General features: G+C 65.3%; 54 protein-coding genes (1 of these 54 only partly in view). 30 read left to right on the top strand and 24 right to left on the bottom strand.

Translation table 11 applies throughout. The features are described 5' to 3' along the window. The 3 genes from JQ586_RS21605 to JQ586_RS21595 form a co-directional block, all read left to right on the top strand. Positions 1 to 90: the 3' portion of a transglutaminase family protein gene (locus JQ586_RS21605; RefSeq protein WP_212396630.1), read on the top strand. It extends 591 nt beyond the left edge of the window; the window shows 90 of its 681 coding nt (coding positions 592-681); the start codon falls outside the window, past its left edge; it ends in the stop codon at positions 88 to 90. 78 nt (positions 91 to 168) lie between these two features. Then, a complete protein-coding gene (locus JQ586_RS21600) occupies positions 169 to 1,482 on the top strand; it encodes a chloride channel protein (protein WP_212396629.1) in 1,314 nt (437 codons plus the stop codon). 40 nt (positions 1,483 to 1,522) lie between these two features. Then, positions 1,523 to 2,452, top strand: coding sequence for a DMT family transporter (locus JQ586_RS21595; RefSeq protein ID WP_212396628.1), 930 nt, complete (start codon positions 1,523 to 1,525; stop codon positions 2,450 to 2,452). 18 nt (positions 2,453 to 2,470) lie between these two features. Here the strand turns inward: JQ586_RS21595 and JQ586_RS21590 are convergent, their stop codons facing one another. After that, positions 2,471 to 3,694 carry an ABC transporter substrate-binding protein gene (locus JQ586_RS21590; RefSeq protein ID WP_212396627.1) on the bottom strand — a complete coding sequence of 408 codons (1,224 nt, stop codon included), beginning with the start codon at positions 3,692 to 3,694 and terminating at the stop codon, positions 2,471 to 2,473. Positions 3,695 to 4,120: 426 nt separating this feature from the next. On the opposite strand from JQ586_RS21590, the gene JQ586_RS21585 reads away from it, so the two are divergent. Further along, positions 4,121 to 4,531: a hypothetical protein gene (locus JQ586_RS21585; RefSeq protein ID WP_212396626.1), complete on the top strand. Its 411-nt coding sequence runs from the start codon at positions 4,121 to 4,123 to the stop codon at positions 4,529 to 4,531. 199 nt (positions 4,532 to 4,730) lie between these two features. On the opposite strand, the gene JQ586_RS21580 is transcribed toward JQ586_RS21585, so the two are convergent. The 3 genes from JQ586_RS21580 to JQ586_RS21570 all read right to left on the bottom strand — a co-directional run bounded on the left by JQ586_RS21580 (position 4,731) and on the right by JQ586_RS21570 (position 6,827). Continuing rightward, entirely contained in the window at positions 4,731 to 5,171 is a 441-nt protein-coding gene (locus JQ586_RS21580; RefSeq protein WP_212396625.1) for a hypothetical protein, read from the bottom strand. Between the two features lie 78 nt (positions 5,172 to 5,249). Continuing rightward, positions 5,250 to 5,621 carry a YqjD family protein gene (locus JQ586_RS21575; protein ID WP_212396624.1) on the bottom strand — a complete coding sequence of 124 codons (372 nt, stop codon included), beginning with the start codon at positions 5,619 to 5,621 and terminating at the stop codon, positions 5,250 to 5,252. Between the two features lie 87 nt (positions 5,622 to 5,708). Beyond that, positions 5,709 to 6,827, bottom strand: a complete 1,119-nt coding sequence (locus tag JQ586_RS21570; RefSeq protein ID WP_212396623.1) for an AI-2E family transporter — start codon at positions 6,825 to 6,827, stop codon at positions 5,709 to 5,711. Positions 6,828 to 7,057: 230 nt separating this feature from the next. On the opposite strand from JQ586_RS21570, the gene JQ586_RS21565 reads away from it, so the two are divergent. From JQ586_RS21565 to JQ586_RS21555, 3 genes are all read left to right on the top strand, one after another. After that, complete coding sequence (locus JQ586_RS21565) at positions 7,058 to 7,867, top strand: L,D-transpeptidase (RefSeq protein ID WP_212396622.1); 810 nt, start codon at positions 7,058 to 7,060, stop codon at positions 7,865 to 7,867. Positions 7,868 to 7,899: 32 nt separating this feature from the next. Further along, the gene (locus tag JQ586_RS21560; RefSeq protein WP_212396621.1) at positions 7,900 to 8,532 is read left to right on the top strand and encodes a DUF2865 domain-containing protein; all 633 of its coding nucleotides are present in this window, start codon (positions 7,900 to 7,902) and stop codon (positions 8,530 to 8,532) included. Between the two features lie 92 nt (positions 8,533 to 8,624). After that, entirely contained in the window at positions 8,625 to 8,780 is a 156-nt protein-coding gene (locus JQ586_RS21555; protein WP_212396620.1) for a Thivi_2564 family membrane protein, read from the top strand. Positions 8,781 to 8,864: 84 nt separating this feature from the next. Here the strand turns inward: JQ586_RS21555 and JQ586_RS21550 are convergent, their stop codons facing one another. The 3 genes from JQ586_RS21550 to cysD all read right to left on the bottom strand — a co-directional run bounded on the left by JQ586_RS21550 (position 8,865) and on the right by cysD (position 14,029). Beyond that, positions 8,865 to 11,027, bottom strand: a complete 2,163-nt coding sequence (locus JQ586_RS21550) for a malate synthase G (RefSeq protein ID WP_212396619.1) — start codon at positions 11,025 to 11,027, stop codon at positions 8,865 to 8,867. 264 nt (positions 11,028 to 11,291) lie between these two features. After that, complete coding sequence (cysC, locus tag JQ586_RS21545) at positions 11,292 to 13,211, bottom strand: adenylyl-sulfate kinase (protein ID WP_212396618.1); 1,920 nt, start codon at positions 13,209 to 13,211, stop codon at positions 11,292 to 11,294. 23 nt (positions 13,212 to 13,234) lie between these two features. Continuing rightward, positions 13,235 to 14,029: a sulfate adenylyltransferase subunit CysD gene (cysD, locus tag JQ586_RS21540; RefSeq protein WP_212396617.1), complete on the bottom strand. Its 795-nt coding sequence runs from the start codon at positions 14,027 to 14,029 to the stop codon at positions 13,235 to 13,237. A 247-nt stretch (positions 14,030 to 14,276) separates the two neighbouring features. Here cysD and cysG point away from each other — a divergent pair, with 247 nt between their 5' ends. The 12 genes from cysG (at position 14,277) to JQ586_RS21480 (ending at position 25,688) form a co-directional block, all read left to right on the top strand. Continuing rightward, positions 14,277 to 15,713, top strand: a complete 1,437-nt coding sequence (gene cysG, locus JQ586_RS21535; protein ID WP_212396616.1) for a siroheme synthase CysG — start codon at positions 14,277 to 14,279, stop codon at positions 15,711 to 15,713. Next, a complete protein-coding gene (locus tag JQ586_RS21530; RefSeq protein ID WP_212396615.1) occupies positions 15,710 to 16,027 on the top strand; it encodes a DUF2849 domain-containing protein in 318 nt (105 codons plus the stop codon). The genes cysG and JQ586_RS21530 overlap by 4 nt, the downstream gene beginning before the upstream one ends. 12 nt (positions 16,028 to 16,039) lie before the next feature. Then, positions 16,040 to 17,695 (top strand): nitrite/sulfite reductase, encoded by a 1,656-nt coding sequence (locus tag JQ586_RS21525; protein WP_212396614.1) that lies wholly within the window; start codon positions 16,040 to 16,042, stop codon positions 17,693 to 17,695. Further along, on the top strand, positions 17,682 to 18,197 hold the full coding sequence (locus JQ586_RS21520) for a DUF934 domain-containing protein (RefSeq protein ID WP_212396613.1): 516 nt from the start codon (positions 17,682 to 17,684) through the stop codon (positions 18,195 to 18,197). Before JQ586_RS21525 ends, JQ586_RS21520 begins: the two co-directional genes overlap by 14 nt. After that, positions 18,194 to 18,916 carry a phosphoadenylyl-sulfate reductase gene (locus JQ586_RS21515; RefSeq protein ID WP_212396612.1) on the top strand — a complete coding sequence of 241 codons (723 nt, stop codon included), beginning with the start codon at positions 18,194 to 18,196 and terminating at the stop codon, positions 18,914 to 18,916. Before JQ586_RS21520 ends, JQ586_RS21515 begins: the two co-directional genes overlap by 4 nt. A gap of 161 nt (positions 18,917 to 19,077) precedes the next feature. After that, positions 19,078 to 20,067, top strand: coding sequence for a sulfate ABC transporter substrate-binding protein (locus tag JQ586_RS21510; protein WP_249147884.1), 990 nt, complete (start codon positions 19,078 to 19,080; stop codon positions 20,065 to 20,067). A gap of 42 nt (positions 20,068 to 20,109) precedes the next feature. Further along, positions 20,110 to 20,916, top strand: a complete 807-nt coding sequence (cysT, locus tag JQ586_RS21505) for a sulfate ABC transporter permease subunit CysT (RefSeq protein ID WP_212396696.1) — start codon at positions 20,110 to 20,112, stop codon at positions 20,914 to 20,916. Positions 20,917 to 20,927: 11 nt separating this feature from the next. Beyond that, positions 20,928 to 21,890 carry a sulfate ABC transporter permease subunit CysW gene (gene cysW, locus JQ586_RS21500; RefSeq protein WP_212396610.1) on the top strand — a complete coding sequence of 321 codons (963 nt, stop codon included), beginning with the start codon at positions 20,928 to 20,930 and terminating at the stop codon, positions 21,888 to 21,890. Continuing rightward, positions 21,880 to 22,929, top strand: coding sequence for a sulfate/molybdate ABC transporter ATP-binding protein (locus JQ586_RS21495; RefSeq protein ID WP_212396609.1), 1,050 nt, complete (start codon positions 21,880 to 21,882; stop codon positions 22,927 to 22,929). Before cysW ends, JQ586_RS21495 begins: the two co-directional genes overlap by 11 nt. Before the next feature lie 190 nt (positions 22,930 to 23,119). Then, positions 23,120 to 23,617, top strand: coding sequence for a CAP domain-containing protein (locus JQ586_RS21490; protein WP_212396608.1), 498 nt, complete (start codon positions 23,120 to 23,122; stop codon positions 23,615 to 23,617). Between the two features lie 100 nt (positions 23,618 to 23,717). After that, positions 23,718 to 24,887: a DUF3734 domain-containing protein gene (locus tag JQ586_RS21485; RefSeq protein WP_409334514.1), complete on the top strand. Its 1,170-nt coding sequence runs from the start codon at positions 23,718 to 23,720 to the stop codon at positions 24,885 to 24,887. Between the two features lie 12 nt (positions 24,888 to 24,899). Further along, a complete protein-coding gene (locus JQ586_RS21480; protein WP_212396606.1) occupies positions 24,900 to 25,688 on the top strand; it encodes a 3-hydroxybutyrate dehydrogenase in 789 nt (262 codons plus the stop codon). A gap of 216 nt (positions 25,689 to 25,904) precedes the next feature. On the opposite strand, the gene JQ586_RS21475 is transcribed toward JQ586_RS21480, so the two are convergent. Continuing rightward, positions 25,905 to 27,287: a lipopolysaccharide biosynthesis protein gene (locus JQ586_RS21475; RefSeq protein ID WP_212396695.1), complete on the bottom strand. Its 1,383-nt coding sequence runs from the start codon at positions 27,285 to 27,287 to the stop codon at positions 25,905 to 25,907. Positions 27,288 to 27,516: 229 nt separating this feature from the next. Next, the gene (locus tag JQ586_RS21470; RefSeq protein WP_212396605.1) at positions 27,517 to 28,356 is read right to left on the bottom strand and encodes a protein-disulfide reductase DsbD domain-containing protein; all 840 of its coding nucleotides are present in this window, start codon (positions 28,354 to 28,356) and stop codon (positions 27,517 to 27,519) included. Between JQ586_RS21470 and JQ586_RS21465 the strand changes: the two genes are divergently transcribed. After that, a complete protein-coding gene (locus JQ586_RS21465) occupies positions 28,292 to 28,435 on the top strand; it encodes a hypothetical protein (protein WP_212396702.1) in 144 nt (47 codons plus the stop codon). The genes JQ586_RS21470 and JQ586_RS21465 overlap by 65 nt on opposite strands. Positions 28,436 to 28,492: 57 nt before the next feature. After that, a complete protein-coding gene (locus tag JQ586_RS21460) occupies positions 28,493 to 29,152 on the top strand; it encodes a YqgE/AlgH family protein (RefSeq protein ID WP_212396604.1) in 660 nt (219 codons plus the stop codon). A gap of 44 nt (positions 29,153 to 29,196) precedes the next feature. Here JQ586_RS21460 and JQ586_RS21455 read toward each other — a convergent pair whose 3' ends face one another. Further along, a complete protein-coding gene (locus JQ586_RS21455; RefSeq protein WP_212396603.1) occupies positions 29,197 to 30,081 on the bottom strand; it encodes a TauD/TfdA family dioxygenase in 885 nt (294 codons plus the stop codon). Between the two features lie 98 nt (positions 30,082 to 30,179). Beyond that, positions 30,180 to 30,959 (bottom strand): SDR family NAD(P)-dependent oxidoreductase, encoded by a 780-nt coding sequence (locus JQ586_RS21450; RefSeq protein ID WP_212396602.1) that lies wholly within the window; start codon positions 30,957 to 30,959, stop codon positions 30,180 to 30,182. A 207-nt stretch (positions 30,960 to 31,166) separates the two neighbouring features. Between JQ586_RS21450 and JQ586_RS21445 the strand changes: the two genes are divergently transcribed. Together JQ586_RS21445 and JQ586_RS21440 are read left to right on the top strand one after the other, a co-directional pair. Further along, complete coding sequence (locus JQ586_RS21445; protein WP_212396601.1) at positions 31,167 to 31,901, top strand: SDR family NAD(P)-dependent oxidoreductase; 735 nt, start codon at positions 31,167 to 31,169, stop codon at positions 31,899 to 31,901. Between the two features lie 60 nt (positions 31,902 to 31,961). After that, a complete protein-coding gene (locus JQ586_RS21440) occupies positions 31,962 to 32,336 on the top strand; it encodes a CsbD family protein (protein WP_212396600.1) in 375 nt (124 codons plus the stop codon). 63 nt (positions 32,337 to 32,399) lie between these two features. Here the strand turns inward: JQ586_RS21440 and JQ586_RS21435 are convergent, their stop codons facing one another. The 3 genes from JQ586_RS21435 to JQ586_RS21425 all read right to left on the bottom strand — a co-directional run bounded on the left by JQ586_RS21435 (position 32,400) and on the right by JQ586_RS21425 (position 36,237). Next, positions 32,400 to 34,187: an SGNH family hydrolase gene (locus JQ586_RS21435; protein ID WP_212396599.1), complete on the bottom strand. Its 1,788-nt coding sequence runs from the start codon at positions 34,185 to 34,187 to the stop codon at positions 32,400 to 32,402. A 146-nt stretch (positions 34,188 to 34,333) separates the two neighbouring features. Further along, positions 34,334 to 35,665, bottom strand: a complete 1,332-nt coding sequence (locus tag JQ586_RS21430) for a lytic murein transglycosylase (protein WP_212396694.1) — start codon at positions 35,663 to 35,665, stop codon at positions 34,334 to 34,336. 152 nt (positions 35,666 to 35,817) lie between these two features. Continuing rightward, a complete protein-coding gene (locus JQ586_RS21425; protein WP_212396598.1) occupies positions 35,818 to 36,237 on the bottom strand; it encodes a MerR family transcriptional regulator in 420 nt (139 codons plus the stop codon). A gap of 78 nt (positions 36,238 to 36,315) precedes the next feature. On the opposite strand from JQ586_RS21425, the gene JQ586_RS21420 reads away from it, so the two are divergent. Both JQ586_RS21420 and galU read left to right on the top strand, forming a co-directional pair. Next, positions 36,316 to 37,614 carry an NADH:flavin oxidoreductase/NADH oxidase family protein gene (locus JQ586_RS21420; RefSeq protein WP_212396597.1) on the top strand — a complete coding sequence of 433 codons (1,299 nt, stop codon included), beginning with the start codon at positions 36,316 to 36,318 and terminating at the stop codon, positions 37,612 to 37,614. Positions 37,615 to 37,770: 156 nt separating this feature from the next. After that, entirely contained in the window at positions 37,771 to 38,646 is an 876-nt protein-coding gene (gene galU, locus JQ586_RS21415; protein ID WP_212396596.1) for a UTP--glucose-1-phosphate uridylyltransferase GalU, read from the top strand. A gap of 33 nt (positions 38,647 to 38,679) precedes the next feature. Here the strand turns inward: galU and JQ586_RS21410 are convergent, their stop codons facing one another. Continuing rightward, positions 38,680 to 38,874: a hypothetical protein gene (locus tag JQ586_RS21410; RefSeq protein WP_212396595.1), complete on the bottom strand. Its 195-nt coding sequence runs from the start codon at positions 38,872 to 38,874 to the stop codon at positions 38,680 to 38,682. A gap of 221 nt (positions 38,875 to 39,095) precedes the next feature. Further along, a complete protein-coding gene (locus tag JQ586_RS21405) occupies positions 39,096 to 40,589 on the bottom strand; it encodes a sensor domain-containing diguanylate cyclase (protein ID WP_212396594.1) in 1,494 nt (497 codons plus the stop codon). A gap of 116 nt (positions 40,590 to 40,705) precedes the next feature. Between JQ586_RS21405 and JQ586_RS21400 the strand changes: the two genes are divergently transcribed. Then, positions 40,706 to 40,969, top strand: a complete 264-nt coding sequence (locus tag JQ586_RS21400; protein WP_212396593.1) for a hypothetical protein — start codon at positions 40,706 to 40,708, stop codon at positions 40,967 to 40,969. Here the strand turns inward: JQ586_RS21400 and JQ586_RS21395 are convergent. Then, positions 40,966 to 43,842: an EAL domain-containing protein gene (locus tag JQ586_RS21395; RefSeq protein WP_212396592.1), complete on the bottom strand. Its 2,877-nt coding sequence runs from the start codon at positions 43,840 to 43,842 to the stop codon at positions 40,966 to 40,968. The genes JQ586_RS21400 and JQ586_RS21395 overlap by 4 nt on opposite strands. Before the next feature lie 120 nt (positions 43,843 to 43,962). Beyond that, a complete protein-coding gene (locus tag JQ586_RS21390) occupies positions 43,963 to 44,958 on the bottom strand; it encodes an NAD(P)H-quinone oxidoreductase (protein ID WP_212396591.1) in 996 nt (331 codons plus the stop codon). Positions 44,959 to 45,117: 159 nt separating this feature from the next. Here JQ586_RS21390 and JQ586_RS21385 point away from each other — a divergent pair, with 159 nt between their 5' ends. Then, a complete protein-coding gene (locus tag JQ586_RS21385) occupies positions 45,118 to 45,309 on the top strand; it encodes a DUF1192 domain-containing protein (RefSeq protein ID WP_212396590.1) in 192 nt (63 codons plus the stop codon). 381 nt (positions 45,310 to 45,690) lie between these two features. Continuing rightward, positions 45,691 to 46,203 carry a DUF1465 family protein gene (locus tag JQ586_RS21380; RefSeq protein ID WP_212396589.1) on the top strand — a complete coding sequence of 171 codons (513 nt, stop codon included), beginning with the start codon at positions 45,691 to 45,693 and terminating at the stop codon, positions 46,201 to 46,203. Positions 46,204 to 46,248: 45 nt separating this feature from the next. On the opposite strand, the gene coaA is transcribed toward JQ586_RS21380, so the two are convergent. From coaA to JQ586_RS21350, 6 genes are all read right to left on the bottom strand, one after another. Beyond that, complete coding sequence (gene coaA / locus JQ586_RS21375; RefSeq protein ID WP_212396588.1) at positions 46,249 to 47,178, bottom strand: type I pantothenate kinase; 930 nt, start codon at positions 47,176 to 47,178, stop codon at positions 46,249 to 46,251. A gap of 5 nt (positions 47,179 to 47,183) precedes the next feature. Next, positions 47,184 to 48,212 carry an alpha/beta hydrolase gene (locus tag JQ586_RS21370; RefSeq protein WP_212396587.1) on the bottom strand — a complete coding sequence of 343 codons (1,029 nt, stop codon included), beginning with the start codon at positions 48,210 to 48,212 and terminating at the stop codon, positions 47,184 to 47,186. Positions 48,213 to 48,279: 67 nt separating this feature from the next. After that, positions 48,280 to 48,573, bottom strand: coding sequence for a putative quinol monooxygenase (locus tag JQ586_RS21365; RefSeq protein WP_212396586.1), 294 nt, complete (start codon positions 48,571 to 48,573; stop codon positions 48,280 to 48,282). Between the two features lie 233 nt (positions 48,574 to 48,806). After that, positions 48,807 to 49,649 carry a hypothetical protein gene (locus tag JQ586_RS21360; RefSeq protein ID WP_212396585.1) on the bottom strand — a complete coding sequence of 281 codons (843 nt, stop codon included), beginning with the start codon at positions 49,647 to 49,649 and terminating at the stop codon, positions 48,807 to 48,809. Beyond that, positions 49,646 to 51,187, bottom strand: coding sequence for a bifunctional diguanylate cyclase/phosphodiesterase (locus JQ586_RS21355; RefSeq protein ID WP_212396584.1), 1,542 nt, complete (start codon positions 51,185 to 51,187; stop codon positions 49,646 to 49,648). Before JQ586_RS21355 ends, JQ586_RS21360 begins: the two co-directional genes overlap by 4 nt. A gap of 106 nt (positions 51,188 to 51,293) precedes the next feature. Then, positions 51,294 to 52,832, bottom strand: coding sequence for a PLP-dependent aminotransferase family protein (locus JQ586_RS21350; RefSeq protein WP_212396583.1), 1,539 nt, complete (start codon positions 52,830 to 52,832; stop codon positions 51,294 to 51,296). Positions 52,833 to 52,917: 85 nt separating this feature from the next. Here JQ586_RS21350 and JQ586_RS21345 point away from each other — a divergent pair, with 85 nt between their 5' ends. Both JQ586_RS21345 and JQ586_RS21340 read left to right on the top strand, forming a co-directional pair. Then, positions 52,918 to 53,544, top strand: a complete 627-nt coding sequence (locus JQ586_RS21345) for an FMN-binding negative transcriptional regulator (protein ID WP_212396693.1) — start codon at positions 52,918 to 52,920, stop codon at positions 53,542 to 53,544. A gap of 4 nt (positions 53,545 to 53,548) precedes the next feature. Continuing rightward, positions 53,549 to 54,175: a LysE family translocator gene (locus JQ586_RS21340; protein ID WP_212396582.1), complete on the top strand. Its 627-nt coding sequence runs from the start codon at positions 53,549 to 53,551 to the stop codon at positions 54,173 to 54,175. Positions 54,176 to 54,759: the final 584 nt, after the last annotated feature.

The following is a 54,759-nucleotide window of genomic DNA, read 5'->3' as shown; positions in this document are numbered from 1 at the left end:
CTGATGCGCGAGATGGCGCGGGATTATGCCAATATGCAGGGTGAGGACATGACCGGCCGCGACATGGAGCGCGAGGCGGCGGAGCAATAGCGGGCGAACCGCTGTGCTAACCGGTGCCTTGGCGGCGTCCGGCTTCTATCGTCCGTCGTTATCGACTAACACTGAGCCATGTCATTAGCCCTCTCGGCCCGCAACAAAAGACGAATCAGGATCACATCGAGTCGATGGCAGCGGCGGGGCATTTTCCTGCTTGGCGGCGTCGGTGTCGGCTGCGCCGCGGTGGCGCTCGCAAAGCTCGCGGACCTGGCGCAGGTCGCCTTCGCCGATCTGCTTTCGATCTCGCGCTACATCGCGCTCCTGATCACGCCAATCGGCTTTGGCCTGTCGATCTTCCTGACCCGGCGCTTTTTCCCGAACGCGCAAGGCAGCGGGATTCCGCAGGCCATCGCCGCGCGCCAGCTCACGGATCAGACCGCGCGCGAGGCGCTGGTCTCGATGCGGATCGCGATCGGGAAGATCCTGCTCACGCTGCTTGGACTGTTGTGCGGAGCCTCGGTGGGGCGCGAGGGACCCACCGTGCAGGTTGGCGCATCCATCATGTTCGCCCTGGGACGTTTCTCGCCGCGCCGTCAGCCCGGCCTGATCCTGGCCGGGGCGGCGGCCGGCGTGGCGGCGGCATTCAATACGCCGCTCGCCGGCATCGTGTTCGGTATCGAGGAGATGAGCCGCGCCTACGAAACCCGGACATCGAGCCTGATCATTGCCGCGGTGATCGCGGCCGGTCTCACCTCGCTCGCGTTGATGGGCAATTATGCCTATTTCGGCACCAGCGTGATGGCGCTGCGGAGTGGTTACGATTGGCTCGCCATTCCCCTCTGCGGTGTGATCGGAGGCGGGCTGGGGGGCCTGTTCAGCCGTGTCGTCATCGCGATGGCGCGCGGATTTGCCAATCCGCTCGGGCGCGGGATCAAGCGTTTCCCGGTCGCATTTGCAACCGTTTGCGGCTTGGCCGTCGCGATCACGGGCATCCTGTCCGGCGACACCATCTACGGCACGGGCTATTCGCAAGTGAGGGCCGCGCTCGAGACCGGAACGCCGCTGCCGGGCAGTTTCGGTATCCTGAAGCTGATCGCCACCACCTTTGCATCGATAAGCGGGATTCCCGGCGGCATCTTCGCGCCCTCGCTGGCGGTCGGCGCCGGATTCGGCAGCGATGTCGCGTCGCTGTTCCCTGGATCGTCGGTGGCTGCGATCATGCTGCTCGGAATGGTGTCCTATTTCGCGGGCGTGGTGCAGGCGCCGATCACCGCTTTCGTCATCGTCACCGAGATGACGGACAATCACACGATGGTCGTGCCTCTGATGACGGCGGCGATGATCGCCTACGCCACCTCGCGACTGGTCTGCAGGGAGGGTATTTATCACGCGCTGGCCGCGGGGTATCACTCTGACGGCCTTGGGGCGAAATCGAGAACCGTCTGACCCGGGCGGCCGTCGCGAACCTTGAGCCGAATGGTGCGGCATGACTGCCGATTTGCCGGACGTGTCCCGAGCGAACCGCCCTGCCGCAGGCTGGCAGGATACGATCGCGATAGCAGGCTTTATCCTGGTGGCGGCGGGGCAAGCCTCCAACCAGATTCTGGCGCGCGGCCTTGCCGGTTCCGTGCCGCCGTTCTCGCTGGCGTTCTTCCGCTGGAGCATCATCGCGCTCGGCCTTGCGCCATTTGCGATCGCCGAGATCCGCGCCGGCAAGATCCCGCTGGCACGGAACGCCTGGGCGATCCTCGCCGCCGGCTTTCTCGGCATGTTCCTCTGCGGCGGTCCGGTCTATGTCGCGGGCATCACGACCACCGCGATCCACATCGCGCTGATCTTCGCGCTGTCGCCGATCATGGTGCTGCTGATCTCGGCGGCGCTCGGCATCGAGCATATCGGCCCGCTGCAATGGCTCGGCACCGGCCTGGCGCTCTCGGGCGCGCTCCTGATCGTCTCGGGCGGCCATCTGGAGACATTCACGCAGTCGAGCGCGGCGTGGGGCGATCTGCTGGTCGTGCTCGCGATGCTCGGCTGGTCCGGCTACACGCTGATGCAGTCGCGCGTTGCGCCGGGCGCCTCGCTGCTGGCGCGGGTCAGCCTGTTCGCCGCATCGGGCGCGCTATGCTCGCTGCCGCCCGCGATCCACGAGATGTGGCGCACGCCGGCCGAGGTCTTCAACGCCAGGGCATTCGAGGCCTATGTCTTCGCCGGCCTCGTGCCGGGCCTGCTGGCTTACGCCGGCTTCGCCTGGCTGGGCGCAAAATTCGGCTCGGTCCGAACGTCGCTGGTGCTCTACGTCGCCCCGATCGCGAGCGCGCTGCTGTCATGGATCATCCTCGGCGAGCCGCCGACCCTGCTCCACCTCGTCGGCGGCCTGCTGATCCTCGGCGGTGTCTGGGCGAGCCTGCGGAAATGAGCGCTCCGCCTTGCCCAATCAGCGCTTCGGTGCCTCGGAAAACGCCGTTTCGAGCACATCGCCGATCGGTTGCCAGGTGCGGCCGTCAAACTGTATCAGTCGCAGCTTCTTGATGGGCTGGAAATCGGAGGGTGCCGTGTTGATCCTGATGCCGGGCAACATCACCGACGGCTGGTAGTCCTTCAGCGACTCTGCCTGCCGCATCACGTTGTCAGGTGAAAGATCGTCGCCGCACTGCTTCAGCACCTGCACCAGGGTTTCCGCCGCCGCATAGCCATAGAGCGCGTTCGAGTCGCTGGTGTTGCCTTGCGGGTAATATTTGCTCACGAAGGCCGACCATTCCTTGATGGCCGGATCGTCCTTCCAGGCCGGGTCGCTCGGGTCCTTCAGGAATGCAGTGGAGATCACGCCCTGCGACTTGTCCGTCCCGGCGGGCTTGAGCGCCGTGTCGATCGAGGCCGCGGTGCCGGCGAGGATGAACACCGGATGCCAGTCCGAATCGGCCGCCAGCCGGATCACCTGGGACGCTGTGCTCGGAACGCCCGCGAAGACGAGGATATCGGCGCCGCTGCGCTTCAGGATCGAGACGTGGGTCTCGATGTGCTCGTCGGCGATATCGAATGCGACGTCCACGAGGATCATGCGGGTCAGGTCGCCGAGACCCTCCTCGAATCCCCTGAACATGTCGCGCCCGAACTGATCGTTCTGCCAGAGCACCACGATCTTGCGGTTGGGATAGGACGCCTGGATGTAGTTCGCAAAGATGCGCCCCTCCGCGCGGAAGGATGGTTGCCAACCCATGGTCCAGGGGAATCTCGCGGGATTGCTCAACTCCTCATCGCCCGATGCGACAAACAGCTGCGGGACCTTCCGCTCGTTCAGATATTTGCGAACCGCGAGGTTGCCTGGAGTTCCGAACGAGTTGAACATCAACAGGACCTTGTCCCGCTCGACCAGCCCCTTGGTCAGATCAAGGGCGACGGAGGGATCGGAATTGTCGTCGCGGGAGAGGAAGCGGATCTTGCGCCCGTTGATCCCGCCGCGGTCGTTGATCATCTGGAAATATGCGGCCTCAGCCTTTCCGATCGATGCAAATTCGGAAAGCGCCCCGGTGTAAGGCGAGAGGTTGCCGACACGGATGTCGTCGTCGGTCGCGGGACTTTCGTCATGGCGCTGGGACATCGCGCTCAGCGACGTCAGCGCGGCGAGCAACCCGATCAGCAAACGGCCCGGTGCTTTCATGCGAGCCTCCGGAAGCTTGGGCGTCCCCACCGTGTGAACCCGGTCGGAGGGCGACTTGACCAGTCAGGACCGCCGGCCCGCGACCTCGTTGATCCAGGTCAAGCCGCCGTCTGTTCGCGTGTCAGCGTAGTGGACGGGTTGGGCAATTTGTCGGCAGTGCGGGGAGCCGCCCCTGGATTCCGGCACCCACAACAAAAGCAGGGCGCGACCGGCATCACCACGGTCGCGCCCTACGTCACCGGTCAATGGGGCAGGGGGAATAACCGGCTGCCGGAATGACTCGGAAGCCCCCGAACTCGTTCCAGACCGCCGAAAATATTTTTCGTACACGGTTAAGTGATTGCACCGCCCCCGGAACCGGGGCGGTTTTGTTCGCGTTGTGTCCGTGATCGCCAAGGGAAAATGCCACGGGGCGAGGGACATCACATGCCACAGATTCGGAAGGGAATTCTCGGCCTGCTTGCGGTTGGCCTGACGCTTGGCGCTGTCCAGCTCGCATCCGGCCACGACCTGATTGGGCGCCAGGCCACTGCGATCGCTGCCGCGCCCGGGATCGCTGCTGCGCCCGGGGACGTCGTCAATCGCGCCGCCAAGGCCGACCGGGCTACGGTTCCGATGCCCGGCATGAAGAGCCGAACCATCGCGCTGAAGCTTGACGGTCTTCGCGATACCTCGGTGCTGGTCCGCGTCCTCGTCGCGAAGGAAGAGGCGCGCAACCGCCCGGTCGGACCCGGCGCGGCGAAGCCCGGCGAGCCCCGCAAGGTGGCCTGCGAGCCCGTGGTCAGTGTGCTGACCGAAGTCGCCAAGCTGCTGCAGCCCGGCCGCTGCGTCACCTGAGTGCTGGTGGGATCTGCGGCGCGCCTGTCCACTCCCGCGTCCGACGGCCGTCGTCCTGGCGACGGCCGGACTCATATCAACGAGCGCTGATTGCTGCCCGACAACGGGAACGACGAGCGCCAACCGCTAACCTGCTGAGGCGTGTGGGTCCCGGCACAATTGCGCTCGGCCGGACGGCGGCAAGGAAAGACGGCCGCAACTATTCCGCGGGCTCGTCGCTCGCGACGCTGCGGCTCGCCATCAGCCCGAGCGCGATCCCGCCCACCGCCAGGATCGGAAGCAGCCGCTTGACGCCGATGGCGCGACCGATCTGCAGGCCGGTCGCGATCAGCGCGGGATCGGCGAGCATCGAAGCCGTGGCCGATTTTGCCGCCTTGGCCGCCCTCTCGGCACGCCGCTGCATCTTGCGCTTGCGCAGCACATAGAGGCCGGCCGCGACCAGCGTGACCAGGAAGAAGATCGCAGCCCCCACCAGGCACGCCTGCACCGGACCATAATTCTGCAGCACGAACACGAAGGCGGCCGCGCACAGGAAGGCGATGGTGATGAACAGCGCGATCGCCGCCGCGCCGGCGAGCGAGGTCAGCCGCAGCGCGCTTCCTGCAGAGTCCCTGAGACTATCGATCAGTCGCTGAAGCATTGAGTTGCCTTGCCCTGAAAATCGCCTCGACAAACGACGCGGCGGCGCGATGAAGGTTCAACCTCATGTCGTCGCGCCCTAGCGCCGCCAGGTAACGCCGATCAGGAAGCCAAGGCCGAGCGCGAGGCCGACGGTCGCAAGCGGCCGCTGCGTGATCACCTCTTCCAGCGTCTCCTCGATCGAGGAGGCTGCGTCCTGAGCGGCGCCGATCATCGCGCTGCTGCGCTCCGACACATCGTCGAGGGTGGACTCGGCGTTGGCGCGCGCCTCGTTGTAACGGCGGCGGGCCTGCTTGCCCGCGTCGCTGGCAAACGCATTGAGCGTCTCGGTGATCTGCTCGGCGAGGGCTGCGATATCGTTCTTCACCGCTGAGACATCCTTTTCGAGACGCTCATAGGTCGCTTTGTCCGTCATGTTCCTGATCCCAAATGCGCTGTCCGTGCCCGACATCGAAAGCTCCCGGAATATTCGTGCGTTGCAGGAAAAACGCTTCGCCGAATGCAAAGTTCCTGCGACGAAACCAACCATGCCTCCTGACTAGTCCTCCGGCAGCTGCGGCGAATTGACCGGCATCAAATGCTCCTTCACGATCAATCCGACGATCAGAAGCGGCGACGACAGGAATGCGCCGATCGGGCCCCACAGCCAGGTCCAGAACGCCAGCGCTAGGAAGACCGCCAACGCGTTGAGTGACAGCCGCCGGCCGACGATCGTCGGTGTGACGAAGTGGCCTTCGAGGAAGGTGACCACCGCGAAGCAGGCGGGTGCGATCAGTCCGGCGCCGATGGTCGGAAAGGCGATGATGCCGACCGTAACCAGCACGGCGAACATCGCAACCGGGCCGATGATCGGAATGAAGTTCAGCGTCGCGGCAAGCGCGCCGAGCCCGGCCGGGTTGGGCATGCGGGTGACGGCACAGATCACGCCAGTGATGATGCCGACGCCGACATTGATCATGGTCACCGTCAGCAGATAGTTGCCGAGATGGGTTTCGAGCTCATTGAGGATGCGCAGGGTGCGCAGCCGCGCTTGCCGTTCGCTGAAGGTCATCACGAGCGCGCGGCGCAAATCCTTCCAGCTCGCGATGAACAGGATCAGGGTCGCGATGAACAGCAGGAACTCGGCGAAGGTCGGCGACAGGAATTCCAGGGTCGGCTGCACCCAGTCGAGTTTCGGCAACTGAAACGGCGCCAGCGTGTCGGAGCCGCCGACCATGCTCTGCAGCTCTTGCCACAATGCGAGCGGTCGGTCGAACACGTGCACCTTCTCTTTGAGGATCGCGCCCAGTTCGGGCAGCCGTGCGCTCCACTCCACCACGGGCGCGGAGATCAGCCCGATAATGAAGGCGACCGCCGCGCCGACCGCGATCACGAGCAGCACCGCGCCGAGCGGGCGCGGAATCCGGTAGCGTTCGAGCAGGCTTGCAGCCGGCGACAGCATGGTGCCGACGATGAAGGCCATGGTGATCGGCAGGAAGAATGGCCGGGCCACATAGAGCACCGCGACGACCACGATGACGAGCAATGTGACCAGCGCGAACGCCACGACCTCGGCGCGGCGGATCACCGGTGGCAGTTCGGCGCTGCTGTCGGGAACGGGCGTGCCTTCGCCTTGCGGCGCCCTGGCAAGCAGTCGTTCACTCGGAAGGACACGCACCAACGTTCTCCCGCCCGGGGACAAAAAAAATCCGCGCCGCGAAGTCGCCCCGCGCGTCGGATTGCCTGAGGAGAACGGCCGACCCCTTGATAGGTTCCATCGCGGAGTCGTGAGGTCAGGCGGGTTGACAGGCGAGGCTTTGCGACGATTCGCAGCGGAACCGTCCGGCGGCTGTTCGCGTTGGCTCCGCATGGCATCACCACGATGCGTATCCTTCCCAGGGGCAGCACATGACAGAGCAGTCTCTATCCAGCCGCCGGCTTTCGTCGCGCGCAGCGCGCACCCTTGCCTTCGCCAGCGTCCTGTTCGTCGCGCCGTTCGTCCTCACTGACGCGGCCAGCGCGCAAGTGAGCACGCGCGCGCTCGGCTATGCCTCGACCCAGCCCGACGCTTTTCCGACCGACGAGGCGATGACCGATCCCACCACCGAGGACGGCGCGTTGCCGGAACGGCTGCGCCGCGCGATCGTCGCGCTCAACACCACGGAAGCGCCGGGCACCGTCATCATCGATACCGGCAACACCGCGCTCTATTACGTGCTCGGCGGCGGCCGGGCGATCCGTTACGGCGTCGGCGTGGGCCGCGAGGGCTTCACCTGGTCGGGCGTGCAGACCATCAGCCACAAGGCGGAGTGGCCGGACTGGCATCCGCCGGCGGAGATGATCAAGCGCCAGCCCTATCTGCCGCGGTTCATGGCGGGCGGCCCGGGCAATCCGCTCGGCGCGCGCGCAATGTATCTCGGCTCGAGCGAATACCGCATCCACGGCACTAACGATCCCACCACGATCGGCAAGTTCGTGTCGTCGGGCTGCATTCGTCTCACCAATGAGGACGTCAGCGACCTGTTCAGCCGCGTCGATGTCGGCACCAGGGTGGTGGTGCTGCCGAAGAACGCGCCGCACCTCGCCGCTCGCGAACTCGGCCCGACGGCGACCCAGATCTCGGTTCGTCCGGCTCCGATGCAGCCGCATCCCGCGGTGATGACGCTGCCTTCGGGCCGCCAGGCATTGAACATTCCCGCGTCCACGCCGTTGTATTGAGGATTGGCGATGGTGCGGTGGTGGCGATCGTGATGCAGCATGGCAAACGGTGGGCGGCGTTCGGGACGGCGGCGTTGCTCGGCTTGGCGCTGGCGCCCGCCGCCCAAGCCCAGGATTTCTTCTCGGCGCTGTTCGGCGGCCTGATGCGGGGCCGGCCGCCGGTGATCCGGATGCCGTTCGACGACGGCGGCAATTCGCCTGCGGCACAGCAGGTCGAGCGTCCGCGCTATGGCGGCGGCCAGGCCTATTGCGTGCGGACCTGCGACGGCCGCTACTTCCCGCTCGCGGCGACCGGCAACCAGAGCAAGGCGGAGGCCTGCAACAGCTTCTGCCCGGCGACCGAGACCCAGGTCGTCTATGGCGGCAGCATCGACAGCGCCGCGACCGAAAACGGCGAGCCGTATTCGGAGCTGCCCAACGCATTCCGCTATCGCGACGAGCTGGTGGCCGGTTGCACCTGCAACGGCAAGGATCCGACCGGACTTGCCGCGGTCAAGATCGAGGACGATCCGACCCTGCGCAAGGGCGACATCGTCGCCAGCAAGGACGGGCTGATGGCGGTCAGCCGCGGTCCCGACCGGCGCGGGGCGTCTTTGAACTTCACGCCGGTGCCGGAACGCATCCGCGCCAAATACGAGCGCGCGCCGATCGTGGCGCGCGAGTAGCGCCGAAGCATTTGCAGGCGGGAACCCGCGCCGCATTCGTACGTTGGCAACGGCCCAACGGCAATTTCCTTTGATGCCTTCATGGAGCCCGCATGCTCGTCAGCGTTCTCGTCACCTTCCTTGTCGTTATTCTCGTCCTTTATCTCATCAACATGCTGCCGCTCGACGGCCGCGCCAAGCAGATCGCGCGCGTCGTCGTCATCATCCTCGGCGTGATCTCGCTGCTGAAATACATCGCAGTGTTCTAGGCTGCGCTGGAGCGGTAGAGAGTCTTCAACAAAAAAGCCCCGGCATAACGCCGGGGCTTTCGCTTGTGTGGGGCTTTTCGCCGATCAGCCCGCGGCCTTTGCCTCGCGGCGGCGCGCGGTGAGGATGAACTCCGTGTAGCCGTTCGGCTGCGCGCGACCCTTGAATACGAGGTCGCAGGCCGCCTGGAAGGCGACACCATCGAACGAGGGCGCCATCGGCTTGTAGAGCGGATCGCCGGCGTTCTGCTTGTCGACCACGACGGCCATGCGTTTCAGCGATTCCATCACCTGGTCCTTGCTGACGACACCATGCTCCAGCCAGTTCGCGAGGTGCTGGCTCGAGATGCGCAAGGTGGCGCGGTCTTCCATCAGGCCGACATCGTGGATGTCGGGTACCTTGGAGCAGCCGACGCCCTGGTCGATCCAGCGCACGACGTAGCCGAGGATGCCCTGGCAGTTGTTGTCGATCTCCTGCTTGACATCGTCGGGCGCCCAGTTCGATTGCGACACCGGGATGGTGAGGATGTCGGAGAGCTTGGCGCGGGGCCCGCCCTTGGCGAGCTCCTGCTGGCGGGCGATCACATTGACCTGGTGATAGTGCAAAGCGTGCAACGTCGCCGCAGTTGGCGACGGCACCCAGGCGGTGGTGGCGCCGGCCTGCGGATGGCCGAGCTTCTGCGCCAGCATGTCCGCCATCTTGTCGGGCGCGGCCCACATGCCCTTGCCGATCTGGGCGTGGCCCGGCAGGCCGTCGACCAGGCCGGTGTCGACGTTCCAGTCCTCATAGGCCTTGATCCAGGGCTGCGCCTTCATGTCGTTCTTGCGGATCATCGGACCCGCTTCCATCGAGGTGTGGATCTCGTCGCCGGTGCGGTCGAGGAAGCCGGTGTTGATGAACATGATGCGCTTGGAGGCGCGCTGGATGCAGGCCTTGAGGTTGACCGTGGTGCGGCGCTCCTCGTCCATGATGCCGACCTTGAGCGTGTTCTCGGGCAGAGAGAGCATCCGCTCGACCTCGCCGAACAGCTCGCAGGTCAGGCTCACCTCGTCGGGGCCATGCATCTTCGGCTTGACGATATAGGCCGAGCCTGTGCGGCTGTTCCTGACCTTGGAATTGCCCTTGAGATCGTGAATCGCGAGCAGACCGGCAACCGCGGCGTCGAGGATGCCTTCCGGGATCTCGTTGCCCTTGGCGTCGAGCACGGCGTCGGTGAACATGTGATGGCCGACATTGCGCATCAGCAAGAGGCTACGGCCGTGCAGCTTGAGCTCGCCGCCGGCGGGCGTCTTGTAGACGCGGTCGGCATTGAGCGAACGGGTCAGGGTCTTGCCGCCCTTCTCGAAATCGGCTGACAGCGTGCCGTTCATCAGGCCGAGCGTGTTGCGATAGACCAGCACTTTGTCCTCGGCATCGACGGCGGCGACCGAGTCCTCCATGTCGAGGATGGTCGAGACGGCCGACTCGATGATCATGTCGGCGACCCCTGCCGGATCGTCCTTGCCGATGACGTTGTTGCGGTCGATCTTGATCTCGACATGCAGGCCGTTGTTGACCAGCAGGATCGCCGACGGATGGGCAGGCTCGCCCTGGTAGCCGGCGAACTGCGCCGCGTTCTTCAGCGCGGTGGCGTTGCCGCTCTTCAGCTTGGCCGAAAGTTGTCCGGCGATCACGCTGTAGGAGACGACGTCGGTGTGGCTTGCGGTCGCCAGCGGGGCGGCGGCATCGAGCAAGGCCTTGGCCTTCGCGATCACCTTGTCGCCGCGCGCCTTGTTGTAGCCGCGGCCCGCCTCGCTCGGATCATGCGGGATCGCATCGGTGCCGTAGAAGGCGTCGTAGAGCGAACCCCAGCGCGCATTGGCGGCATTCAGCGCGTAGCGGGCATTGGTGAGCGGCACCACGAGCTGCGGGCCGCAGATCGTGCCGATTTCCTCGTCGACATTGGCGGTCTCGACCGCGTGGGTGGCCGGCTCCGGCAGGAGGTATCCGATTTCCCTCAGGAACGCGGTATAGGCGTTGATGTCGAACGCCTTGCCCTTGTGACCGCGATGCCACTCGTCGATCTTCGTCTGTAGCGTGTCGCGGAAAGCGAGCAGTTCGCGATTTTTCGGGCCGAGCTTCTGGAGGATGGCGGCCAGTCCGGCCCAGAACGCATCGGGCGCGATCCCGGTCTTGGGCGTCGCCTCCTTGGCGATGAAATCGAACAGGACAGGGGCGATCTTCAATCCGTGGGCATCGACACGAGTCATGATGGGCTTTCTCAAAAAAATCGGGCGTTTCGAGGCTGCTTCCCATAGGAAAACAGCAAAAAACGCGCCAAAGGGCCGCGTTCACGGCCCTTTTAGCCCTAAAGTCACGGCTCTGAGAAGGCCCCCCTGTTTCGCCCTGAATTCCGCCGTCATGCCCCGCCTCGAGCGGGGCATCCAGTACGCCGCGACCTTTCGGCTCACGCGGCGATGCCTCCGGAATACCGGGTCGCCCGGTCGAGCCGGGCGATGGCAGCAGTCGAGGGGCTAGATATTCGCCGCGAAGTCGGTCAGTTCGCCGAACAGGATGCCGGTCTTCGCCAGCATCCGCTCGATCTCGTCGGCGGCATCGGCAACCGAGCGGTTCGACGTGTCGATCGTCAGCTCATTGTCCGTCGGCGGCTGATAGTCGTTGGCGATGCCCGTGAAGCCCTGCAGCGCGCCGGCGCGGGCCTTGGCGTAGTGGCCCTTGGGATCGCGTGTCTCGCAGACCTCGGCCGGGGTTGCGACATAGATTTCGCGGAACGCGCTGTCGGCGATGCGGCGCGCAGCCGCGCGGTCGGTGGTCGACGGCGACACCGCGGCGACGATCGCGATATGGCCGTTGCGCGCGAGATGGGTCGCGACCTCGGCAAGGCGGCGGATGTTTTCGCTGCGGTCCTGCGGCGAGAAGCCGAGATCGCCGTTGAGCCCGGCACGCAGCGTGTCGCCGTCAAGCAGGATCGGCGAGCCGCCGGTGGAGAACAGCCGCCGCTCCAGCGCACGCGCCAGCGTCGATTTGCCGGAACCGGGCAGACCGGTCAGCCAGATCACCGCGCCATTGTGGTGGTAGCGCGCGGAGCGCTCGTCCGGTCGCAGCGCGGATTCCACCGGCACGATATCGACCGGCACAGCCGGCCGACCGGCGTCGACCGACAGCACGAGGCCACCGCCGGCGATGCGGCCGTTGACCTCGATCACCAGGCGCCCGGTGCGTGGGTTCTCGGTGTAGGGATCGGTTGCGACCGGCTGCGCCAGCGAGATGTCGATCTCGCCGACATGGTTGCGCGCGATCGCAGTGTTCTCTTCATTCGACAGCGCGCCGGGGTCGATCGCCTTCTCGATTGCGACCACGGTGGCGCGGCTTTCCTTGGCGCCGAGGCGGACCAGGATCTGCTCGCCCTTGGTGAGCGGCTTGTCGTGCAGCCAGAAGATGCGGGCGTGGATGCGGCGGGTGTCGCGCGGGTTCTGCCCGGGATGACCGATCACGTCGCCGCGCTCAAGGAACAGCTCGCGGTCGAGCGTGATGCCGACGGAGCGTCCGGCGGTTTGCGGGCCGCTCACCGGCGTCGCCGGCCAGCCCTCGACGCTCCTGATCTTCGCGATCTTGCCGGCAGGCATGATCACGATCTCGTCGCCGGCCTTGAGGTGGCCGGACTCGATGCGCCCGGCGATGATGCGGCGGTCGTCGAACTTGTAGATCGCCTGCACAGGCAGCCGCAGCGCGAGCTCGCCCAGCGGCCGCGCCGGCTCCAGCGCATCCAGCGCATCGACCACTGTGGGACCGGCGTACCAGCCGATCCGCGGCGTGCGCTCGGCGACACCGTCACCGTCACGTGCCGAGATCGGGATCACGGCGGTCGGCTTGACGCCGAGGCCGATCAGGTGCGCGGAAATCTCGTCGCTGATCTCCTTGAACCTGTCGGCGCTGAACTCGACCCGGTCCATCTTGTTGACGACGACGGCGACCTGCTTCACGCCAAGCAGATGCAGGAGATAGCCGTGCCGCCGCGTCTGGTCGCGCACACCCTCCAGTGCATCGATGATCAGCACCGCACCATCGGCCTGCGAAGCGCCGGTGATCATGTTGCGGAGGAACTCGGCGTGGCCGGGCGCGTCGATCAGCACGACGTCGCGCGAGCCGGTTCGGAAGCGGATCTGCGTGGTGTCGATGGTGATGCCCTGGTCGCGCTCGGTCTGCAGCGCGTCGAGCAGGAATGACCATTCGAACGGCATGCCGCGCCGCGCGCTGACCGCCTTCAGCATCTCCAGCTTTCCGTCCGGCAGGCTGCCGGTCTCGTGCAGCAGGCGGCCGACCAGAGTGGACTTGCCGTGATCGACGTGGCCCACGATGACGATGCGCACCTGCGGCCGCGTCGTGCCGTTGGGCGTTGCCGAGATCGAGGCGGTGGGAAGGATCATGTTCATCGTAACGCTCGCGCCTTTTGGAATCAGAGATAGCCGGCGACACGCAGCCGCTCGAACGCATCCTCGGTCTCGTGGTCGAGTGCGCGGCCGGCGCGCTCGGGCACCTTGGTGCCGTCGAGCTCGGTCAGGATCTCGTCGATGTTCGAGGCGGTCGAGGCGACCGGGAAGGTGATGTCGGCGTCGCCCAGCGAGCGATAGCGCTTGCCATCCCTTGCGAGGTAGAGCGGGATGATCGGGATGTTCTCGCGCTTGGTGTAGGCCCAGATATCGGCCTCGGTCCAATGCAGGATCGGATGGATGCGCAAATGCGCGCCCTGCGGCGGCGAGGCGTTGAAATGGTCCCAGAATTCCGGCGGCTGATCGCGCACGTCCCATTCGCCTTCGAGCCCGCGCGGGGAGAATACGCGCTCTTTCGCACGGGTCGCTTCCTCGTCGCGGCGGATGCCGGCGATCAGCCCGTCAAAGCCGAACTTGTTGAGCGCAAGCTTGAGGCCTTCGGTCTTGCGCGCGGCGGAACGCGCGGCCGGCGGCAGGGTCGGGTCGACGCTGTCGATCGGCGGGCAGGGCTCGACGCGCAAATCGAGATCCCATTCCTTACCGAAGCGATCGCGGAACGCGTACATCTCCGGAAACTTCTTGCCGGTGTCGACATGCAGTGCCGGGAACGGGACGCGGCCGAAGAACGCCTTGCGCGCCAGCCAGATCATCACGTTGGAGTCCTTGCCCAGCGACCACAGCAGAGCCAGCTTCTTCAACCGTGCGAACGCCTCGCGCAGGATGTAGATGCTCTGCGCCTCGAGCTCGTCGAGGTGATCCATCGAAGGCGCTCCCCGATCGGCCGAAATATTCGGCACGGAAGCTGCTTTGCGGAGGGCTGAGGGCCGAGACCCGGTGGCGGCAGATTCGTTGTCGAGAAGATGCATCTATCGGCCTTGGCCTTGGGAGGTGAAAATTCTAAAGTTGCGGCGCAATATAGAAGAAATAATTTTCTCTTTATTGGCCTTGATCGACACATAAATAGAAAATAATTTCAGTCAACCCCCAAGTTGGGGAAGCGAGTAACTGATGCGATATCTGCCCGTCTTTCTGGATCTGCATGCCGGCAAGGTGCTGCTCGTAGGAGCGGGCGAGCTGGTGCGCGCCAAGTTGCGCCTGCTGGCGGCTGCCGGCGCGCGGGTCCGCTGGTATGCGACCGATGGCCAACACGATCTCGCTGGCCTTGCCGCCGCCGACGCGGCGCGGATCGAGCGCGCCGACGGCGATCCGCTCGCGGCCGATCTGAAAGGCGTCATTGCAATTCTCTGCGCCGGCGCGGGTGATATCGGCGTTGCGATGTCTGTGCGCGCCAGGGCGGCCGGCCTGCCCGTCAACGTGATGGACGACCTCGACCACTCGACCTTCATCTTCCCGGCGATCGTCGATCGCGGCGACGTCATCGTCGCCGTCGGGACCGGCGGCACGTCGCCGGTGGTGGCGCGCCGCATCCGCGAGCGCATCGAGGCGGTGCTGCCGGCACGGATCGGCGATCTCGCCGGCTTCATCGGAGGTTTCCGCAAGTCGATCCACGGCGTCATCTCCGACTCGCTACTGCGCCGACGCTTCTGGGAGCGCATTGTCGACGGCCCGATCGGCGCGCTTGTGCTGGCCGGCCGCAAGGCCGAGGCCGCAAAGGCGCTGGAGGCGATCGCCGATCCGTCCGCATTCGCCGGTGCAACCGGGGAGGGCAAGGCAGAAGGCCATGTGACGCTGGTGGGCGCCGGTCCGGGCGACCCGGATCTGCTCACCGTCAAGGCGCTGCGTGCGCTGCAGGACGCCGACATCGTGTTCTATGACGAGCTGGTGTCGCCGGAGATCCTCGACCGGATCAGGCGCGACGCCGCGCGGGTTGCGGTCGGCCGCCGCGTCGGCAAGCCCGGCATCGGTCAGGACGCGACCAACAGACTGATGATCGAGGCCGCGAAATCCGGCCAGCGCGCGGTGCGGCTGAAGGGTGGCGATCCCTTCGTCTTCGGCCGCGGCGGCGAGGAGGTCACCGCGCTGCGTGCGGCCGGTGTGGATTATTCGATTATTCCCGGAATCACCGCGGGCCTTGGCGCCGCCGCGCAGTTCGAGGCGCCGCTGACCTATCGTCACAAGGCGCGGCGCATCACCTTCCTCACCGCGCACAAGGCGCGCGATGCCGAGGCGGTGGACTGGTCCGCGCTCACCGACAAGACGATGACCGTCGTCGTCTACATGGGCATGACTGCGGCATCCACGATCCGCACCGGCCTGCTCGCCGCGGGCCGTTCGCCCGAGACGCCGGTCGGCGTGTTCGCTCGCGTCACGCGTCCCGATGCCAAGTCGGCGGTCGGCCCGCTGGCGCGCCTGCCCGACCTGGTCAAGACCATCGATGGCGGTCCCGCCATCCTCATCATTGGCGACGTGGTGGCGCAATCCGCGCCATGGCGCCAATCCAACCCCACCAAAATCCTCTCCGAACTGCTGGAAGCTGCCGAATGACCTCTCCGCTTGAACAGAAGAAGATCCGCATCACAGGACCGTCGGTGGTGACCGCGAACCGCACCTGGGATGGCGCGGTAGTCTACCGCACCGCCCAGAAGGGCTGGTCGACCGAGCTTGCCGACGCCGCGACCGTCGGCACGTCCGACGATGCTCGCGTCCTGCTCGCCGAAGCCACAGCCGACGATGTCGGCGCGGTCGGCGCCTATGTCGCGCCGGTCGACCTCAAGGACGGCGGCAAGATCCAGCCCGGCAATCTCCGCGAACATATCCGCGCCAAGGGCGTCACCATCGATCTCCGTGTGCCGGCGTAGGGTTGATCGATCATGTATGCATATGACGAACTCGATCGCACGCTGATCAACGAGCGTGTCTCGGAATTCCGCGATCAGGTGAAGCGTCGCCTTTCCGGCGAGCTCACCGAGGACGAATTCAAGCTGCTGCGGCTGCAGAATGGCGTGTACCTGCAACTGCACGCCTACATGTTCCGTGTCGCGATCCCCTATGGCACGCTGTCGTCGAAGCAGCTGCGCCGGCTCGCCCATGTCGCGCGCCGCTACGACCGCGGCTATGGCCATTTCACCACGCGGCAGAACATCCAGTTCAACTGGATCAAGCTCGCGGAGCTGCCGGACGCGCTGGCCGACCTCGCCGAGGTCGGCATCCACGCGATGCAGACCTCGGGCAACAACATGCGCAATGTCACCTCGGACCAGTGGGCCGGGGTCGCGCCGGGCGAGATCGAGGATCCCCGCATCTGGTCGGAGCTGATTCGTCAGCACACCACGCTGCACCCGGAATTCTCTTTCCTGCCGCGCAAGTTCAAGATCGCAATCACCGCCTCCGAGCACGACCGCGCCGCGATCAAGATTCACGACATCGGGCTGCGGCTGCACAGGAACGCCGATGGCGAGACCGGCTTCGAGGTTCTGGTCGGCGGCGGCCTCGGCCGCACACCGTTCATCGCCAAGACCATCAAGCCGTTCGTGAACGGCCGCGACGTCCTCAGCTACATCGAGGCGATCCTAAGGGTCTACAACCAGTACGGCCGCCGCGACAACATCTACAAGGCGCGCATCAAGATCCTGGTGCACGAGCTCGGCATCGAGAAGTTCGCCAGGGAAGTCGACGAGGAGTGGAAGCAGATGGGCGACACCGAGCTGCGGCTCGATCGCGCCGCCATCGAGGAGGTCCGCTCGCGCTTCTCCTACCCCCTCTACGAAAAGCTGCCGCACATGCCGGACGAGCTGAAGCAGGCCGCGCATGATCCGCTGTTCGAGCGCTGGCGCAGGAACTCGGTGGCCCCGCACAAGGTGCAGGGCTATTCGATCGTGACGCTGTCGCTGAAGCCGGTCGGCGGCCCGCCGGGCGATGCCACCGCCGAGCAGATGGACGCGGTCGCCGATCTTGCCGACAAGTATTCGTTCGGCGAGATCCGCGTCGGCCATGAACAGAACCTGGCGCTGCCGCACGTCGCCAAGCGCGATTTGCCCGCCCTGTTCAAGGCGCTCGACCGCCTCGGCCTCGCGACGCCGAACGTCAACCTCGTCACCGACATCATCGCCTGCCCGGGGCTGGATTACTGCTCGCTGGCGAATGCGCGCTCGATCCCGATCGCGCAGGAGCTGACGCGGCGGTTCGCCAACCACGACACCGCCGGCCTGATCGGCCGGCTCCATATCAACATCTCCGGCTGCATCAACGCCTGCGGCCACCACCATGTCGGCCATATCGGCATTCTCGGCGTCGAGAAGAACGGCGAGGAATTCTACCAGATCACGATCGGCGGCCGCGCCGACGAGAACGCGCAGATGGGCACGTTGATCGGCCCGGCCGTTCCCTACGCGGAAGTTGCCGATGTTGTCGAAGACATTGTTGAAGCCTATCTCGCGCTGCGCGACCGTCCCGAGGAACTGTTCGTCGATACGGTGAAGCGTCTGGGCGTCGAGCCATTCAAGGAGCGGGTCTATGCCACTCGTTAAGCAGGGAAGTATCACCACCGATCTGTTCGTTCATGTCGCCGACGGCACCGAATTGCCCGGCGACGGCGCGATCCTGGTCACATCGGAGCGCTTCCTCGCCGATCCCGAGGCGTTGCTGCGCCGTGCCGGCAAGACCGGCGTAATCTGGCCGAACAATCGCGACCTCGACGATCTCGTGCCCTATCTCGATCGCCTCGCCACGGTCGCGCTGGTGTTCCCGACCTTCCGCGACGGCCGTGCCTACAGCCAGGCACGTCTGCTGCGCGAGCGCCATGGCTATGACGGCGAGCTGCGCGCCACCGGGCAGGTGCTGCGCGACCAGTTCGTGTTCATGACCCGCGCCGGTTTCGACGCCTTCGAGGTTAAGAAGGAGGCCGACGCCGCCGCCTTTGCCGAGACCATGAAGCGCTATTCGGTGTTCTATCAGCCGACCGGCGACGGCCGCCTCACTGCGCTCAATCGTCGCATGCAGCAGCGCCACTCGGAGAGCGCAGGCCAGTGAGCACGCTTGCACCGGAGTTGTCGCCGCCCCGGCCGGAGTCGGCCGATGCGCTCGATCGCGCGTTGCGCGCGGCCTCGCCCGCGGAGGTGATCGCGACCGCATTGAAGAGGGTCGGCCGTGAACATCTCGCGCTGGTGTCGTCGTTCGGCACCGAATCGGCCGCGCTGCTCAAGGTGATGGCGGATGTCGATCCGGCCATCCCCGTGATCTTCCTCGACACCGGCTGGCTGTTCGAGGAGACGCTGGCCTATCGCGACACGCTGATCGAGAGCCTCGGCCTTCGCGATGTGCGATCGATCAAGCCGCTCGAGGAGACGCTGTCGCGCGAGGATCCCGACCGCGAGCTGTGGTTCACCGATCCGGATGCCTGCTGCCGCATCCGCAAGGTCGAGCCGCTGGCGCGGGCGCTGAAGCCGTTCTCGGCCTGGATCAACGGCCGCAAGCGCTTCCAGAGCGCCACCCGCGCCGACATCCCCGTGGTCGAGGATGACGGCGTAAGGTTGAAATTCAACCCGTTGGCCAATGTGTCGCGCGAGGAGATCGAGGCGATCTACGCGCTCGGCAAATTGCCGCCGCATCCACTTGTCGCATCGGGTTATCTCTCGGTCGGGTGTATGCCCTGCAGCAGCCGGTCTGCGCCCGGGGAGGATGCGCGCGACGGCCGCTGGCGCGGTCGTGCGAAGACGGAGTGCGGCATCCACACGACCAAGATGTCGTAGCCCAACGACAAAACACGTCGCGCGACGACGGATTCGTAGCACAGCTGCGCTGCGCGGCCGCAAACAATGAAAAGCGGTTTCGTTGACTCAAGACCACTTCACCGCGAGTTATGTCTTGCGTGTTCCCTGATGCGCGTCGCTCAGGTCGAATGGAGAAGGAAATGGTCCGTCGTATCCTGCCGCTCGTCGCAGGACTGTTGTGGGCAGGCTCGGCCTTCGCTGCCGACTATTCGCTGCTCAACGTCTCCTACGATCCGACGCGCGAGCTCTATGTCGATTTCAACAAGGCATTCGCAGCGGCCTACCAGAAGGAGACCGGCAAGAGCGTCGAGATCAAGCAATCGCACGGCGGTTCGGGCTCGCAGGCCCGTGCGGTGATCGACGGATTGCAGGCCGACATCGTCACGCTCGCGCTCGCCTATGACATCGATGCGATCGCGGCCAAGGGCCTTGCCGCGGCCGACTGGCAGAAGCGGCTGCCGCTCAACGCCTCGCCCTACACCTCGACCATCGTGTTCCTGGTGCGCAAGGGCAATCCCAAGGGCATCAAGGATTGGGACGATCTGATCAAGCCGGGCGTCAGCGTCATCACGCCGAACCCGAAGACCTCCGGCGGTGCGCGCTGGAATTATCTGGCCGCCTGGGGCTATGCGCAGAAGAAATATGGCTCGGCCGACAAGGCGAAGAAGTTCGTCGCAGATCTCTATCAGAACGTGCCGGTGCTCGATACCGGCGCGCGCGGTTCGACCGTGACCTTCGTCGAGCGCGGCGTCGGCGACGTGCTGCTGGCGTGGGAGAACGAAGCCTTCCTCGCGCTTCGTGAATTCGGCCAGGACAAGTTCGAGATCGTGGCGCCGCCACAGTCGATCCTCGCCGAGCCGCCGGTCGCCGTGGTCGACAAGGTGGCCGACAGGAAGGGTACCCGCGCCGTTGCCGAGGCGTATCTGAAGTACTGGTACTCGAGGGAAGGCCAGGAGATCGCCGCGCGCAATTCCTACCGCCCGCGTGATCCCGAGATTGCCAAGGAATACGAAAAATCCTTCGCCAGGGTCGAACTTTTCACCATCGACGACGTTTTCGGCGGCTGGACCAAGGCGCAGAAGGATCACTTCGCCGAGGGCGGCATCTTCGATCAGATCTACAAGAACTGATCAGGGGGATTTGTGAGCACAGCGGTCGCACGACGCAGCACCCTGCCGGGGTTCGGTCTCACCATGGGACTGACCCTGACCTGGCTCTCCGTCATCATCCTGCTTCCGCTCGCCGGTCTGTTCCTCAAGACGTTCGAGCTCAGCCTCGACCAGTTCTGGGGTGTCATCACCAGCCGCCGCACCCTGAGCGCGCTGAAGGTCTCGTTTGGGCTTTCCTTTGCGGCAGCCTGCGTCAATCTGGTGATGGGCACCATCATCGTCTGGGCCCTGGTACGGTATCGTTTTCCAGGCCGCCGGCTGTTCGACGCCATCGTCGATATTCCCTTTGCGCTGCCGACTGCGGTCGCCGGTGTCGCGCTGACGCAGCTGTTTGCGCAGAAGGGCTGGCTCGGCGCGCCGCTCGCCGAACTCGGCATCAAGGTCGCGTTCACTCCGATCGGCATCTTCGTCGCGATGATCTTCATCGGCATTCCCTTCGTGGTTCGCACCGTGCAGCCGGTGCTGATCGACCTCGATCCCGAGATCGAGGAGGCTGCCGCGAGCCTCGGCGCCACTCGCTGGCACACCGTGTTCCGCGTCATCCTGCCGAGCCTGATCCCGGCGCTGCTGACCGGCTTTGCGCTCGCCTTCGCCCGCGCCATCGGCGAATACGGCTCGGTGATCTTCATCGCGGGCAACCTGCCCAACGTCTCCGAGATCGCGCCGCTCTTGATCGTGATCCGGCTGTCCGAGTTCCGCTATGCCGACGCCACCGCGATCGCGGTGGTGATGCTGGTGGCCTCGTTCCTGATCATCTTCCTGATCAATCGTCTGCAGCACTGGGCGCAGGCGCGCAGTCCCGTGCATTGAGGGCAGCCAGAATGTCGATGCAGACGGGAGTGGTGACCTCGCCCAAGCAACTGCGCAGCTATGCGCCCGAGACCGATGTCAGCGTCGCGTCACCGGCGCCGCGCGTCGAGACCGCACCGTCACGGCCGGTCGCGGCGCAGCGCAATCTGCGCACCGAGCCGGGACCGGTGCGGTTCATCATCATCACGCTGGCGGTGGCCTTCCTCAGCGTCTTCGTCGTGCTGCCGCTGGTGGTCGTATTCGCCTCAGCCTTCTCGAAAGGCGTCGGCGCCTATCTCGCCGCGCTGGCCGAGCCGGAAGCGCTTTCCGCGATCCGGCTGACGCTGCTGGTCGCGGCGATCTCGGTCACGCTCAACCTCGTGTTCGGCGTCATCGCGGCCTGGGCGATCTCGAAGTTCGACTTCGCCGGCAAGACCTTGCTGGTCACGCTGATCGACCTGCCGTTCTCGGTGAGCCCGGTGATCTCGGGTCTCGTCTTCGTGCTGTTGTTCGGCGCCCAGGGTTATTTCGGCCCGTGGTTGCAGTCACACAATGTCCAGATACTGTTCGCGGTGCCGGGCATTGCGCTCGCGACCGTGTTCGTCACCTTTCCGTTCGTGGCGCGTGCGCTGATCCCGCTGATGCAGGAGCAGGGCACGCAGGAGGAGGAGGCGGCGATCTCGCTCGGCGCATCCGGCCTGCAGACCTTCTTCCGCGTCACGCTGCCCAACATCAAATGGGGCCTGCTCTACGGCGTGCTGCTGTGCAATGCGCGCGCAATGGGCGAGTTCGGCGCAGTGTCCGTCGTTTCCGGCCACATCCGCGGCGAGACCAACACGATGCCGCTCCTGGTCGAGATTCTCTACAACGAATATCAATTCGTATCGTCGTTCGCGATCGCGTCGCTGCTGGCCATGCTGGCGCTGATCACGCTGGTGGTGAAAACCATCCTGGAGCGGCGTCTGGACGAAGGCGAGGCTGTCGATGGCGATTGAAGTCAGGAACATCGTGAAGAAGTTCGGCAGCTTTGCCGCGCTCGACAATGTCGATCTCAAGGTCGCCGATGGCGAGCTGCTGGCGCTGCTCGGTCCGTCCGGCTCCGGCAAGACGACGCTGCTGCGGATCATCGCGGGTCTCGACTGGCCCGATTCCGGCGAGGTCGCGATCGACGGCGAGAACGCGCTCAGTCGCGGCGCCAGCGAGCGCCAGGTCGGCTTCGTGTTCCAGCATTACGCCCTGTTCCGCCACATGACGGTGTTCGAGAACGTCGCCTTTGGCCTGCGCGTCCAGCCGCGCGCGATCCGCAAGGACGAGGCGACGATCCGCGCCCGCGTCAAGGGGCTGCTCGATCTGGTCCAGCTCGATTGGCTCGCCAACCGCTATCCGAGTCAATTGTCCGGAGGCCAGCGCCAGCGCATCGCGCTGGCCCGGGCGCTCGCGATCGAGCCGCGCATCCTGCTGCTCGACGAGCCTTTCGGCGCCCTCGATGCCAAGGTGCGCAAGGAGCTCCGGCAATGGCTGCGCTCGCTGCACAACGAGATCCACGTCACCTCGATCTTCGTCACCCATGACCAGGAGGAGGCGCTCGAGGTCGCCAACCGTGTGGTCGTGATGGACAAGGGCCGGATCGAGCAGATCGGCACGCCCGGCGAGGTCTATGACAATCCGGCGACGGCCTTCGTGCACGGCTTCATCGGGGAATCGATCGTGCTGCCGGTCGATGTCTCCGGCGATGGTGTGCGGCTCGATGGCCGCCCGCTCGATATCGCGGCCCAGGGTGCGGCGCCGGGTGCGGCGCGATTGTTCGTCCGCCGCCATGACATGGCGATTGCGCCGGCTGGTGCCGGCCCGTTCGAAGGCGCCATCAGGCATGTCCGCTCGTTCGGTCCGATCCAGCGCGCCGAGGTCGCATTGTCGGGGAACGAGGGCCGGACGGTGATCGAGATCGATGCCCCGCGCGACCGCGAACTCCAGGCCGGCGAGATCATCTCCCTGCAACCCCGCCGCTACCGGATCTTTGCCGCGCAGGATTGACGACGCAGTCGTCATTCCGGGATCGTGCGGTAGCACGAGACCCGCAATCTCGAGATTCCGGGTTCGATGCTGCCGTATCATCCCGGAATGACGGCAATGACGGCTTTTGACCGCCAAAAGTTAGCCCCCGTTCACCATTCAGCCACGGTTGGTATGCAACAAGGCGGGCCAACCTTGGGGGTTCTCTCACGTGAAACGGACGACGGTTGCCCTGTTCGGGCTTCTGGTGCTTGCCGGCTGCGCCGCCGACACCAAAATCCCGGAAGAGCCGGCCATGTATCTGAACATGGCTCAACCCGGCGCGGTGCTGGACAGCCAGGCGGCCGCGATCCTGTTCTCGCAATATCGCCAGAACAACGGGCTCGGCGCCGTGGTGGTCGATCCGGATCTGATGAAGCTTGCCGACCAGCAGTCCGAGGCGATGGCCGCCCGCAACAAGATGGACCATGATGTCAAGGCCCCGCTCGGCAAGCGGCTGGAGGCCGGAGGCTATCCCGCGACGGTCGCGGTCGAGAACATCTCCGCCGGCTATCACACGCTGGCGGAAGCGTTCTCCGGCTGGCGCGATTCGCCGCCGCACAAGGCTAACATGCTGAAAAGCGGTGTCACAAAAATGGGCATCGCAGCCGTCTACGCTCCGAATACCAAATACAAGGTGTTCTGGACGCTCATCCTGGCGGCCACCTGATTTCGATAAAATCAGCGTGATCCGGTCACATATCTCGCTGATTGACGCCGCGGAAAACAGCCGCCACGCTGCGCTGCAACTTGTTTCCTGACGAAGCGGTATGGACATGTCGGATTCCGCACCAGCCTCTGCGCCGACGCGAGCGCATCGCGTGTTGGTCCTTCAGGGCGGCGGCGCCCTCGGCTCCTACCAGGCCGGCGCCTTCCAGGCGCTCTGTCATGCCGGTTTCGAGCCGGAATGGATCGCCGGCATCTCGATCGGCGCCATCAATGCCGCGATCATCGCCGGCAACGAGCCGGACAAGCGCGTGCCGCGGTTGAAGGAATTCTGGGAGATGGTGTCGTCCCCCGTGCCCTGGAATCCGCTGTCCAAGCACGAGCGCGCCCGCTCGCTGTTCAACGAAACCAGTGCCGCGATCATCGCGACCTTCGGTGTCCCCGGTTTCTTCGTGCCGCGAATGCCGCCGGCGCCGCTGTGGCCGCCGGGCAGCTCGCAATCACTGAGCTATTACGACACCGCGCCGCTGAAGAAGACGCTGGAGCGTCTGGTCGACTTCGATCGCATCAACGACCTCAAGACGCGGCTGTCGGTCGGCGCGGTCGGCGTCACCTCCGGCAATTTCCGCTATTTCGACAATTACGAGTTCAAGAAGCTCGGCAAGCAGATCGGCCCCGAGCACATCATGGCTTCGGGCGCGCTGCCGCCGGGCTTTCCGGCCGTCGTCATCGAAGGCGAGCATTACTGGGACGGCGGCATCGCCTCCAACACGCCGCTCGATTTCGTGCTCGACGAGGAGGAGAGCCGTGACCTCCTGATCTTCCAGGTCGACCTGTTCAGCGCGCGTGGGCCGCTGCCCGAGACGCTGCTTGAGGCCGCCGAGCGCGAAAAGGACATCCGGTTCTCCAGCCGGACGCGGATGAACACCGACAAGAACAAGCAGATCCACAATGCCCGCATGGCGGTGCGCGACCTGATCAGCAAGCTGCCGGACTATCTGAAGAACGATCCTTCGGTCGAGTGGCTGCGCAAGGCCTCGAAGGAGAACACAGTCACGGTCGTGCACCTGATCTACAAGAGCAAGAACTACGAGACCAATTCCAAGGACTACGACTTCTCCCACGTTGCGATGGTCGAGCATTGGGGCGCCGGAGTGCGCGACGTACATTTGTCGATGCGTCACAAAGAGTGGCTAGAACGGCCGCAGTCCGGGGAAACCATGGTGACCTACGATCTCACGGGGGACGAACCCAAGCCCCCCGAAAGCAAATAGGAGCGAAGCAGAATGGGTACCTTGACAGGCAAGACCGCCGTTGTGACCGGCTCGACCAGCGGCATCGGATTGGCGTATGCGCGGGCCTTCGCCGGCGCCGGCGCCAATGTCGTCCTCAACGGCATGGGTGTGCCGGCCGACATCGAGAAGGAGCGCTCCGGCATCGAGACCGACTTCAAGGTCAAGGCCGCCTATTCGCCGGCCGACATGACCAAGCCGGCGGAGATCGCCGACATGATCGCGCTCGGCGAGAAGACCTTCGGTTCGGTCGACATCCTCGTCAACAATGCCGGCATCCAGTTCGTCTCGCCGATCGAGGAGTTTCCGCCGGAGAAGTGGGAAGCGATCATCGCGATCAACCTGTCCTCCGCCTTCTACGGAATCCGCGCCGCCGTGCCGGGCATGAAGAAGCGCGGCTGGGGCCGCATCATCAACACCGCCTCCGCCCATTCGCTGGTGGCCTCGCCGTTCAAATCGGCCTATGTCTCGGCCAAGCACGGCATCGCCGGCCTGACCAAGACTGCAGCCCTCGAGCTTGCGCAGCACAAGATCACCGTCAACTGCATCAGCCCGGGCTACGTCTGGACGCCGCTGGTCGAGCACCAGATTCCGGAGACCATGAAGGCGCGCAACCTGACCAAGGAGCAGGTCATCAAGGACGTGCTGCTCGCCGCGCAGCCGACCAAGGAGTTCGTGACCTCGGAGCAGGTCGCAGCGCTCGCGCTGTTCCTGTGCGGCGACGATGCCGCGCAGATCACCGGCGCCAACCTCTCGATCGACGGCGGCTGGACGGCGGAGTAACGCCGGCCCACGCTGGCGCTGGATTTTAAGGTGCAAGGAGCCGGCCCTGATTGGATCAGGGCCGGCTTTTGCTTGATATCGGGAAACCGGTTTGGTCAGCCGTGATCAGATGAGTTCGTCCTGAGCCGACTCGGGCCAGGATTTGACGCGATCAAGCAAGTTTTTCAATTCGGCTGCGGTCATATAGCAGATTACAGGCGGGGCCCGACGAAAAATCTATCGCGCCGGCCGGGCTTTCCCGAACGCCAGCACGTGCAAGCCGAGGCGAGAGCGGACGACATAAAACAAGAGGATGGTCTCGAAGGTCAGCGATAGCGAGGTCGCGGCCGCCGCGCCCATGCCGCCGTAGCGCGGCACCAGCGCGATGCAGAGCCCGACGTTCATCACGAACGACACCGCATAGGCGGTTGCGCAGATGCGCTGGTGGCCGAGCATGTTGAGCAGCCGCTCCACCGGTCCGATCGCGGAGCGCACGACGAGCCCGGTCGCGGCGACGAACATGATCTCGTAGCCGCCGACGAAGCTCGGCCCGAACAGCCAGAGCAGCGGCTTGCCGAACGCGAGCAGCGTCACTGTCGCTGCGAGCGACGGCCAGAACGTCCACTTGATCGCATGCGCGACATAGGCCGATAGCCGGTCCTTGTCGCCGATCGCGTTGTATTCGGCGAAGCGATGCGCCGTCGTCGCCGCCATCGCGTAATGGATGAAGGAGACCAGTGCGAGCGTCTTGACCACGGCGAAGTAGACGCCGACCTCCTCGGAGGAGCGGAACTGCTGCAGCATCAGCACGTCGGTGTAGGAAAGCAGCTGATAGAAGCTCTCGACCAGCATGATCGGCAGCGAGATCGCGAGCCAGCCGCCGACGTCATAGGCCTTCTCGCCGGGGCCGACATGGTCGGCGAGGCGGCGATTTATCACGATGGTCTGGCCGATCACCGCGATCAAAACCGCCGCGGCGCTCGCCAGCAACGCGACGGTCGCGCTGAGTCCGATGCCGAGCATGAGCGCACCGGCGGTGAGCCCGATGATCAGCGTCTGCCGGATGATGAATTGCGGCATCAGCGCGAGCCGCATCCAGTCATGCGAACGCGCGATGCCGTCCTGCGTGTTGGCGACCACGAAGGGCGGCAAGGCCAGGCAGCCGACATAGAGCGGCAGGATTGCGTTCGGATCGATCCAGGGCGACAGCAGGTGGATCAGGCCCGCGAGCAGCAGGGCGACTGCGGTCGAGGTTGCCAGCACCAGCCAGCGGCTGCCGGCGAGGAAGCCGCGCAGCCGGGCGTGGTCGCCGCGGGTGCGGTATTCCGGAATGATCTTCTGCGCCGACGACGCCATGCCGAAGTCCATGGTCGCGCCAAGCAGCAGCACCCAGGTCCAGACATAGACGTAGATGCCGTAGTCGGAACCGGTCATCCATCGTGCCAGCAGGATCTGAGCCAGATAGGCCATCGCCGCGCTGATCACTCGGATGATGAAGATGGTGCCGGCGAGCCGCTTGGTGACGGAAGCCTCGTGGGTGCCGCCCGTGAGGCGCGCAAGGAGGCCGCGCAGGCGTGCGTACGGGCCTGACGACGCGGCGGCTTCGGATCGGGTCTCCATCACGGACAAGGCCGAAAATTCCTCAACGCCGCGAGGTGGCGGCAATGGCCTGAGCTATCAACGAAACGTTAAGATTGGGTTCGGCGGCACGTCGTTCCGCGGCGGTGCGAAGCACCGGACCTTGGATGCGCACTTTGCGCATCGGGGAACCTCGGGATTCCCCGGAGCGCAATTGCGCGCGCTCCTGAGGTTCGCTGGTTCCACGCGCACCCCGGAATGACTCTTCGGATCAGTTCAAATTGATGTTGAATTCGTAGCTCTTGTCGCCGCCGACCAGCGTCAGCTTCAGCGCCGCGCCTTCCGGGTTGGCGCCGGGCGGCAGCCCGTCGAGCTCGAAGGAGAAGCGCTTCACGCCCGACGGCGATTGCTCGACCAGCTTCGGCACCGGGAGCGCCCAGTCGGGGGTCGGGCCCTCGACATAAAGGCTGAGGTTCTTTGCCTCGGGCGCCGTGACGTCGACCACCACGCTGTTCTTGCCTTCGCGCTTGACGTCGCGGATCGTCAGCGGATTGGGGTCGCCGATATTGGCCGGTTTCGGCACCGCATTGAGCGCTTCCGACAGCGCGCCGTCCTCGGTCGAGGCGACGCTGGCAAAGGCGAGTTCGGCCTTGGCTTCCACCGGCACGCACAGCTTCTCGCACACCGCGTAGTTGATGTCGGCGCGCAGCGTCAGCGGCTTGTCGGGATTCCTGGCGACGATGCGCAGCGGCAGCACCACCTGGTGCTTGTAGCCGAGCGACGTTCCGCCGGCGCCGTCGTCGAATTGCCGCGGTGCCGGCCACATCACGGTCACCGCTTCGACATTATCCGATTTGGAGAAATCGAACCGCGGCGGCACGCCGGAATCGCCGGGCGTCCGCCAATAGGTTTTCCATCCGTCCTGGAGCTGGAAGGCGATGCCGCCAAGCAGCACGGCGCCGCTGCGCGAACCCGCAAGCAACCGCACCGCGGAATGCGCATCCTGCTGCCACGGCGAGGCGTCGTCGGCACGAGCCTGCGTTACCATGCATGCGACAGACAGAATGGCGGCAGCGCCGAAAGCGGCCCGCATTGGAACTATGACGATCATGAGACGTCTTTACCTGCAACTTTCGTTGCAAACCATTGAATTGCTTGTGATGCAGCGCGGCGATGCCGCGCAAGCTTGATTGACAGAAGGGCCACCCAATATCAGGATGCCGGATGAGCAGGAAAGGCCTTTGCGGATGAGCCCTGAAGGCAAGGAAGCCAAGACACGCAAGACGGTGCGCGGCAAGAGCGCCGGCATCGGCCACAATGTGGCCGACGAGGGTTATCTCGACGGCCAGTTGCTGATCGCCATGCCCGTGATGAGCGACCCACGCTTCGAGCGCTCGGTGATCTACATGTGCGCCCATTCCTCCGAGGGCGCCATGGGCATCATCGTCAACCGCCCGGCCGGCAGCATCGATTTCCCCGGCCTCCTGGTCCAGCTCGACATCATCCAGAAGGCCGATCAGATCACGCTGCCCGAGAATGCAGAGATGATGAAGGTGATGAAGGGCGGCCCGGTCGACACCGGCCGCGGCTTCGTGCTGCATTCCAGCGACTTCTACATCCAGGACGCGACGCTCAACATCGACGACGGCATCTCGCTGACCGCGACCGTCGATATCCTGAAGGCGATTGCCAAGGGCGCCGGCCCCAAGCACGCGATCCTTGCGCTCGGCTATGCCGGCTGGGCGCCGGGCCAGCTCGAGAACGAGATCCAGCACAATGGCTGGCTGCACTGCGACGCCGATCCGGACCTGATCTTCGGCGCCAACGTCGACGAGAAATACGCGCGCGCGCTGCGCAAGATCGGCATCGATCCCGGCATGCTCTCGAACGAAGCCGGCCACGCGTAGCAAACGCTGCCCTCTTCACGCGTCGTCCCGACACAGCGGAGGAGCTACTCCGCCGCCTGTGCCACTGTCGGTGCCGATCCCGCCACCGTGGCGCGACGCATGTCGCGGGGCTGTGACTGATCGTAGCGGCGCACGCGGTGCATGGTCTGGCGGTTGTCCCACATCACGAGGTCGTGCACCGTCCATTTGTGCACGTGGACGAATTCGCCCTGCGTGGCGTGCTCGGTAAGATCGCGCAGCAGCACCCGGCCCTCAGGCACGCTCATGCCCCTGATGGCGCCGGCGTGCGACGACAGATACAGCGACTTGCGGCCATGTACCGGATGCGTGCGCACCAGGCGCTGCAGCACCGGCTTGAACATCTCCTTCTCCTCGTCGGAATAGTCGAGGAAGCCGAGCGAGCCGCGTGAATACATCAGCGAGTGCTCGCAGATCATGTCCTCGATCTCGGCCTTGGTCTCGTCGTCGAGCGCGTCATAGGCAGCGCGCATGTCGGCGAATTCGGTGTTGCCGCCCTTCGGGTTCACCACGCGCGCCGACAGCAGCGAGAACTTCGCCGGGATCGGCCGGAACGAGCTGTCGGAATGCCACAGGCAGTTGCCGAGGTTGAACAGATGGGTGCGGTGGTCCTTCGGCAGCGGCTTGCCGTCCTTGCCGAGGTTGGAAACATCGTTCAGCCCGGAGGAGAGGCGATAGTCCTCCTTCCTGGTCACGGTGCCGCCGCGGGATTTTTCCCGCTCGCCGAAATTCAGCGCGAACGCCAGCTGCTGGTCGTCCGTGATGTCCTGGCCGTGGAACACCAGCACGGCGTATTTGTCCATGCCGGCCTCGATGTCTTCAGCCTCCTGCTTCGTCAGCGGCTTGCGCAGGTCGACGCCGGAGACCTCGCCGACAAAATGCTTGTGAAGCTGCCGGATCAGGACCGTCATGGCGTGTCTCTCCGAGTGCGGGCGGTGTCTCCCGCTCCATTTGCAGGGAAGGCTACTCTCGACGCACGGCCTGTCAACGCTTCGCGCGCGGGCGCGGATCAGGCATTCCGCGCCATCAACCCGCCGTCCACCGGAATGACGGCCCCCGTCAGGAACGATGCGGCCGGCAGGCACAGGCTGAGCGTCATATGCGCGACCTCCTCGGGATCGCCGTAGCGGGCCAGCGCGGTGCGCCGCTTGGCGTAGATCGTCTTGTGCTCCTCGGAGATGCGGTCGGTGATCGCGGTGCGGATCGGACCCGGACAGATGCAGTTCACGGTGATGCCGTCGCGGCCGAGCTCGACGGCGAGCGAGCGCGTCAGGCTGGTCACGCCGCCTTTTGCCGCGGAGTAGGGGCTGTGCAGCGCGGTCGCGCCCAGCGCCTCGGTCGAGGCGATGTTGACGATGCGCGGCGATTTCGATTTGCGAAGGTAGGGCAGCGCGGCGCGGATGATGCGCGGATGTGCCGTCAGCATCACCGCAATGCCCTTGGCCCAGGCATCCTCGTAACTCGGATCGTCGATCGGCACGCGCACCGAGATGCCGGCATTGTTGACGATGATGTCGAGCCCGCCGAAATGCGCGGCGACCTCGTTGACGACCCTGGTGATCGCGTCACGGTCGGAGACGTCGAGCACCCAGGGCCTTGCGGAGCCGCCGTTTGCGGCGATCTCCTTCGCCACGGCGTGCGTGCCGTCTTCCGTCAGATCGGTGACCGCGACGTTGGCGCCCTCGTCGGCGAACACGCGGGCGGTGGCGCGGCCCATGCCGCTGGCGGCTCCCGTGACGAGCACGGTGAGGCCCTTCACCGAACGGCTGAGCTGTTTGAATTCGGACATGGCGGACCTCGCGGAAAAAGATGCATGGCGTGTCGTCAGACCGGCGAGGCTGGCATCGATCTCATGATCCGTCAAACCGGTGGTCCCGATCAGGCAGGGCCGCAGCGCATGAACGCAAGTTCGGCGCTGGCTTTTCGAGAATGATCATGCTCCATCAAGAAAACAGCCAAGAAAACTGCCAAGAAAACAGCAACGAGGAGACGCGCGATGAACGAGCTCGATTTTGCAGGCAAGCAGGTGCTGGTGGTCGGCGGCTCCAGCGGCATCGGCAATGGTATCGCGCAGGCGTTCCGCGCCAAGGGGGCGCGTGTGGCCGTTTGCGGCACGCGTGCCGGCGCGAGCGATTATTCCGCCGAGGATGGTTCGCATCTCGATGGTCTTTCCTACGCGCAGCTCGACGTCAGCGATCCCCGGGCGATCGAAGCGTTCAAGCCGTCATTCGATCGGCTCGACGTTCTGGTGCTGGCGCAGGGCGCGGTGATTTACCGCCGCGGGGAATTCGAGATGGACGGCTTCCGCAAGGTGCTGGAGGTCAATCTGATCAGCCTGATGGCCTGCGCCACCAAATTCCATGCGATGCTCGGCGCGGCCAAGGGCTCGCTGATCATCGTGAGCTCGACCGCGGCCTATCATTCCACGATGGGCAATCCGGCCTACAACGCCTCGAAGACCGGCGCAGTCGGCCTGACGCGCACGCTCGGCGAAGCCTGGGCGGAGAACGGCATCCGCGTCAACGGGATCGCGCCGGGCCTGGTCGACACCAAGATGACCAGGGTGACGACGGCAAATCCAAAGCGTCTTGAAGGCGCGCTCGAGCGCATTCCGCTGAAGCGGCTCGGCACGCCGGCCGACATGGCGGGCGCCGCGTTGTTCCTCGCCTCGCCGCTGGCGTCCTACATCGTCGGCCAGACCATCGTCGTCGATGGCGGGCTGATCCTGTAGTCACAGGAACTTGCGCCGCTCCTGCAGGTTAGCCTCCCGTCAGATCAGGGAGCAGAAGCGATGGACAAGGATCGCATTTATGGCTCGGCGAAGGAGTTCGCCGGCAAGGCCGAAGGCGCGGTCGGCGATGTGACCGGCGATGCGCAGACGCAGGCCTCGGGCCGCGTGCGCGAGGCCGCCGGCACCGTGCAGGATCTCTACGGCCAGGCCAAGGATGCCGCGCGAGACGCGGCCGATACTGCGGCGAATTACGCGAAGGACGCCTATGAGAATCGCGGAGAGACCATCCGCAGCGGGCAGAGGGCGATGGCTAAGACGGTGCAGGACAATCCGCTCGGCTCGCTGTTGATCGCCGGCGGCATCGGCTTCGCGCTCGCGCTGCTGATGACGCGTCAGCCGCGCCGTCCGCCGCCGCGATGGCGCTATTACGGCTGAGGCCCGACTTGTTCTCTGTCATTGCTTCGCTTCGCTCGCAATGACGGGGCTGTAGGCCGCTTCTTACTGCACGCCATTCGACGCCGATCGCCCGACATTGGCGGGCGGGCGCGGCGGTCCCGGTGCCCGCGGCGGCTGGGTCACCAGCGGCCGCTGCTGCGGCGTGCCGAATCCGAAGAAATCGCGCAGCGAGGGTTGCGGCGTCGGCTGGACCGGCTGCGCCTGGTGGGTCGGGCGGAACACCCGCCGCGGCGCAGGCTTTTGCGGAGCCGTAATGATCGAGCCGTCGGGCGCGATCGCCGTGGTCGTCGGCGGCGGGTTCGCGCTTGCCGGCGCGACCGGCGTCGTCGCGGCAACCGGCACGTCGCCCTTGGCCTGTTCACGACCGATCTCGCGGCGCGGCCAGGCGAAATCATCGGCGCGGCCGGCCGGCGGCGCCAGCGGTTCGCCCTTCACCAGGGTGCGCGCGGCGAGCGCGTCGACGGCCGCGGGCCGCGAGCCGGGACCGCCGAGCAATTGATCGGTGCCAACGGAAGAGGCGACCAGCGGCAGGATCGGTCCGGCGAGCGGACGCGGCGGTGGCTTGCCGGGCTCGGCGCTGACCTCGGGCGTCGCCGGCTCGCTCGGCAGTGCGATCGGGCCGGAGCGCGCGGCGAGCAGGCGCGTCACCTCGCGCTCGACATAATGCGCGAGCTTGCGCGCGCCGGGCTTGGTGAAGAACACGCCGTCATCGGACCGCAGCTTGCGCGGCTGGCCTTCGAAGTCCGGGCCCTTTGCCATGAAGCGGCCGGCCTCGTCGACGAAGCCGTCCCAGACATCGACATAGGTGATACCGGCCTTGCCGGCGGCGTCGCGATACAGCGCGTCGAGGAACAGCATGTCCGACGTGCCCTTCGGACCGCGGATCGCGGGCAGGCCGACCCACAGCACCGGCACGCCCTTGCTCTTCAGCACGTTGATCATCTCCTCGATCTTCTTGCTGTAGAGTTCGACCCAACGGTCATCGCGGAATTCGTAGACGCCGTTCGGCGTGCGCGCGGTCTTTCCCGGCGCGGCGAGCTGCGGCGTGTCGCTGTCGGCGGCATCGTCGGGCGATAGTTCGGTGTCGACCGGCTTGTTGTCGGTCTTCGCGGCCGCGTCGGGCTTGGCGTCGCCGGCCTTGGTGTCGCTCTTGGCATCGCTCTTGGCATCGGTCTTGGCGTCGGTCTTGGCATCGCCAGGTTTGGCCTCGCCGGGTTTTGCCGGTTTGGCGCGGGCGTCCTTCTTGTCGTCCTTGGCGTCGGTCTTCTTCTCAACGGCCGGCTCGTGCATCGCGATGCGGTCGTTGAGGCCGAGCATGACGACGATCGCGTCAGGGTTCTCGGTCGCGAGGATGCCCTTGGCGGCTGCCGCCCAGTCCGCCGGATCGCCCTTGGGCTGGTAGCGGATCAGGCCGGACACGGTCTTGTGCTTGCGGATCACGCCCATGTCGGGCTGATCGGAATAGGCATCCTCGAGGCCGTAGGCGAGCCAGTCGGCCATGGCGTCGCCGAGCACCAGCACGTTGCGCTCGGCCACGGTCTCGCGCTTGGCCGGCGCGGGCGCCCGCGAGAAATCCTCGCGTGGCCGCTGGATCTGCTGTGGCTGCTGCTGCTGGAACGGCTGGAAGAAGTCGGATCCGAACCAGCCACCGCCGCCCCGTTCGCGCGGCGGCGGCGCCTGCCGGGGCTGGGAATTGCCGAAGCCCGGGAAGCTGAAGAACTGCGCCGAGGCCGGCGCGGCAATGCCGAACAGCAAAGCGAGCGCAACCAGAAGCGTGACCAGCGGCCCGGCTTCGGTGAACACGTGCAGGAAGGATCTCGGCTTCGGCATGGATGCGGTCGCAATGGTCCGGAAGTGCCCAACATAGTAGCGGAATCGGGCCGCAAGCGGGCAGCTTTTCCACCATAAATCGGCCTCGCCCGGCTGCCGTCAAGGCGCCGGCCAGATACCGGTTGTCAGGGTTACTTGGTTGCCGCCTACTGCCCCCTCAGCCGTTCCAGCACCTCGGCGGTGGCGAATCCGTCGGCGGGCGCGCCGATCGAGGCCTGGAAGCTGCGCAGGGCGTCGCGGGTCTGACCGCCGATCTGGCCGTCTGGGGTGCCCTGGTAGAAGCCGCGCTGGGCGAGCAATTGTTGGAGTTCCAGCCGCTCGGCCTTCGACAGCACCCGTTCCTGGCGCGGCCAGGGCTGCACGAAGGGCTGCCCGCCGCGCAGGCGGTCCGCGAAATGGCCGATCGCCAGTGCATAGGCCTCGGCCGGATTGTATTTCATGATCACCCGGAAGTTCTGCAGCATCAGGAAGCCCGGGCCCTCGGCGCCGGCCGGCGCCAGCAGATAGGCCTTCTCCGAGGGGCGCGGGAACGACTGGTTGGTGGGGCGCTTGAGTCCCAGATGCTCCCATTGCGACAGCGGCATCGCCTTGGAGCGGTCGGCCAGCATGTAGTTGAAGCCCTGGGGCACCACGACCTCGTAGCCCCAGCTCGCGCCGCTCTGCCAGCCGTCCTTCTTGAGATTGTTGGCGGTCGAGGCGATCAGGTCGGCGGCGTCGTCGACGACATCGCGGCGGCCGTCGCCATCGCCGTCGACGGCGTAGCGCTTGAATGCGGTCGGCATGAATTGAGTCGGGCCGAATGCGCCGGCCCAGGAGCCGCGCATCTGCTCGGGAGTGAGGTCGCCGCGGTTCAGGATCTCCAGCGCCGACAGGAACTCGTCCTTGAAATAGGCCTGACGGCGGCCGACGCAGGCCAGCGTCGCGGTCGACTGCACCACGCTGCGGTCGCCCATCTGTGTCGAGTAGTTCGACTCGATGCCCCAGATCGCCGCGATGATGTAGCGATCGACACCATAGGCCTTCTCGGTGGCATCGAATTGCGGCTTGTACTTCGCAAGAATCTCGCGGCCCTTGGCCAGCCGGTCGTCGTTCACCAGGATGTCGAGATAGTCCCAGATCGCCTTGGTGAATTCAGGCTGCGAATCCAGCAGATCCATGATGCGCAGATCGGGCTCGAGGCCCGCGGTGAAGCGCTCGAAATTCTGCTGGCTGATGTTTCGTCGAGCGGCATCCGGCCACATCCCCGCGACGCAATTCGGAAAATTGGCGGCGGCCTGGCGGATCGCCGCGGCGGTCATCAGCGGATGACCGGAGGCGCCGTCCTCGCCGCTCCACGGCGGCGGCGCGCCGTCCTGGCTGGTCGCGGCCTGCGGCGGCGGGCTCGACTTCGATAAGAGGCTGTCGATCAGGTTGGTCAGCCCGTTGCCCGACGATTGGGCCAGCGCCTTGTCCGGCGCGACAACGGCGCCGCCGAACATCAGAAGTGTCAGCGCGAGAGTGAGTGCGCCGGCCCGGTTGGACTTCGCTGATGCCATCAAACGCATGTGTGCCTGCCTCGGAACGTTCGTCTCAGAAGGCCTCGTCACGGTTTCCAACAGCTTAACAAAGCGGGATTTTGGAGGCGCCCTCATCAGCCGGCTTTGGACTGCTCGCGCATACTGGCCAACACATCCTCGGCGTTTTCAAAGCAGTCGCCGCCGGGCGGCAGGGCTTCGATCCGGGCGATGACTGCCTTGAGGCCGGCACGCGTTGCCGACAGCCGCTGCTGCAATGTTTCGATGTCGACAACCTTGCGGTTGAGGGCGCCCAGCAACTTGTCGCGGCCCCGGTCCGCCTGGTCATGAGGCGGTAGCAGGTTGCGGATCTCGTCGAGTGAAAATCCGGCCTGCTGGGCAACGACGATCATTTCCAGGAGTTGCCGGGTGCCGCGGGCATATTGCCGGTAGCCGTTCAAGCCCCGGTCGATCGCCCCGATCAAGCCCTGCCGCTCGTAGTAGCGGATGCGCGACGGCGCCAGGCCGGACTCTCTTGCCAGTTCTCCGATCTTCATGCCGGCGCTCCGAATAATCCTTGACCTTAAAGTTAACTTTAATCTTAGGGTGCCCCGTGTCAACTGAAAGGCGCGGCCATGTCACCATTCGAATCGCTCACTCTGCCCAATGGAACCGTCGTTCCCAACCGTATCGCCAAGGCGGCGATGGAAGAGAACATGGCGGATGCCGAGCATCTGCCCTCGGCGGAGCTTCTTCGGCTCTATCAGGCATGGGCCGATGGCGGCGCGGGCCTGATCATAACAGGCAATGTCATGATCGATCGCCGCGCCATGACCGGTCCCGGCGGAGTGGTGCTGGAGGACGGGAGCAGGCTCGACGCCTTCCGCGACTGGACGCGTGCCGGTCGCGCCAGGGGCGCGCAGATGTGGTTGCAGCTCAATCATCCGGGTCGGCAGATGATGAAGAGCCTGGGCCAGCAAACCCGGGCGCCGTCGGCGGTGTCGCTCGACCTCGGCAAGCATTCGAATCTGTTTGCGACACCGAAGGCGATGACCGAGCAGGACATCCACGAGGTCATCACGCGTTTCGCCAATGCGGCGAAGCTCGGAGAGCAGGCGGGTTTCTCCGGCGCGCAGATCCACGCGGCGCATGGTTATCTGATCAGCCAGTTCCTGTCGCCGCTCACGAATCGTCGCACCGACGATTATGGCGGGTCGCTGGAGAACCGGGCGCGGATTCTGATCGAGACGGTGAAGGCCGTTCGCGCGGCGGTGTCGCCGGGCTTCTCGGTCGCGGTCAAGCTGAACTCGGCGGATTTCCAGCGCGGCGGCTTCGATGCAGCCGATGCGAAAATCGTCGTGGGGATGTTGAACCGGCTGCCCGTCGATCTGGTGGAGCTTTCCGGCGGCAGCTACGAAGCGCCGGCGATGCAAGGCGTCGCCCGTGACGGTCGCACGCTGGCGCGTGAGGCCTATTTCCTCGAATTCGCGCGTGACATCGCGGCCGTTGCGAAGATGCCGGTTATGGTCACCGGAGGCATCCGTCGCATCGGCATCGTGCAAAAGGTCCTCGACTCCGGTGTTGCGATCGCGGGGATCGGGACCGCACTCGCCGTCAAGCCGGATCTGCCGCTGGCCTGGCGGCGTGGCGAGGACCCGCGGCCTGAGGTCGCACCGATCACCTGGAAGAGCAAGCCGCTCGCCTCGCTCGCCATGATGGCCGTGGTCAAATTCCAGCTGCGGCGGCTGAGCCGGGGCAGCAGGCCGAATCCCGGCATCTCGCCGCTCTGGGCGTTGCTGCTCACGCAGCTTCGCACCGCGTCGCTCACCCGCAAGTACCGCCGCTGGATGACATCATCAGCCGTCGCTGACCGCCCTCAGCAAGAGCCGATGTCATCGCAGGCAAACGCGCGTGTCGCGGGGATGTCACGATAGCAGCGGGCGGAACACTGGCTGTGAAATAAGCGCGCCGTTGCCGATCGGGCGCGCCGTTGCGATCACACATCCGCCTTTGTTCTCGGCTGCAAAACGGTTACCAAGGTACGGTTTCATTCGTGCCGTCCCATCCGTTTCAAGGCTTCCGATCATCCCATGAAAATCCGCAAAGCCGTTTTTCCCGTCGCCGGTCTCGGCACCCGCGTGCTGCCCGCCACCAAGGCGATGCCGAAGGAGATGCTGACCATCGTCGACAGGCCCCTGATCCAGTATGTGGTCGACGAAGCCAGGGAAGCCGGCATCGAGCATTTCGTGTTCGTCACCGGCCGCAACAAGGCCGTGATCGAGGACCATTTCGACCGCATGTTCGAGCTCGACACCACGCTCGCCGCACGCGGCAAGAAGGCCGAGCAGGACATCCTGGCGCAAAGCCAGCCGGAAGCCGGCGCGATGAGCTTCACCCGGCAGCAGGCGCCGCTCGGGCTCGGGCACGCGGTGTGGTGCGCGCGCGACATCGTCGGCAACGAGCCGTTCGCGGTGGTGCTGCCGGACGAACTGGTGCTGAACACCCCGGGCTGCCTGAAGCAGATGATCGAGGCAGCAAGCCAGCTCGGTAACAAGGCGAACGTGCTTGCGGTCGAGGCGGTGCCCGACCATCTCACCCATCAATACGGCATCTGCGGCGTCGGAAAACGCACCGGCAAGACGTTCGAGGTCGACGGCATGGTAGAGAAGCCGCCGAAGGGCACCGCGCCGTCCAACCTCTCGATCACCGGCCGCTACATCCTGCAGCCCGAGATCTTCAAGATTCTGGAGACCCAGGAGCGCGGCGCCGGCGGCGAGATCCAGCTCACCGATGCGATGATCGGACTTGCCAGGACGCAGAAATTCTACGGCGTCGAGTTCGAGGGCGAGCGCCACGATTGCGGCTCGAAAGCCGGCTTCCTCCGCGCCAACATCGCCTACGGCCTGAAGCGTCCCGAGCTGCGCGAAGGGCTGATTGCCGAGATGAAGAAGTATCTGGAGACGTGAATTCGGATAGCGGCCGTGGCACCACGCCGTTGATCAGGCCGCGCTTCGATGGTGCTCCTCCGGTGATCGGTTCTGCTCGGCCTTCCAGGCGTCGAGGTCTCCGGGCAGCAGCTCGGGTTCGTCGATCTCGACGACCTTCCTTGGCCCAAAGGCCAGCCCGAGGACCCCAACCACGACGAGAAGGGTTCCGGCAATGATCAGCCAGTGCGGCAATTCCAACAGAGGCATGGCGACACCTCGCTGCCCTTGATGAATAAGCGCCTACCAGTATCAACCTACGCCTGCCGGCCGCCTACCGCCATAACCCATGATGGTTAACGCCGATGGCACCGGCCGCACGCCCGGGCGCCTGTCACCGTGCGCGGTCGTGCGACCGGTTGGTTCGCAATGGCACTGGCATCATGGCGCCGCGCGCTCGGTGCCGTCCTGGCCTCCGTAAGGGCCCAGCCTCACGCCACCAGGGCGATTTTCGGCACGCTTGCGAGCACCGACTGGTTGCGGCCGTTGGCCTTGGCGGCGTAGAGCGCCTTGTCGGCCGCCTCGACGAGGTCGGCCCATGATTGGCCGGCGGTCGGGCGCATGCTGGCGATGCCGGCGCTTACGGTGGTGAGGATCTCGCCCTCGCACCATTGCAGCACCTTGAGGCGGATCGCTTCCGCGACGTTGAAGGCCTCGACCGCATTGGCCCCGGGCAGCAGCACGGCGAACTCCTCGCCGCCGAAGCGCGCGGCACAGTCGGCGGCGCGGCGCACCGAATCCGAGATGCAGATCGCGATCCCGACCAGCACCTGGTCGCCGGCCTGATGGCCGTAGGTGTCGTTGTAGGCCTTGAAATGATCGGCATCGATCATCAACAGCGCCACGGGCTGCCCCTGCCGCGCCGCGCGGCGCCACTCGATCTCGATCTCGGCGTCGAACTTGCGCCGGTTGCGCAGGCCGGTGAGCGCGTCAGTGGTCGCCATCTCCTCGAGCTTGTCCTCGGCATCGGCGCGGCGGCCGATCTCGCGGGCTAGGAACAGCGCGGTGCCTATCACGAAAATGATCAGTGCCGCCATGATGGCGCCGATCCGGATCGCCTCGGTGCGCCAGAGACTGAAGATGCTCGCGAGCGGCTTGCCGACCACGACGAAAAGCGGGCTGCTGCCGGCACGCCTGACATAGAGCCGCGGCGTCGAATCCACCGGGCCCTTGCCGGCGAACGCGCTGCCTTCCTTCAGGTTCTCCTGATTCCAGTCCGTCCGTTCGGCGAGGTTCTTGCCGATGACGTCGAGATCGAACGGCGTCCGCATGATGATGGTGCGGTCGCGGCGAAGCACGGTGATGGTGTCGCCGGGCGCAAGGTTCAGCCGTCCGAACAGCTCGTGGAAATAGCTGAAGCGGATCGAGCCGACCACGACGCCGAGGAAGCGGCCGTCGTCGCCGGTGATGCGCCGACTCAGCACGATGGCATAGGCGCCGCGATAGAGCGTCGGCTTGCTGATGAACAGTCCGACGTCGGGATGGTCGCGGTGAACAGTGAAATAATCCTCGTCGGCGCGGTTCTCCGGCTGCGGATCGAGGCTCGCGGCGTCGACGGTCAGGTTGCCGCCGGCGTCGAACACCTGGATCGCGCCGAAATGCTGGGCGGTCGCCGCGTGATCGAACAGGATCAGGTGGCGCAGCTCCTTGGGGACATGGTCGATCTCCGGCATCACGAAGTTGCTGACGACCGCGCGCAGCGACAGATCGTAGAGCTCGATGTTGCGGCTGATGTCGGCGTCGACGCCCGAGGCCAGGTTCTCCAGGGTCTGGCGGGCGAGTTCTTCCTCGCCGCGGCGCATGTCGAGCATGACGCTGGCGCAGATCGCGGAGAAGCCGAGGACGGTTGCGACCGACGAGGCGATCAGCAGCTTTGCCGATAGCCGCCAGCGTCGCCGTGCGTCCCGTCCTCGTCGAAATGGCATTTCCAGCTCCAAAGCACTGTCATGCATCGGGAAATGTTGTTGACGCCTTAAGTGAGGACAGCGGCCGCCGAATGGGTTAACGGGGGGTTGCCGTGATTTTGAGCCTTGAGGACAACGTGAACGACTACGACGCGCTGCGGGACTACCTGAAGAAGCAGCATCTCTCCGAGTTCGTGCTGACCTTCGCGCAGATCGAGGAGATCATCGATGCGGCGCTGCCGCGCGCTGCGCAGCGCGCTTCGTGGTGGGATTCACTGCGCAGCCCGCAGGAGAAGATGCCGCAGCGCGAGGCCTGTCTCGACGGCGGCTATATCGCGACCCGCCAGGCCGACGGGGCGAGCGTGAAGTTCAAGAGGATGCCCAGGCCGCGGGGCGACTAACTCGCCGCTTCGAGCCGCTCTTCGGTGAGCAGCCGGGTGGCGGCGTCGGCGTCCATCGGCTCGCCGAAGGCGAAGCCTTGGGCGTATTCGCAGCCGAGCTGGTAGAGCTCGACGGCGTCCGAATCCGTCTCGGCGCCCTCGGCCACCACGTCCATGCCGAGGTCGTGCGCCAGCGCGATGATCGATTTCAGGATCACCGGGCGGGTGCCGCGGCTGGTGGTGCGGACGAACGACTGGTCGATCTTGATGGTGTCGAACGGGAAGCGCTGCAGATAGGACAGCGAGGAATGGCCGGTGCCGAAATCGTCCAGCGACAGGCCGGTGCCGAGCTCGCGGATCCGCGCCAGCATCTGGGCCGCGTGCTCCGGGTTCTCCATGACGAGCGATTCCGTCAATTCCAGCTTGAGCGTGCCGCGCGCCACCGTTGAGCGCGACAGCACGGTCCTGATGTCGTGGATCAGATCGTGGCGCAGCAATTGCCGCGACGAGACGTTGACGGAGGCGAAGATCGGCTCGCGCGCCCGCATCGCGCGCTGCCATACCGCAAGCTGGCGGGCGGTCTGGTCCATCACGAACATGCCGAGATCGACGATCAGGCCGATCTCCTCGGCGACCGAGATGAACTCCGACGGCGACATCCGGCCGAGCTTGGGATGATCCCAGCGCGCCAGGGCCTCGAAGCCGGCGATGGCGCGATCCTCGAGCCGCACGATCGGCTGGTACAGGATCGTGATCTCCTGGCGCTCGATGGCGCGGCGCAGGTCGCTCTCGAGCGTCAGGCGGTCGGTCTTCCGCGCCCGCATCGCCGACTTGTAGACGTCGATGCGGTCGCCGCCGATCCGCTTGGAATGATACATCGCAAGTTCGGCGTCCTTGATGATCTCGTCGGTCAGCGGCGACTGCGGATCCGACAACGCGAGCCCGATCGAGGCGGTCAGGAAGATCTCGCGGTCGTTGAAGGCGATCGGGGCGCGGATGGTCTTGCGGATGGTCTCGGCGAAATTAGTGATCCGCGCCGGGTCCTGCTCCGACAGCAGGATCAGGCCGAACTGGTCGCCGGCGAGCCGCGCCAGCGTGTCCTGGGGTTTCAGGATGCGGGTCAGGCGGCGCGCCAACGTGAGCAGGATGGAATCGCCGACCGCGATCCCGACGGAGTCGTTGACCTGCTTGAAGCGATCGAGGTCGATCACCATCAAGGCCGGCCGCAGGGTCGGAACGGACTTGGCGAGGTTTGCGACTGCGCCGAGGCGATCCATGAACAGCCTGCGGTTGGGCAGGCCGGTCAGATTGTCGTGCACGGAATCATGAAGCATCCGCTCTTCGGCGTTCTTGGTCTCGGTGACGTCGGTGAGCGTGCCGACCACGCGCGAGACTTCGCCGTCGGAGCCGACCACGGGGCGCGCCTTCAGCGCGAACCACATGAAATGGCCGTCAGGCGTGCGCAGGCGGAAGTCCTGCATCAGGCGGCCGCGGCGCTGGTCGAGCACGCTGTCGAGCGCGGCGCGGAAGCGGTCCTGGTCGAGCGGATGCAGCACCTCGAGCCACTTCGCGGCAGGGCCTTCGAGCGTGCCGCGCTTGAGCCCGAGCAGGGCTTCGGTCTCGGGGCTGGTGAACACCTTGTCGGCCGAGACGTCCCAGTCCCAGATCAGATCGCCCGAACCGGTCAGCGCCAGCGCGCGGCGCTCGACGTCGGAGACGACGCCGGTGGTGGCACCGCCGCCGGCGAAGGCGTGCTGCATCACCGTGAACCCGATCAGCATCACGATCAGCACGAGGCCGCCGAGCAGGGCAGGGCCGACGATGTCGTTGGTGACCGAGCCCGCCACCGTCATGCCGGCCGCGATGACCCAGACCACCAGCAGGAACCAGGTCGGGATCAGCAGCACCGCGCGGTCGAAGCCGTGGGTCGAGAGATAGACGATCAGCGCGAAGCCGGCGAAGGCGATCATGACCAGCGACATGCGCGCGATGCCGGAGGCCACGGCCGGATCGAACAGCGCCAGCGCCACCAGCGAGCCGAGGAAGGCGAGCCAGCCGATCGTGATGTGCGAGTAGCGCACATGCCAGCGGCTCAAGTTCAGATAGGCGAACAGGAACACCAGCAGCGTTGCCGCGAGGATCGCCTCGCCCGCCGCGCGCCAGACGCGCTCGGCGTTGTTCGACATGTCGAGCACCTTGCCCCAGAAGCCGAAGTCGACACCGATATAGACCAGCACCGCCCAGGCCAGCGCCGCGGCGGCCGGGAACATGATGCTTCCCTTCACCACGAACAGAATCGTCAGCACCAGCGCGAGCAGGCCGGAGATGCCGATCACGATGCCCTGGTAGAGCGTGAACGAGTTCACCTTGTCCTTGTAGGCGTCGGGTTCCCACAGATACAGCTGCGGCAGCTTGTCGGTGCGCAGCTCCGCGACATAGGTGACGACCGCGCCGGGATCGAGCGTGATGCGGAACACGTCGGCGGTCGGGCTTTCCTGTCGTTCGGGCCGGTCGCCGACCGAAGGCGTGATGGTCGCGATGCGCGAGAGGCCGAGGTCGGGCCACAACAGGCCGGACGAGACAATGCGATAGTGCGGCGCAACGATCAGGCGGTCGAGCTGGTCATCGGTGTTGTTGGCGAGCGCGAACACCACCCAGTTCGTGCCACCCTCGCGGGCGCGGACCTCGATGCGGCGCACGATGCCGTCGGTTCCGGGCGCAGTGGAGACCTGGATGCGGTCGCCTTCGCTGCGCTGATGGTCGAGCACCGCGGTGAGGTCGATCGCCGGCGCATCGCTGCGCACGCTGACGGCGTCGATCGCATACGCGTCGGGCGCAGCGGCAAAAATCATGAGACCCAGCGCCAGCAGCGCAAGGCACCTGATCAGACGCAATGTCAGTACTCCGCGATCGATACTTGTTCCGGGCCCGGCAATCAGCCCGGCATGGCCGCGATAAATGACACGAAAGCGAAGGGAATCAAAGGGTTTCCGCCTTCGCTTGTGCAGCGATCGTCAGATGACCAACACAATTTTGCCAATATGTTCGCTGGTCTCCATGCGCCGATGTGCGTCGGCAGCCTTTTCCAGCGGGAAAGTGCTGTCCATCAGCGGCTTGATGCGGCCTTCGCGCAAGAGCGGCATCACTTTGGCCTCGATCGCCGCGACCATCGCCGCCTTGTCCGCATTACTACGGGGGCGCAGGGTCGAGCCGGTGTGATGCAGCCGCTTGACCATCAGCTTGGCGAAATTGGCCGACGCCTTCGGCGTTCCCGACAGGAACGCGATCTGGACGATGCGGCCCTCGACGGCGGCGGCCTCGTAGTTCCGCTCGATGTAGTCGCCGCCGACCATGTCGAGGATGACGTTGACCCCGGCGCCGCCGGTGAGTTTCTTCACCGCATCGACGAAGTCCTCGCTCCTGTAGTTGACGGCGTGATCGGCGCCGAGCTTGAGGCATGCACTGGCCTTGTCCTGCGAGCCGACGGTGACGAACACCTTTGCGCCGAACGCTTTCGCAAGCTGGATCGCCATCGTGCCGATGCCCGACGAGCCGCCATGGATCAGGAGTGTCTCGCCGGCCTTCAGGCCGCCGCGCTCGAACACGTTGTGCCACACCGTCATCAGGGTTTCCGGAATGGCGCCGGCTTCCTGCATCGTGAGCGCCGGCGGCACGGTCATCGCCTGCGCATCCTGCGCGATGCAATATTGCGCATAGCCGCCGCCGGCGACCAGCGACATCACCTTGTCGCCGATCTTGTGCACAGCGCCCTCGCCGAGCGCCACCACCTCGCCTGCGATCTCGAGGCCGGGCAGGTCGCTCGCGCCGGGCGGCGGCGGATAGGAGCCGGATCGCTGGGCGACATCGGGGCGGTTGACGCCGGCGGCCGCGACCTTGACCAGGATTTCGCCTGCTTTTGGCACGGGGACCGCGCGGGTCTCCGGCACCAGGACCTCCGGGCCACCCGGCTTGCTGATGGCGACGACGGTCATTTGCGATGGGACTGGCATGGTGCGTCCTTGGTGGGGATAAGGGGTTTGGCGGATGGCATATCGCCTTTTCCGCCGGAGTGGAACGCCGTTGAATCCGGTCCGCGTCGCGAGATTGCGGCCGACAGTGCCTGCGTGGCAAAATGGCCGGGCCGCCACATTCGACCGCCGGGAGGACGCATGGGAATCGAGGAAGACGACCGCCCGCGCAAGAAGATCAGCCACGAGATCGGACAGGATCTCTCGCTGTTGTCGGTCGAGGAATTGACCGAACGCATCGCGCTGCTCAGCACCGAGGTCGATCGCCTGAAGGAGGCGATGACGAAGAAGCGCGCGTCGAAGGACGCCGCGAACGCCTTCTTCAAGTCGTAAGCCGGCGATCTCACATCATGTCGTCCCGTTGAAGGTCGGGACGACTCGCGACCTCGCGCTGTGCCAAACTCGGTCAATGGCCGACATGGCAAACAAAGCTTAAAGAAGATCGCTCGTTTACGGTCGGTTAAGCTTTCTCGATTATGACTGCATTGTCCTCGTTTGGACACCGAGTGGCTCCTGTCCACTCTGTTTGACGCCTCCCTGTTATCAACTTCAAAAGCCGCCGGAAACGGCGGCTCTTTTTTGTGCGTCCTATCAGCTGGAAACCATAAATCGGGTTGCGGCTGGACTCTTGGCCACGCTCGCGCAATGATTTGTTCATCATAAGCCGGTGCGTGAGATGCCGGCGGGCGTTAGGTTGGTGTGAGGGCGTTAACCATGGCGGATCGTTCGCAAAGCGAATCCGGTCTCGTGCTGTTCAGTGAACGGCTGACCAACTCCGCGGCATTCGGCGTGTTGTTCCGCGAAGGGATGGACCTGGTCGAGCAGACCGCTGCCTATCTCGACGGCGACGGTCGCGCTGAAGCCAAGGCGCTCGAACGTTCAGTGAGCCTGACCTATGCCACCGAAAGCATGCGCCTGACCACACGGCTGATGCAACTGGCCTCATGGCTGCTGCTGCATCGTGCGGTCAAGGAAGGCGAGATGACGCTGACCCAGGCCAATCGCGAGAAGACCAAGGTCAAGCTGTCGGCCGCCGATCCCGGCCCGACCGACATGATCGCGAAGCTGCCGCAGCAATTGCAGGACCTGATCGCCCGCTCGATGGATCTGCAGGCCCGCGTGCGCCGGCTCGACACCACGATCCATGCGCCGGCGCCCGACCGTTCCGCGATCGGCAATCCGCTGGTGCCGCAGCTCAACCGCCTGAAGGCGGCGTTCGAGCAGTAAGCGCGGATCGCGTCATCTCTGCCGCGTGCCCGACGCGACCCGGCCTCATGTGTCCCGCAACCAGACTTCGCCGATCGAATGGTCGGAGCGCTTGCGCAGCACCACGTCGGCCCGCGTCCGCGTCGGCTGAATGTTCTGCCTGAGGTTGGCGCGGTGATGCTCGCGCCACAAGCGGTCGGCAACTTCGCGCGCGTCTTGCGACGGCAGGTCCTTGTAATGGTGGAAGTAGGACGCGGGGTTTCGGAACGCGGTTCGCTGCAGCCCGAGAAAGCGTTCGACATACCAGGACTGGATGTCGGCCTCGTCGGCATCGAGATAGATCGAAAAGTCGAAGAAGTCCGAGACCACCGCGGGCTCCGTGCCGCGTGCCTGCAGCACATTGAGGCCCTCGAACATCAGGATGTCCGGTTGCCGGACGATCTGGCGTTCCGACGCCACGATATCGCCGATCAGGTGTGAGTATACGGGAAGCTCGAGGTCGCCGTTACCAGCCCTTGCCGCCGCGAGGAAACGCAACATCCGCGGCAGGTCGTAGCTGTCCGGAAAACCCTTGCGCCGCATCAGCCCGCGCTCTTCCAGCACCGAGTTGGAATGCAGGAAGCCGTCGGTCGTGACCAGCTCGACCCGGAGATGGTCCGGTGAACTGGCCAGCAGCGCGCACAGCACGCGCGCAAAGGTGCTCTTGCCGACGCCGACGCTTCCCGCCAGCGCGATGATGTAGGGCGAGGGGCGCGCCTGCCGGCCGAGAAATTCCGCCTTGACCTGCATCAGGTTGCGCGCCGCCCCGAAATGCAGATTCAGCAGGCGGGTGAGCGGCAGATACACGTCGGCCACTTCGTCGGCATCGATCGGTTCATGCAGGCCGCGAAGCGCAGACAGATCGGCATCGGACAAGGTCGGCGATGTATTCGAGCGCAACGCCGCCCAATCGCTCCGGCCGTAGGTCGTGTATGCGGACAGCTCGTCGGGCGGCATTCTCGTCACGATGTCCAGACATTGGCCAATTTGACGGCCAGCCACTTCGCCAGGGCCGCGTTCACGGCGACGGGGCATTCCTGCGCCATCCAATGGCCGGACTGAACCACCGCCTCGGTGAGATCAGCGCAGGATTCGCGCATCGGTTCGGCGAGCCGGGAGCCCGTGGTGTCGCAAACGAAGTCGTAGGCCGCATGCAGGAACAGCACGGGCAGGTTCAGCCGGCCGCCATTGGCCGCCTTTGCGGCGTAGGCGATGTTGCGGTCGTGGTTCATGTACCAGGAGTCCGGACCGAAGAAGCCGTTGCGTTCCAGCGCCGCCGCGTATGCGGCAAGGTCCTGCTCGGTGAGGACGGCGGATTCCATCGGCACGTCAGGGGCTTTGCCCGCGCCGCCAAACCATCCCCCGTTCTTGCGGATCAGCGCGGTGCGCACCGGCTGGCCGCGTCCGGCCGCGTCACCCTTTCGGAACAGCGCCTTCACGGTGTTGCGCGGATTGGCGTCGAACGCGGCACATGCGGCCGGGAAATTCTCCTCGTAGAACAGCTGATACTCCCACTGGCCTGCCGGGAATTCGGCTTCCGGATAGAGCGCCCGATCTACCAGCGGGACGAGATTTCTCGGCGCGAATCCCTCGGGCATATAGGGAATGCACAGGCTGGCAACGCCGTGGCAGCGGTCCGGATGGTGGCTGGCGATCGCCCAGACCACCGGGCTGCCCCAGTCGTGTCCCACCCACACGGCCTTCTCTCGCCCCAGCGAGTCCAAGAGCTCGATCATGTCGCGCACGCTGTTCTCGACCGCATAATCCGCATGCTGCGGATAGACGCTGGACCTGCCGTAGCCGCGCATGTCGGGCGCCACGCAACGGAATCCCAGCCCGGCGAACACCGGCAACTGGTGACGCCAGCTGAGCGACAGCTCGGGCCACCCATGTGTGAAGATGATCAAGGGAGCGTCGGCGGCGCCGCAGGCAAGATGGGCCGTCGTGTGCCGGTCTGTTTTCGCAACATGCTCGGTGATGGGAAACGGCATTGCTGATATCCCCGGTTTGTGGCGCGCAATGACGGCGACATCGTCGCGAGGCTTTCACGCCTTGCGATTATTCGATCAGGTCAGAGCGTACGCCGGAAATGCTGACCTGCAGGCCGCCCGCATCCTGCCTCATCTGCTGGATCGACGCGCCCGTCCAGTGGGTCTGGAATGCGTCATCGCTCGCATAGACCTCGTAAAGCAGAAGCGTGTCCGCTTCCTCCCTTGGTACCAATATCTCGAAGGAGAGCGTCCCCGGTTCGCCCGTGAGGCAACGGTGGCGATGCGCCCGCAAATGCTTCAGATACTCGTCCCGCTTGCCCGGCACCGTCTTGATGGTCGCCACGATTGCCAGCTTGGCCATTGACCCCTCCCTGCGAACGCGCCGTCATGCTCGTCAGCACCATATGGGGGTGCGTCCGGATTGGCCAATGTCCGGTATGGGTAGTCTCGCCCGATTTTGCGGGGCGGGGTGAGCTCCGCGCTGGAAGCCGGCGCTGACGAGATCAGCGCGGCCATCCTGCGTGCGCTATGGCGATGAACGCACCATCATCATGGCGCGCTCGCTCGATGATCCTTTGGTAACTCTCGTGCCGATCAATGCTGCGCGCTCGCTCCGCTCCATGGCGAAGGGCGCGCCGGCGCGGCCGCGGTGCCGACCAGCGGACGACGGTTCCAGTCCAGGACCGCGTCACTGTGCACCTGCTTGACGACCCACAGGAAGTAAATCGAAGCGGGAACGCCTATCAGGTCGAAGACAAGCATGGGGCCGCTGCCGACCGTCGTGGCATCAATGAGGTGCATCTGGGCACAGGTGAAGAATACGCCCGTCAAAGCCAAGCCCGACAGCGACCAGGCACCGGTGACGATGTGACGGCGCACCTGGTGATCAGCAAGGTAAAAGCCAACCATGCCGTAGGTGATGGTCACGAACACATTGGCAAGGAACGAGACCGAGACAAAGTCGATCCCGGTCTCCGGCGCCGCAGTGCGACTGACAGGCCCTGTCGACGTGCATAGAAACTGGAACGGCAGGCTGGCTTCGGACTGGTTGAACGCCGATGCGGCCAGCCAGCCGGCCAGGACCGTGAAGGCGCCAGTCAGCAGCGCCACCCGGTGCGGCGAGGCCGTGACCAGGCGCTCGCCGCGGCCGCCCCACATCGTCTCAAGGCGCAGCCAAACGAAAGTGAGCCCCGCCGGCATCCCGATCAGGGTGACAGCCAGCATCGGCAAGGAAATGCTCGCGCCCTGAAGCACGTCCCAGCCATGCACCAGGTGATGCGGACCGCAGCTTGCCGCCATCATTGCGAACCCGAGGCCGAAGCGCGACCAGCCCCGATAGTCGTGCAGGGTGATCGTTTCCCAAACCGCCAGCAAGCCCAGGCCTGCATAGGCAAGCCCGACCCCCAGATTGCTGAGACCTATGACAAAAGACATCATCGTGAAGCTGCCGTCTTGGTCCCCATTGGGGCGCCGATGTGATCGAGGAATTCGTCGATGAAGTACCGATGGCCGCGTCGCACGAGTTCCTCGGTGAAATGCGCGGCGTGCAGTGCACGTCCGGTATCGGGCTGCCAGAGCGCCTTGCTCAGCATCGGCACGATCTGTTCGGCTGCGACCGGCCGCGAAAAGAAATAGCCCTGAGCAACCTCACAACCCATGCGGAGCAGCATCGCCGCCTGTTCCCGCTTTTCCACGCCTTCGGCGATGGTGTGCTTGCCCATGGCGTAGGCCAGGCTCAGGATCGATGAGACGATTGCGGTATCGCCGGGTTCGCTACTGAGGCCGTCGATGAAGCTGCGGTCGATCTTGAGCACTTCGGCCGGCATATCCCGCAGCCGGGAAAGCGACGAGTGTTCGGTGCCGAAATCATCGATCGCGATAAAGACTCCCAGCTGCCTGATTTCGTTGAGGAGCCGCGCGACCTCCTCAGTGGCGCTCATCATGACGTTTTCGGTGAGCTCCAGGCACAACGTGGCCGGATCGATATTGGCGTCGGCGAGTATCTGGCGGAGCTCCCCGACGAAAGCCGGCTCCATGATCTGGCGCGGCGAGACATTCACGGTCATGGCGAGCGTCCGACCGGGCATCAGTTTCGTCCACTCGGCAAGCTGACGGCAGCATTCCTGCAACACCTGCCGCCCGACCTTGATGATGAGGCCGCAGTCCTCCGCGACGGAAATGAAGTCACCCGGCGGGATGATACCGTGCCTGGGGTGTCGCCAGCGAACCAGCGCCTCGACCCCGACGACGCGTCCGTCCTTCAGGCGGACTTGCGGTTGATACTCCACAAAGAGCTGCGATGCGCGCAATGCCGCACGCAGATCCGACTCGATCTGCACGCGCTTCTGGGCTCGCGCATGGAGTTCGTCGTTGAACTGCTCCAGCCGCGCGCGGCCCCGGCCCTTGGCCGCGTAGAGGGCGGTGTCGGCTTCGCGCAGCAATTGCCCGGCGGACTTCGTACCGGGCCTGCACAGCGCAAGGCCTACGCTTGCCGACATCACGACTTCCTTGCCCGACACAAAAATCGGCTCGGACAGGGCGGCAAGGATTCGCTCGCCAAGAGCTGCTCCGGAATCCCCGGTCGCGCACGAATGCAGGATGACCATCTCGTCACCCCCGAACCGGCTTGCGATGTCTTCCGATCCAATACAGCCGACGAGACGCCGCGCCATTTCGATCAGCACTTCATCGCCACTGCCATGGCCGAGTGAATCGTTGACGAGCTTGAAGTTGTCGAGATCGACAAACAGGATTGCGATGTTGGCACCGTCGGCCGCGTCGCGGGCAAGTTCTTGCTCGAGCCGTTCGAGAAGAAAGCTGCGATTGGGGAGTCCGGTCAGCGTGTCGTGCACCGACGTGTGCATCAACTGCGCAATCGTGTCGCGCAGCCGCGCAATCTCCGAATCGGCTTCTGCCGACCCGCGATTCAACTCCTCGACCCCACCGCGAGGTGCGTTCCGCGGTCGACTGCTCATGCGCTCCACCCTCCAAGCCGACTGAAAACGGTACGGACGGTGGGTTTGTCAGAAGTTGCAATGGCGCGATCTGCGCGCGGCGTGAGCGCCCTATTCACGAAGACAGTTAATCGCGGGTTTCGTGGCCCGGCGCCGATGTCCGTCTTGTCGCGCTATGCCGGTATCGTGGTGCACCGTGCTGTTTGATGATACCGCACAGACGGATTGCTGCTATCTGCAGCGCCTCCGGTGCAAATCCGCCGAAACCGAGCATCAGGCCCGCCCTTGCCGCTCTCTTGTACATCGGCGAGATCGGCCGCACGACGATTCCTTCAACAAGCGCCGCCTTCGCAAGTTGCACATCGTCCGTGCCCTTCGGCAGCCACAGCAGCAGATGCATGCCCTGGTCGCTCGGTTGCAGCGTGACGTCATCGTGCATGTGGCGTTCGAGGGCTGTGATCAGCGTCGCGCGGCGCGCGGCGTAGACGCCGCGGATGCGCCTGATATGCGCCTCGAACAGGCCCTCGCGCATATAGGCCGCCAGCACATGCTGGTCGGCGGTCGGTGAATGACGGTCGAGCAGGGCGCGGGCGCCGGCGAAGGCATCGACCAATGGTGCGGGTGCCACGACATAGCCGAGCCGCAGCGAGGGAAACAGCACCTTGCTCAGCGTACCCAGGTAGATCACGCGCGACGGGTCGAGGCCTTGCAGCGACGGGAAGGGATGGCCCGCATAGCGCAGCTCGCTGTCGTAATCGTCCTCGACGATCCAGGCGTTGCGGCGCTGCGCCCAGCCGACCAGCGCCTTGCGGCGCGCCATGCTCATCGGCATGCCCAGCGGATACTGATGCGACGGCGTCACGAAGGCCGCAGCGGCCTGCGGGCAAACCGCGATGCCGGCATCGACATCGATGCCCTGCGCATCGACAGGGACACGCGTCGTCACGACCTCGAGATCGTCGAGCACCGCGGTCATGCCGGGATAGGCTGGGTCTTCGGCCCAGACATGATCGCCGCGCGCCAGCAGCACGCGGCCGGCAAGATAGAGGCCTTGTTGCGTGCCGGCCGTGATCACGACCTCTTCAGCTGCGCAATGCACGCCGCGGGACTTGCGCACATAGTCGGCGATCGCCTCGCGCAGGTCCGTCAGGCCTCGCGGATCGCCATAGCTCGCGGGCGCGGCCGTGCGCGATGCGCGCACCCGGTTGCCGAGCCGTCGCCAATTGTCATCGGGTGCGACGGCGCCGCCGGGAACGGGAATCGCGAACGGCACTTCCGGCATCGGAGTGAAGGCGGCCGCGACCTCGGCAAGCCGCTTGGCGCGCGCCGGCATCCGAACCGGCGCGGTTTCTGCCTTCCGGTTGAGCCGCGGACGAGCCGGCGGAGGCGTGTCCGCGAGCGTCGCGGCGACCCGCGTACCGGCGCCGACCTCGGATTGCAGATAGCCCTCGGCCTGCAACTGCTCGAAAGCCTCCACCACCGTGCCGCGGGCCACGCCGAGCGAGGCCGAGAGCGCACGCGTCGACGGCAGCAGCTCGCCGGGCTTTAGCTCGTTGCCGCTGATCGCGACGCGCAATGCCCCGGCAATCTGGCGCCCGACCTGTCCGGCGGCGGGGTCGACCGCGCCGAGTGAGGGGATGCTGATGGTGGCGCGCGGACGCGGCATAGTGGTTCAGTCAGGATGCCAGGAAGTGGTCCTTATCCTAGACCACTTTCGTGCTATATTGCGAGCAGTAAAGATGAGGTTTGCCATGTATCTGCCGCCGCACTTCAAGATGGACGAACTCGGCGCGATCCACGCCGCGATGCGTGCGTCACGGCTGGCGACGCTGGTCACCGCGACCGCGGATGGGCTGGTCGGAACGCCGCTGCCCATGATCCTGAGCGAGAGCGAGGGCGAGTTCGGCACGCTCTACGGCCACGTCGCGCGGCCCAACCCGCAATGGAAGCTGCCCGCAATCGGCCAGGCGATGGCGATCTTCACCGGGCCCGACGCCTATGTGACGCCGTCCTGGTACGTGACCAAGGCCGAGCACGGCAAGGTCGTGCCGACCTGGAACTACGTCGCCGTGCATGCCTATGGCGAGGTCGAGTTCTTCGAGGACGCCGATCGCCTGCTCGACATCGTGACGCGGCTCACCAACCTGCATGAGAGTTCGCGCAGGGAACGCTGGCAGGTCAGCGATGCGCCTGATGATTTCATCAGAGCGCAGCTGCGCGGCATCGTCGGCCTTCGGATGCCGGTCACGCGGATAGATGCGAAGCGGAAGATGAGCCAGAACCGCAAGCTCGAGGATCGCGCCGGCGTCATCGCGGGCCTCGGCGCCAGCGACGATCCGGTCGATCGCGAGGTCGCTGCGATGATCCCGACGCAGTAAGCGATTGCCTGCAATGGAATTGTACCTTGCCTTCGCGATCACGACCGCGACCTTCGCGCTGATCCCCGGCCCCGCGATGCTCTACGCCGCCGCCCGCACGCTCGCGGGCGGAAGGAGCGCGGGACTGATGGCCTCGCTCGGCCTGCACCTCGGCGGCTACGTGCATGTGACGGCCGCGGCCGCCGGCCTCGCGATCCTGTTCCATGCGGTGCCGCCCCTGTTCATGGCGATGAAGCTCGCGGGCGCGGCCTATCTGGTCTGGCTCGGGCTGTCGCTGTTTCGTGATCGCGACGGCGTGGAGCGGCCTCGGCTTGAGCCGGTGTCGGCGCGGCGCGCCTTCGTGCAAAGCATCGTGGTCGAGGTGCTCAACCCGAAGACCGCGATCTTCTTCCTGGCCTTCCTGCCGCAGTTCGTCGATGCGTCGGCAAGTTGGCCGGTCTGGACCCAACTCGTCCTGCTCGGCACAACAGTCAATTTGAGCTTTTCGCTGGTCGATATCGTTTGCGTGATGTTCGCAAGCGCGGTGATGGGGAGGCTGCAGAAATCGCAGAGGTCACAACGCATCATGCAGCGGATCGGGGGGAGTATCCTGATCGTGCTTGGCGCGCGGCTGGCGTTTCAGGATCGGTAGCCTGGAACACAGCTAGATCGTGCAACGCTCGACGTGAGGTGAGCACGCTCTTCAGGCTCTCTCCCCCCCTTGCGGGGGAGGGTGGGGAGAGGGGTGGCCTCGGGCGAGATGATTATGGTGGTCGCGCTCTCGCAATTTCCTTCGTACATCGCGGCGACAGACGCGAAGAGAGCCCGTCGTGTGGCACCCCTCTCCCTAACCCTCCCCCGCAAGGGGGGAGGGAACCCTTCCATCCTCCGTCCCTCACGCGCCAATCATTGATTTGCCCGACGGCGCAAGCCTCGATTGCAAAAATATTTCGGTTTATCAGTATGCCAAATCAGTGTATAGAATTTCCCGTCTCACCCGCTCGAGGGGCGCTCGCGATCGTCACGAACGTGGTGGTGGGATGCGGTGGACGTTGCGTGCGTGACTGACGAGAGCGCATGAAGCGGACGGCGAAATCGTGCAGGCCTGACGCCCTAGTGGCAGGTGTCTCCCGCGAGATGCGAAAGCATCTTCGCGAGACGGTGACAAAAGAGCCCAGTCTCGCCGGGGCGAGCACGTATAAGCCGTAACCCATCGCGCAGGGAAAGCCGGTTTGT

The sequence above is a fragment of the Bradyrhizobium jicamae genome, assembly GCF_018130215.1.
Classification (GTDB): domain Bacteria; phylum Pseudomonadota; class Alphaproteobacteria; order Rhizobiales; family Xanthobacteraceae; genus Bradyrhizobium; species Bradyrhizobium jicamae_A.
Note: the sequence above shows the minus strand (reverse complement) of the source record. Positions and strands in the feature narration are given on the sequence as shown.

Coding starts and splice junctions, on each gene's coding strand:
- JQ586_RS21600 (WP_212396629.1), top strand. CDS start 169: ATGTCATTAGCCCTCTCGGCCCGCAACAAAAGACGAATCAGGATCACA.
- JQ586_RS21595 (WP_212396628.1), top strand. CDS start 1,523: ATGACTGCCGATTTGCCGGACGTGTCCCGAGCGAACCGCCCTGCCGCA.
- JQ586_RS21590 (WP_212396627.1), bottom strand. CDS start 3,694: ATGAAAGCACCGGGCCGTTTGCTGATCGGGTTGCTCGCCGCGCTGACG.
- JQ586_RS21585 (WP_212396626.1), top strand. CDS start 4,121: ATGCCACAGATTCGGAAGGGAATTCTCGGCCTGCTTGCGGTTGGCCTG.
- JQ586_RS21580 (WP_212396625.1), bottom strand. CDS start 5,171: ATGCTTCAGCGACTGATCGATAGTCTCAGGGACTCTGCAGGAAGCGCG.
- JQ586_RS21575 (WP_212396624.1), bottom strand. CDS start 5,621: ATGTCGGGCACGGACAGCGCATTTGGGATCAGGAACATGACGGACAAA.
- JQ586_RS21565 (WP_212396622.1), top strand. CDS start 7,058: ATGACAGAGCAGTCTCTATCCAGCCGCCGGCTTTCGTCGCGCGCAGCG.
- JQ586_RS21560 (WP_212396621.1), top strand. CDS start 7,900: ATGCAGCATGGCAAACGGTGGGCGGCGTTCGGGACGGCGGCGTTGCTC.
- JQ586_RS21555 (WP_212396620.1), top strand. CDS start 8,625: ATGCTCGTCAGCGTTCTCGTCACCTTCCTTGTCGTTATTCTCGTCCTT.
- JQ586_RS21550 (WP_212396619.1), bottom strand. CDS start 11,027: ATGACTCGTGTCGATGCCCACGGATTGAAGATCGCCCCTGTCCTGTTC.
- cysC (WP_212396618.1), bottom strand. CDS start 13,211: ATGAACATGATCCTTCCCACCGCCTCGATCTCGGCAACGCCCAACGGC.
- cysD (WP_212396617.1), bottom strand. CDS start 14,029: ATGGATCACCTCGACGAGCTCGAGGCGCAGAGCATCTACATCCTGCGC.
- cysG (WP_212396616.1), top strand. CDS start 14,277: ATGCGATATCTGCCCGTCTTTCTGGATCTGCATGCCGGCAAGGTGCTG.
- JQ586_RS21530 (WP_212396615.1), top strand. CDS start 15,710: ATGACCTCTCCGCTTGAACAGAAGAAGATCCGCATCACAGGACCGTCG.
- JQ586_RS21525 (WP_212396614.1), top strand. CDS start 16,040: ATGTATGCATATGACGAACTCGATCGCACGCTGATCAACGAGCGTGTC.
- JQ586_RS21520 (WP_212396613.1), top strand. CDS start 17,682: ATGCCACTCGTTAAGCAGGGAAGTATCACCACCGATCTGTTCGTTCAT.
- JQ586_RS21510 (WP_249147884.1), top strand. CDS start 19,078: ATGGTCCGTCGTATCCTGCCGCTCGTCGCAGGACTGTTGTGGGCAGGC.
- cysW (WP_212396610.1), top strand. CDS start 20,928: ATGTCGATGCAGACGGGAGTGGTGACCTCGCCCAAGCAACTGCGCAGC.
- JQ586_RS21495 (WP_212396609.1), top strand. CDS start 21,880: ATGGCGATTGAAGTCAGGAACATCGTGAAGAAGTTCGGCAGCTTTGCC.
- JQ586_RS21485 (WP_409334514.1), top strand. CDS start 23,718: ATGGACATGTCGGATTCCGCACCAGCCTCTGCGCCGACGCGAGCGCAT.
- JQ586_RS21480 (WP_212396606.1), top strand. CDS start 24,900: ATGGGTACCTTGACAGGCAAGACCGCCGTTGTGACCGGCTCGACCAGC.
- JQ586_RS21475 (WP_212396695.1), bottom strand. CDS start 27,287: ATGGAGACCCGATCCGAAGCCGCCGCGTCGTCAGGCCCGTACGCACGC.
- JQ586_RS21465 (WP_212396702.1), top strand. CDS start 28,292: ATGCATGCGACAGACAGAATGGCGGCAGCGCCGAAAGCGGCCCGCATT.
- JQ586_RS21470 (WP_212396605.1), bottom strand. CDS start 28,356: ATGATCGTCATAGTTCCAATGCGGGCCGCTTTCGGCGCTGCCGCCATT.
- JQ586_RS21460 (WP_212396604.1), top strand. CDS start 28,493: ATGAGCCCTGAAGGCAAGGAAGCCAAGACACGCAAGACGGTGCGCGGC.
- JQ586_RS21455 (WP_212396603.1), bottom strand. CDS start 30,081: ATGACGGTCCTGATCCGGCAGCTTCACAAGCATTTTGTCGGCGAGGTC.
- JQ586_RS21450 (WP_212396602.1), bottom strand. CDS start 30,959: ATGTCCGAATTCAAACAGCTCAGCCGTTCGGTGAAGGGCCTCACCGTG.
- JQ586_RS21445 (WP_212396601.1), top strand. CDS start 31,167: ATGAACGAGCTCGATTTTGCAGGCAAGCAGGTGCTGGTGGTCGGCGGC.
- JQ586_RS21440 (WP_212396600.1), top strand. CDS start 31,962: ATGGACAAGGATCGCATTTATGGCTCGGCGAAGGAGTTCGCCGGCAAG.
- JQ586_RS21435 (WP_212396599.1), bottom strand. CDS start 34,187: ATGCCGAAGCCGAGATCCTTCCTGCACGTGTTCACCGAAGCCGGGCCG.
- JQ586_RS21430 (WP_212396694.1), bottom strand. CDS start 35,665: ATGTTCGGCGGCGCCGTTGTCGCGCCGGACAAGGCGCTGGCCCAATCG.
- JQ586_RS21425 (WP_212396598.1), bottom strand. CDS start 36,237: ATGAAGATCGGAGAACTGGCAAGAGAGTCCGGCCTGGCGCCGTCGCGC.
- JQ586_RS21420 (WP_212396597.1), top strand. CDS start 36,316: ATGTCACCATTCGAATCGCTCACTCTGCCCAATGGAACCGTCGTTCCC.
- galU (WP_212396596.1), top strand. CDS start 37,771: ATGAAAATCCGCAAAGCCGTTTTTCCCGTCGCCGGTCTCGGCACCCGC.
- JQ586_RS21410 (WP_212396595.1), bottom strand. CDS start 38,874: ATGCCTCTGTTGGAATTGCCGCACTGGCTGATCATTGCCGGAACCCTT.
- JQ586_RS21405 (WP_212396594.1), bottom strand. CDS start 40,589: ATGCCATTTCGACGAGGACGGGACGCACGGCGACGCTGGCGGCTATCG.
- JQ586_RS21390 (WP_212396591.1), bottom strand. CDS start 44,958: ATGCCAGTCCCATCGCAAATGACCGTCGTCGCCATCAGCAAGCCGGGT.
- JQ586_RS21385 (WP_212396590.1), top strand. CDS start 45,118: ATGGGAATCGAGGAAGACGACCGCCCGCGCAAGAAGATCAGCCACGAG.
- JQ586_RS21380 (WP_212396589.1), top strand. CDS start 45,691: ATGGCGGATCGTTCGCAAAGCGAATCCGGTCTCGTGCTGTTCAGTGAA.
- coaA (WP_212396588.1), bottom strand. CDS start 47,178: ATGCCGCCCGACGAGCTGTCCGCATACACGACCTACGGCCGGAGCGAT.
- JQ586_RS21370 (WP_212396587.1), bottom strand. CDS start 48,212: ATGCCGTTTCCCATCACCGAGCATGTTGCGAAAACAGACCGGCACACG.
- JQ586_RS21365 (WP_212396586.1), bottom strand. CDS start 48,573: ATGGCCAAGCTGGCAATCGTGGCGACCATCAAGACGGTGCCGGGCAAG.
- JQ586_RS21360 (WP_212396585.1), bottom strand. CDS start 49,649: ATGATGTCTTTTGTCATAGGTCTCAGCAATCTGGGGGTCGGGCTTGCC.
- JQ586_RS21355 (WP_212396584.1), bottom strand. CDS start 51,187: ATGAGCAGTCGACCGCGGAACGCACCTCGCGGTGGGGTCGAGGAGTTG.
- JQ586_RS21350 (WP_212396583.1), bottom strand. CDS start 52,832: ATGCCGCGTCCGCGCGCCACCATCAGCATCCCCTCACTCGGCGCGGTC.
- JQ586_RS21345 (WP_212396693.1), top strand. CDS start 52,918: ATGTATCTGCCGCCGCACTTCAAGATGGACGAACTCGGCGCGATCCAC.